The organism is Kitasatospora sp. NPDC004669 (assembly GCF_040609455.1).
Classification (GTDB): Bacteria; Actinomycetota; Actinomycetes; order Streptomycetales; family Streptomycetaceae; genus Kitasatospora.
The window spans coordinates 1-55588 of the sequence record NZ_JBEXKB010000018.1; the positions used below are offsets into that span (position 1 = coordinate 1).

General features: G+C 72.3%; 51 protein-coding genes and 1 pseudogene (1 of these 52 cut by a window edge). 31 read left to right on the top strand and 21 right to left on the bottom strand.

What is annotated here, in order from left to right; genetic code table 11:
* Positions 1 to 365 precede the first annotated feature (365 nt).
* Together ABZW30_RS17375 and ABZW30_RS17380 are read left to right on the top strand one after the other, a co-directional pair.
* Positions 366 to 1304 (top strand): helix-turn-helix transcriptional regulator, encoded by a 939-nt coding sequence (locus tag ABZW30_RS17375; RefSeq protein ID WP_355671953.1) that lies wholly within the window; start codon positions 366 to 368, stop codon positions 1302 to 1304.
* Positions 1267 to 1398, top strand: coding sequence for a DUF397 domain-containing protein (locus ABZW30_RS17380; protein WP_355671954.1), 132 nt, complete (start codon positions 1267 to 1269; stop codon positions 1396 to 1398). Before ABZW30_RS17375 ends, ABZW30_RS17380 begins: the two co-directional genes overlap by 38 nt.
* Before the next feature lie 25 nt (positions 1399 to 1423).
* Here ABZW30_RS17380 and hrpB read toward each other — a convergent pair whose 3' ends face one another.
* Positions 1424 to 3931: an ATP-dependent helicase HrpB gene (hrpB, locus tag ABZW30_RS17385; protein WP_355671955.1), complete on the bottom strand. Its 2508-nt coding sequence runs from the start codon at positions 3929 to 3931 to the stop codon at positions 1424 to 1426.
* Positions 3932 to 3939: 8 nt separating this feature from the next.
* On the bottom strand, positions 3940 to 4812 hold the full coding sequence (locus tag ABZW30_RS17390) for a class I SAM-dependent methyltransferase (protein WP_355671956.1): 873 nt from the start codon (positions 4810 to 4812) through the stop codon (positions 3940 to 3942).
* Positions 4813 to 5227: 415 nt separating this feature from the next.
* Between ABZW30_RS17390 and rpsA the strand changes: the two genes are divergently transcribed.
* Positions 5228 to 6718, top strand: a complete 1491-nt coding sequence (rpsA, locus tag ABZW30_RS17395) for a 30S ribosomal protein S1 (RefSeq protein ID WP_355671957.1) — start codon at positions 5228 to 5230, stop codon at positions 6716 to 6718.
* A gap of 265 nt (positions 6719 to 6983) precedes the next feature.
* Entirely contained in the window at positions 6984 to 9224 is a 2241-nt protein-coding gene (locus tag ABZW30_RS17400) for an MMPL family transporter (RefSeq protein ID WP_355671958.1), read from the top strand.
* A gap of 24 nt (positions 9225 to 9248) precedes the next feature.
* Here ABZW30_RS17400 and ABZW30_RS17405 read toward each other — a convergent pair whose 3' ends face one another.
* Entirely contained in the window at positions 9249 to 9680 is a 432-nt protein-coding gene (locus ABZW30_RS17405) for a MarR family transcriptional regulator (RefSeq protein WP_355671959.1), read from the bottom strand.
* Between the two features lie 62 nt (positions 9681 to 9742).
* Between ABZW30_RS17405 and ABZW30_RS17410 the strand changes: the two genes are divergently transcribed.
* Positions 9743 to 10384: an MBL fold metallo-hydrolase gene (locus tag ABZW30_RS17410; protein WP_355671960.1), complete on the top strand. Its 642-nt coding sequence runs from the start codon at positions 9743 to 9745 to the stop codon at positions 10382 to 10384.
* A 32-nt stretch (positions 10385 to 10416) separates the two neighbouring features.
* Entirely contained in the window at positions 10417 to 11016 is a 600-nt protein-coding gene (gene coaE, locus ABZW30_RS17415) for a dephospho-CoA kinase (protein ID WP_355671961.1), read from the top strand.
* Positions 11017 to 11080: 64 nt separating this feature from the next.
* Here coaE and ABZW30_RS17420 read toward each other — a convergent pair whose 3' ends face one another.
* The gene (locus ABZW30_RS17420) at positions 11081 to 12253 is read right to left on the bottom strand and encodes a histidine kinase (RefSeq protein WP_355671962.1); all 1173 of its coding nucleotides are present in this window, start codon (positions 12251 to 12253) and stop codon (positions 11081 to 11083) included.
* A gap of 159 nt (positions 12254 to 12412) precedes the next feature.
* Between ABZW30_RS17420 and ABZW30_RS17425 the strand changes: the two genes are divergently transcribed.
* On the top strand, positions 12413 to 12952 hold the full coding sequence (locus ABZW30_RS17425) for a GNAT family N-acetyltransferase (RefSeq protein WP_355671963.1): 540 nt from the start codon (positions 12413 to 12415) through the stop codon (positions 12950 to 12952).
* Positions 12953 to 12959: 7 nt separating this feature from the next.
* Here ABZW30_RS17425 and ABZW30_RS17430 read toward each other — a convergent pair whose 3' ends face one another.
* Positions 12960 to 13709 (bottom strand): hypothetical protein, encoded by a 750-nt coding sequence (locus ABZW30_RS17430; RefSeq protein WP_355671964.1) that lies wholly within the window; start codon positions 13707 to 13709, stop codon positions 12960 to 12962.
* Positions 13710 to 13779: 70 nt separating this feature from the next.
* Between ABZW30_RS17430 and ABZW30_RS17435 the strand changes: the two genes are divergently transcribed.
* Together ABZW30_RS17435 and ABZW30_RS17440 are read left to right on the top strand one after the other, a co-directional pair.
* Entirely contained in the window at positions 13780 to 14670 is an 891-nt protein-coding gene (locus ABZW30_RS17435) for a LysR family transcriptional regulator (RefSeq protein WP_355671965.1), read from the top strand.
* Between the two features lie 136 nt (positions 14671 to 14806).
* Positions 14807 to 15364 (top strand): hypothetical protein, encoded by a 558-nt coding sequence (locus ABZW30_RS17440; RefSeq protein WP_355671966.1) that lies wholly within the window; start codon positions 14807 to 14809, stop codon positions 15362 to 15364.
* A gap of 95 nt (positions 15365 to 15459) precedes the next feature.
* Here the strand turns inward: ABZW30_RS17440 and ABZW30_RS17445 are convergent, their stop codons facing one another.
* The 3 genes from ABZW30_RS17445 to ABZW30_RS17455 form a co-directional block, all read right to left on the bottom strand.
* Positions 15460 to 16269, bottom strand: a complete 810-nt coding sequence (locus ABZW30_RS17445) for a hypothetical protein (RefSeq protein WP_355671967.1) — start codon at positions 16267 to 16269, stop codon at positions 15460 to 15462.
* A 630-nt stretch (positions 16270 to 16899) separates the two neighbouring features.
* Complete coding sequence (locus ABZW30_RS17450) at positions 16900 to 18162, bottom strand: alpha/beta hydrolase-fold protein (protein ID WP_355671968.1); 1263 nt, start codon at positions 18160 to 18162, stop codon at positions 16900 to 16902.
* Between the two features lie 267 nt (positions 18163 to 18429).
* Entirely contained in the window at positions 18430 to 19419 is a 990-nt protein-coding gene (locus ABZW30_RS17455; RefSeq protein ID WP_355671969.1) for a DUF5937 family protein, read from the bottom strand.
* A 61-nt stretch (positions 19420 to 19480) separates the two neighbouring features.
* Between ABZW30_RS17455 and ABZW30_RS17460 the strand changes: the two genes are divergently transcribed.
* The gene (locus ABZW30_RS17460; RefSeq protein WP_355671970.1) at positions 19481 to 20728 is read left to right on the top strand and encodes an MFS transporter; all 1248 of its coding nucleotides are present in this window, start codon (positions 19481 to 19483) and stop codon (positions 20726 to 20728) included.
* A gap of 395 nt (positions 20729 to 21123) precedes the next feature.
* Here ABZW30_RS17460 and ABZW30_RS17465 read toward each other — a convergent pair whose 3' ends face one another.
* Complete coding sequence (locus ABZW30_RS17465; RefSeq protein WP_355671971.1) at positions 21124 to 21369, bottom strand: hypothetical protein; 246 nt, start codon at positions 21367 to 21369, stop codon at positions 21124 to 21126.
* Between the two features lie 294 nt (positions 21370 to 21663).
* Between ABZW30_RS17465 and ABZW30_RS17470 the strand changes: the two genes are divergently transcribed.
* The gene (locus tag ABZW30_RS17470; protein ID WP_355671972.1) at positions 21664 to 22098 is read left to right on the top strand and encodes a VOC family protein; all 435 of its coding nucleotides are present in this window, start codon (positions 21664 to 21666) and stop codon (positions 22096 to 22098) included.
* Between the two features lie 82 nt (positions 22099 to 22180).
* On the opposite strand, the gene ABZW30_RS17475 is transcribed toward ABZW30_RS17470, so the two are convergent.
* Positions 22181 to 22402, bottom strand: a complete 222-nt coding sequence (locus ABZW30_RS17475; protein WP_355671973.1) for a DUF397 domain-containing protein — start codon at positions 22400 to 22402, stop codon at positions 22181 to 22183.
* Positions 22399 to 23244, bottom strand: a complete 846-nt coding sequence (locus tag ABZW30_RS17480) for a helix-turn-helix transcriptional regulator (protein ID WP_355671974.1) — start codon at positions 23242 to 23244, stop codon at positions 22399 to 22401. Before ABZW30_RS17480 ends, ABZW30_RS17475 begins: the two co-directional genes overlap by 4 nt.
* 310 nt (positions 23245 to 23554) lie before the next feature.
* On the opposite strand from ABZW30_RS17480, the gene ABZW30_RS17485 reads away from it, so the two are divergent.
* The 9 genes from ABZW30_RS17485 (at position 23555) to ABZW30_RS17525 (ending at position 28690) form a co-directional block, all read left to right on the top strand.
* Positions 23555 to 23947 carry an ATP-binding protein gene (locus ABZW30_RS17485; RefSeq protein ID WP_355671975.1) on the top strand — a complete coding sequence of 131 codons (393 nt, stop codon included), beginning with the start codon at positions 23555 to 23557 and terminating at the stop codon, positions 23945 to 23947.
* A complete protein-coding gene (locus ABZW30_RS17490; RefSeq protein ID WP_355671976.1) occupies positions 23944 to 24219 on the top strand; it encodes a hypothetical protein in 276 nt (91 codons plus the stop codon). Before ABZW30_RS17485 ends, ABZW30_RS17490 begins: the two co-directional genes overlap by 4 nt.
* Entirely contained in the window at positions 24216 to 24392 is a 177-nt protein-coding gene (locus tag ABZW30_RS17495; RefSeq protein WP_355671977.1) for a hypothetical protein, read from the top strand. Before ABZW30_RS17490 ends, ABZW30_RS17495 begins: the two co-directional genes overlap by 4 nt.
* 113 nt (positions 24393 to 24505) lie before the next feature.
* The gene (locus tag ABZW30_RS17500) at positions 24506 to 24904 is read left to right on the top strand and encodes a hypothetical protein (RefSeq protein WP_355671978.1); all 399 of its coding nucleotides are present in this window, start codon (positions 24506 to 24508) and stop codon (positions 24902 to 24904) included.
* Positions 24905 to 25057: 153 nt separating this feature from the next.
* The gene (locus ABZW30_RS17505; RefSeq protein ID WP_355671979.1) at positions 25058 to 25366 is read left to right on the top strand and encodes a hypothetical protein; all 309 of its coding nucleotides are present in this window, start codon (positions 25058 to 25060) and stop codon (positions 25364 to 25366) included.
* 351 nt (positions 25367 to 25717) lie between these two features.
* Positions 25718 to 26356: an SUMF1/EgtB/PvdO family nonheme iron enzyme gene (locus ABZW30_RS17510; protein ID WP_355671980.1), complete on the top strand. Its 639-nt coding sequence runs from the start codon at positions 25718 to 25720 to the stop codon at positions 26354 to 26356.
* 140 nt (positions 26357 to 26496) lie between these two features.
* The gene (locus ABZW30_RS17515) at positions 26497 to 27027 is read left to right on the top strand and encodes a GNAT family protein (RefSeq protein ID WP_355671981.1); all 531 of its coding nucleotides are present in this window, start codon (positions 26497 to 26499) and stop codon (positions 27025 to 27027) included.
* Positions 27028 to 27062: 35 nt separating this feature from the next.
* A complete protein-coding gene (locus tag ABZW30_RS17520) occupies positions 27063 to 27587 on the top strand; it encodes a GNAT family protein (RefSeq protein ID WP_355671982.1) in 525 nt (174 codons plus the stop codon).
* Positions 27588 to 27709: 122 nt separating this feature from the next.
* Entirely contained in the window at positions 27710 to 28690 is a 981-nt protein-coding gene (locus ABZW30_RS17525) for a CehA/McbA family metallohydrolase (RefSeq protein WP_355672083.1), read from the top strand.
* Between the two features lie 57 nt (positions 28691 to 28747).
* Here ABZW30_RS17525 and ABZW30_RS17530 read toward each other — a convergent pair.
* From ABZW30_RS17530 to soxR, 3 genes and pseudogenes are all read right to left on the bottom strand, one after another.
* Positions 28748 to 28976, bottom strand: a pseudogene (locus ABZW30_RS17530) (transposase); the annotation flags it as partial.
* Positions 28977 to 29213: 237 nt separating this feature from the next.
* Positions 29214 to 30137, bottom strand: a complete 924-nt coding sequence (locus ABZW30_RS17535) for an aminoglycoside phosphotransferase family protein (protein WP_355671983.1) — start codon at positions 30135 to 30137, stop codon at positions 29214 to 29216.
* A 56-nt stretch (positions 30138 to 30193) separates the two neighbouring features.
* The gene (soxR, locus tag ABZW30_RS17540) at positions 30194 to 30703 is read right to left on the bottom strand and encodes a redox-sensitive transcriptional activator SoxR (protein WP_355671984.1); all 510 of its coding nucleotides are present in this window, start codon (positions 30701 to 30703) and stop codon (positions 30194 to 30196) included.
* 56 nt (positions 30704 to 30759) lie between these two features.
* Here soxR and ABZW30_RS17545 point away from each other — a divergent pair, with 56 nt between their 5' ends.
* Complete coding sequence (locus ABZW30_RS17545; protein ID WP_355671985.1) at positions 30760 to 31473, top strand: thiamine pyrophosphate-dependent enzyme; 714 nt, start codon at positions 30760 to 30762, stop codon at positions 31471 to 31473.
* 117 nt (positions 31474 to 31590) lie between these two features.
* Positions 31591 to 32484: a transketolase C-terminal domain-containing protein gene (locus tag ABZW30_RS17550; RefSeq protein ID WP_355671986.1), complete on the top strand. Its 894-nt coding sequence runs from the start codon at positions 31591 to 31593 to the stop codon at positions 32482 to 32484.
* Position 32485: 1 nt separating this feature from the next.
* Here ABZW30_RS17550 and treZ read toward each other — a convergent pair whose 3' ends face one another.
* The 3 genes from treZ to glgX form a co-directional block, all read right to left on the bottom strand.
* On the bottom strand, positions 32486 to 34234 hold the full coding sequence (treZ, locus tag ABZW30_RS17555; RefSeq protein ID WP_355671987.1) for a malto-oligosyltrehalose trehalohydrolase: 1749 nt from the start codon (positions 34232 to 34234) through the stop codon (positions 32486 to 32488).
* A gap of 2 nt (positions 34235 to 34236) precedes the next feature.
* Positions 34237 to 36678, bottom strand: coding sequence for a malto-oligosyltrehalose synthase (gene treY, locus ABZW30_RS17560; protein WP_355671988.1), 2442 nt, complete (start codon positions 36676 to 36678; stop codon positions 34237 to 34239).
* A 175-nt stretch (positions 36679 to 36853) separates the two neighbouring features.
* Entirely contained in the window at positions 36854 to 38977 is a 2124-nt protein-coding gene (gene glgX, locus ABZW30_RS17565; RefSeq protein WP_355671989.1) for a glycogen debranching protein GlgX, read from the bottom strand.
* A gap of 465 nt (positions 38978 to 39442) precedes the next feature.
* Between glgX and ABZW30_RS17570 the strand changes: the two genes are divergently transcribed.
* The 6 genes from ABZW30_RS17570 to ABZW30_RS17595 all read left to right on the top strand — a co-directional run bounded on the left by ABZW30_RS17570 (position 39443) and on the right by ABZW30_RS17595 (position 45434).
* Entirely contained in the window at positions 39443 to 40633 is a 1191-nt protein-coding gene (locus tag ABZW30_RS17570) for an SAV2148 family HEPN domain-containing protein (protein ID WP_355672084.1), read from the top strand.
* Between the two features lie 46 nt (positions 40634 to 40679).
* Complete coding sequence (locus tag ABZW30_RS17575; protein WP_355671990.1) at positions 40680 to 41180, top strand: GNAT family N-acetyltransferase; 501 nt, start codon at positions 40680 to 40682, stop codon at positions 41178 to 41180.
* A 79-nt stretch (positions 41181 to 41259) separates the two neighbouring features.
* Positions 41260 to 42009, top strand: coding sequence for an ABC transporter ATP-binding protein (locus ABZW30_RS17580; protein ID WP_355671991.1), 750 nt, complete (start codon positions 41260 to 41262; stop codon positions 42007 to 42009).
* Positions 42006 to 43952, top strand: a complete 1947-nt coding sequence (locus ABZW30_RS17585) for an ABC transporter permease (protein ID WP_355671992.1) — start codon at positions 42006 to 42008, stop codon at positions 43950 to 43952. Before ABZW30_RS17580 ends, ABZW30_RS17585 begins: the two co-directional genes overlap by 4 nt.
* Before the next feature lie 295 nt (positions 43953 to 44247).
* On the top strand, positions 44248 to 44976 hold the full coding sequence (locus ABZW30_RS17590) for an exonuclease domain-containing protein (protein ID WP_355671993.1): 729 nt from the start codon (positions 44248 to 44250) through the stop codon (positions 44974 to 44976).
* The gene (locus tag ABZW30_RS17595; protein WP_355671994.1) at positions 44973 to 45434 is read left to right on the top strand and encodes a GNAT family N-acetyltransferase; all 462 of its coding nucleotides are present in this window, start codon (positions 44973 to 44975) and stop codon (positions 45432 to 45434) included. The genes ABZW30_RS17590 and ABZW30_RS17595 overlap by 4 nt, the downstream gene beginning before the upstream one ends.
* A 126-nt stretch (positions 45435 to 45560) precedes the next feature.
* Here ABZW30_RS17595 and ABZW30_RS17600 read toward each other — a convergent pair whose 3' ends face one another.
* From ABZW30_RS17600 to ABZW30_RS17610, 3 genes are all read right to left on the bottom strand, one after another.
* A complete protein-coding gene (locus tag ABZW30_RS17600; RefSeq protein WP_355671995.1) occupies positions 45561 to 46571 on the bottom strand; it encodes a polysaccharide deacetylase family protein in 1011 nt (336 codons plus the stop codon).
* Positions 46572 to 46742: 171 nt separating this feature from the next.
* Positions 46743 to 47636, bottom strand: coding sequence for an aminoglycoside phosphotransferase family protein (locus tag ABZW30_RS17605; protein WP_355671996.1), 894 nt, complete (start codon positions 47634 to 47636; stop codon positions 46743 to 46745).
* Positions 47637 to 47753: 117 nt separating this feature from the next.
* Positions 47754 to 49988: an MMPL family transporter gene (locus tag ABZW30_RS17610; protein ID WP_355672085.1), complete on the bottom strand. Its 2235-nt coding sequence runs from the start codon at positions 49986 to 49988 to the stop codon at positions 47754 to 47756.
* Positions 49989 to 50544: 556 nt separating this feature from the next.
* On the opposite strand from ABZW30_RS17610, the gene ABZW30_RS17615 reads away from it, so the two are divergent.
* The 3 genes from ABZW30_RS17615 to ABZW30_RS17625 all read left to right on the top strand — a co-directional run bounded on the left by ABZW30_RS17615 (position 50545) and on the right by ABZW30_RS17625 (position 55157).
* Positions 50545 to 52737 (top strand): MMPL family transporter, encoded by a 2193-nt coding sequence (locus tag ABZW30_RS17615; protein ID WP_355671997.1) that lies wholly within the window; start codon positions 50545 to 50547, stop codon positions 52735 to 52737.
* A gap of 316 nt (positions 52738 to 53053) precedes the next feature.
* A complete protein-coding gene (locus ABZW30_RS17620) occupies positions 53054 to 53260 on the top strand; it encodes a cold-shock protein (protein WP_355671998.1) in 207 nt (68 codons plus the stop codon).
* A gap of 169 nt (positions 53261 to 53429) precedes the next feature.
* Positions 53430 to 55157: a DEAD/DEAH box helicase gene (locus tag ABZW30_RS17625; RefSeq protein ID WP_355671999.1), complete on the top strand. Its 1728-nt coding sequence runs from the start codon at positions 53430 to 53432 to the stop codon at positions 55155 to 55157.
* 51 nt (positions 55158 to 55208) lie between these two features.
* On the opposite strand, the gene ABZW30_RS17630 is transcribed toward ABZW30_RS17625, so the two are convergent.
* On the bottom strand, positions 55209 to 55588 hold the 3' end of the coding sequence (locus ABZW30_RS17630; protein WP_355672000.1) for a helix-turn-helix transcriptional regulator. The gene runs 475 nt beyond the window's last position; only the last 380 of its 855 coding nucleotides appear in the window; the start codon falls outside the window, past its right edge; it ends in the stop codon at positions 55209 to 55211.

A 55588-nucleotide genomic window follows, 5' to 3' on the forward strand; every position in this document is an offset into this window, starting at 1 on the left:
AGATCCTGAGTCTCGACACCTCAAGATCTGCACAGGGGACGGCGTGTACTGCGTCAGGCGCTCCTCAGCGACCCACAGATGGAGCAGAAGAGCCCCTTTTCGCGGGACCCGCACGACATCACGCCGTGCGCTGGTGTCGGCCTCGGAATCCGGGCGCGGGTTGGAGGGCAGGGTGGCGAACGTGCGGGGGTGGTGGGTTTTGAGCAGGGCTGAGTTCCTCGGGGGCGGATGGGGGCGCGAGGGTAGCGCGCAATCACGCTATGCATGCACATGATTGCGTTTCGGTGTCAACGGTCCGGGTTGCGGAGGTACGGTGATGGCCGAAATCAGGTGCCAGGGGCACGTGGTGTGTGAGGGGGCCGACTGTGGGACATCGGCGGTTCAAGCGTGAGTTGACGGTCAGTTCAGCGGAGCTGTTCGGCGAGGAGCTGCGGTTCTACCGTGAGCTGGCCGACTATACCCAGGAGGAGCTGGGCAAAGTTCTGCACTGCAGTCGGACGAACATCACTCGGTACGAGACTGGTGAGCGCCGCATGCCGCCGGACCTGGTGGAAAGAGCCGATGAACTGCTCAACACGGGCGGTGCGCTGAAGCGGCTCTGGGGGAGGGTGGACTGGAAGGCGCAGGTCGAGCACCCGGATTGGTTTCAGACCCATGCCGACATGGAGTCCGAGGCGCTTGGTGCCCGCGTCTACCAGTGCGGATATATGCACGGCTTGCTGCAGTGTCGGGAGTATGCGCGGGCACTGTTTGCCGCTGGCAGTTCGACGGCGCTTGTTGAGGAGCGAACGGCTGCGCGATTGGCTCGACAGCAGCGGTTCCTCGTGCAGGATGGCCCGTTGCTCCTGGCCGTTCTCGACGAAAGTACGATCCGGACGGTCATCGGCGGGCCTGAGGTGATGCGTCGACAGATGGATCACCTGCTGGCCATCTCGGAACTGTCGAACGTGATCATTGAGATCGCGCCCTTTGCGGATCGTAGGACCGTCATTCCTACGCCGATGGTCCTACTGGAGATGCCAGATGGGCAGAACTACGTCTACTCGGAGAGCTTGGATCGAGGGCATCCGAGCAATGATCCGGAAGTCGTTGCTGCGCACCGGCGCGCCTGTGATCGGCTTCGCAGCGAGATACTCCCAGCGAGTAACTCGCTTGCGCTGATCCGTGATGTGCTGGAAGGGTACAAAGATGACGCGGAACGAGCTCGCCAGAGCCGCCTGGCGGAAGAGCAGCTACAGCGCTCCCAACGGCGGAGACTGCATCGAGGTGGCCCCCGGATTCCCCGGCCTCGTCCCCGTGCGTGACTCCAAGGACCCGCACGGCCCGGTCCTCGTCTTCCCGGCCTCGGCCTGGGAATCCTTCCTTTCCGGCGTCCAGGCCGGTGACTTCCCGGCGTAGTGATCCGCCGGACGGAAGGTGTCCGCTACTTCCGGGTGTTGGTGCGGCGGGTGGGTTCCGCCGTGGTCGGGTCTTCGGGCCAGGGGTGGCGGGGGTAGCGGCCCCTGAGATCGGCGCGGACGGCGCGGTAGCCGGTGCGCCAGAAGCTCTCCAGGTCGCCGGTGACGGCGGCGGGGCGGCCGGCGGGGGAGAGTAGGTGGATGGTGAGGGGTATGCGGCCGCCGGCCAGGGCGGGGGCCGCCGTCCAGCCGAAGAGTTCTTGCAACTTGACTGCCAGCACTGGGCGTTCGGTGGTGTAGTCGACTCGGATCTTCGAGCCGGACGGGACGGTGATGCGCTCGGGGGCGAGTTCGTCCAGTCGCCCGGCCTCGCCGGTGGCCCAGGGGAGCAGGCGTTGGAGGGCCGCCGTGGTGTCGATCCTCGCAAGGTCGGCGCGGCGGCGGGCGCGGGAAAGCTCGGGCTCCAGCCACTCCTCGGCGTGGGCGAGCAGCGCGGCGTCGGAGACGTCGGGCCAGGGGGCGCCGAGGGCGGTGTGGAGGAAGGCGAGGCGTTCGCGTAGGCCGGACGGGAATGTCAGCACCTCGCTCACGCCTTCGCGGGCGAGGCCTTCCAGCAGGGCTGCGCGGACCAGCGCGGGGTCAGTGCGGTTGAGCGGCTTCTCGGCGAGTTCGATCGCGCCGAGGGATTCCACCTGGCGGGAGACGACTTCACCTCGCCGGGTGTCCCAGTGGACCTCCTCGCGGGCGGCGAGCATTGCCGCACCGGCGAGCCGGGCGGTGTCCTCGTCCAGCGCCGCAGCGTGGAGGATGCGGGCGGAGTGCGAGCCGGCTGGGCGGTCGGCGACTGCGACGGCGAGCCAGGGGAGGGCACCCAGAGCAGTCCCGGGGGCGAGTTCGGCGGCCGTGCCGGAGGCCATCAGGTACGGGCTGCGCTCACCAGGGGCGGGCCGCTCCACGCGGGCGCGGGCGATGCGTTCGGGGAAGGCGAGGGCAACGACCAGCCCGGCGGCAGTCGTGTCGGGCAAGGCGGTGGCGGGTTCGTCGGAGGCGGCGCGCAGGAGGCGGCGGACCTCGTCGCGCCAGCGGCCGGCGTAGGGGTCCTTGGAGGAACGGACCGCCCGCCACACCGCGCCGAGGTCGTCTCCGAGGGCGCGGGGCGGTTCTTCGGAGAGCAGGGCGACGACTTCGGCGGCCCGCCGGGCACCGACCGCAGGGGCCCCGTCGACCAGGGCGCGACCCAGCCGGGGGTGCAGCCCCGTGCGGGCGAGGCGCACGCCGCGCGGAGTCGCCCGGCCGTCGGCATCCACCGCGCCGAGGGCGTGCAGGGTCTGCCGGGCGGCCGCCATCGCCCCGGCGGGCGGGGCGTCGGGCAGGGCGAGGCCGGTGGCGTCCGGGTCGCCCCAGCAGGCGGCCTGGAGAGCGAACGAGGTGAGGTCGGCGAGGGCGATCTCGGGGGTGGGGAAGCGGGCGGCGCGGGCGTCCTCGGCCTCGTGCCAGCAGCGGTAGACGGTGCCGGGGGCCTCCCGCCCGGCGCGGCCGGCGCGCTGGCGGGCGGCGGCGAGCGAGGCGCGGACGGTGACGAGGGCGGCCAGGCCGCGGGCGTGGTCGGTGCGGGGTTCGCGGGCAAGCCCGGCGTCGACCACGACGCGGACGCCGGGGACGGTGAGTGAGGATTCGGCGACGGCGGTGGCGAGGACGACCCGCCGTGAAGTGGACGGGGCGAGGGCGGCGTCCTGCACGGCTTGCGGGGCGCGGCCGTGCAGTTGCAGGACCTCGGCGGTCAGGCCGCCCAACTGTCCTGCCACCCGGGCGATCTCGCCGACGCCGGGCAGGAAGCAGAGCACGTCGCCGGACTGCTCGGCGAGCGCCCGCCGTACGACGGCGGCGACGTGGTCGAGCAGCGCCGGGTCGACCCGGGTGCCGTGGGCGGGCCGGACGGCGCGCGGCGGCGGCGCCCAGACCACGTCCACCGGATGGGAGACCCCGTGCGCCTCCACCACCGGGGCGCCGCCGAGGAGTTCGGCCCAGGCCGCGGTGTCGGAGGTGGCCGAGGCGCAGACCAGCCGCAGTTCGGGCCGCAGCGCGGCCCGGACGTCCAGCAGGAAGGCGAGCGCGGTGTCGGCGTCCAGATGCCGTTCGTGGCATTCGTCCAGGACGACCACGTCCACCCCGGGCAACTCCTGGTCGCGCTGGAGCCGTTGCAGCAGCACGCCGGTGGTGACCACCTCGACCACCGTCCCCGGCCCGACGCGACGCTCGCCGCGCACGGTGTAGCCGACCCGGTCGCCGACGGCCTCGCCGAGCAGCCAGGCCATCCGCCGGGCGGCCGCCCGGACCGCGAGCCGGCGCGGTTCGGCGACCAGCACCCGGCGCACCGGGCCGTCGGACAGCAGCCCGGCCAGGGCGAGCGGCACCAGCGTGGTTTTGCCGGTGCCGGGCGGGGCGGCGAGGACGGCGGTGCCGTGCTCCTCCAGCGCGTCGTGCAGGGCGGGCAGGGCGGTGCGGACGGGCAGGTCGCGCCAGGCGGGACGCATCGAGGAGATCAGCCCCGCTCGGAGACGAAGATCGCGGTGCCCGGGATCAGCCGCCCGCGCAGCGGGGACCAGCCGCCCCACTCCTGCTCCAGCCCGGCCGGCCACTCCGGCTCGACCAGGTCGATCAACCGGAAGCCGGCGCCGACGAGTTCGCGCACCCGGTCGCCCAGGGTGCGGTGGTGCTCGACGTAGGTGGCGCGGCCCTGCTCGTCCTGCTCGACGTACGGGGTGCGGTCGAAGTAGGAGGACATCGCGGTGAGGCCCTCGACGCCGGGTTCGTCGGGGAAGGCCCAGCGGATCGGGTGGGTCACCGAGAACACCCAGCGCCCGCCGGGCCGCAGCACCCGGTGCACCTCGCGCATCAGCTCGGCGGTGTCGGCGCTGAACGGGACGGCGCCGTAGGCGGAGCAGACGAGGTCGAAGGAGGCGTCGGCGAAGGGCAGCACGGCGGCGTCGGCCTGGACCACCGCGACGGGCTCGACGCCCCGGCCGAGGTCGATCCGGCGGGAGTGCTGGAGCTGGCGGTAGGAGATGTCCAGCGCGACCGGGCGGGCGCCCTGGGCGGCCAGCCAGCGGGAGCACTGGGCGGCGCCGGCGCCGATCTCCAGCACGTCCCGGCCGGCGACCTCGCCGAGCAGCCGGGCGTCGGCCTCGTCCAGGCCCTCGGGGCACCAGGTGAAGCGGTCGTCGCCGAGGAACTCGCCGTGCTCGTCCTGGTACTCGTCGGCGTTGCGGTCCCACCAGTGCCGGCTGGCCCGGCTGCTCTCCCCGACGCCGGCCGCGCGCCGGACCGCGTCGTCGCCCTCGTCGACCTCCTCCACGGACGTGTCAAGATCGTGCAGGTCTGACTGGGGGGTGGTGGCCACGGTGACAATGCCCATCGCGTAGGGTATGGAATGCGGAAGCGCCGCTGCCGCGAACCGGCCCGATTTCTTGGACCGGATCCTGGCGGTGGCATCCGGGGAAGGGCCCCTTCGGGCGCCACCGCGAGGTGCGCAATCGGAGGATATGGCCTGATCCGTACCGGGCTCCACCGTCTTGCCTCTTCTGGCGTTGACCGTGCCTGGCCGTCCCCGTATGCTACAAGTTGCGCTGCGGGCCTGCGCGCCTCGGACGGAGCAGGTCGCGCTCGCATCTGTCGAAGACCCCACGGTCGCAAGACGGACGCCGATTTCTCGCTGTGCGGGAAACCCGGTGCGCCGTGTTCTTGGCTGTCCGGCTTTCGGTGGGAGCGATACGGGCCCTCCGCGTGGCATTACCTACGACTTTCATGTCCGTACCGGAGCCCTTTTCCTAATGACGAGCCCCACCGACTCCTCCCTCAGCACCACCCCGCAGGTCGCGGTCAACGACATCGGCGACGCGGAGGCCTTCCTCGCCGCCATCGACGAGACCATCAAGTACTTCAACGATGGCGACATCGTCGAGGGCGTCATCGTGAAGGTCGACCGTGACGAGGTCCTCCTCGACATCGGTTACAAGACCGAGGGCGTCATCCCGTCCCGCGAACTCTCGATCAAGCACGACGTCGACCCGCACGAGGTCGTCGCCGTCGGTGACAACATCGAGGCCCTGGTTCTCCAGAAGGAGGACAAGGAGGGTCGTCTCATCCTGTCCAAGAAGCGCGCTCAGTACGAGCGTGCCTGGGGCACGATCGAGAAGATCAAGGAAGAGGACGGCATCGTCACCGGTACCGTCATCGAGGTCGTCAAGGGTGGTCTCATCCTCGACATCGGCCTCCGCGGCTTCCTCCCCGCCTCGCTGGTCGAGATGCGTCGCGTCCGCGACCTCCAGCCCTACGTGGGCAAGGAGCTCGAGGCCAAGATCATCGAGCTGGACAAGAACCGCAACAACGTGGTCCTGTCCCGCCGTGCCTGGCTGGAGCAGACCCAGAGCGAGGTCCGCCAGACCTTCCTCACCACCCTGCAGAAGGGCCAGGTGCGCTCCGGCGTCGTCTCCTCGATCGTCAACTTCGGTGCCTTCGTGGACCTGGGTGGCGTCGACGGCCTGGTGCACGTCTCCGAGCTGTCCTGGAAGCACATCGACCACCCGTCCGAGGTCGTCGAGGTCGGCCAGGAGGTCACCGTCGAGGTTCTCGACGTTGACATGGACCGCGAGCGCGTCTCCCTGTCGCTGAAGGCGACCCAGGAGGACCCGTGGCAGCAGTTCGCCCGTACCCACCAGATCGGCCAGGTCGTTCCGGGTAAGGTCACCAAGCTGGTTCCGTTCGGTGCGTTCGTCCGCGTGGACGAGGGCATCGAGGGTCTGGTCCACATCTCCGAGCTGGCCGAGCGCCACGTCGAGATCCCGGAGCAGGTCGTCCAGGTCGGCGACGAGATCTTCGTCAAGGTCATCGACATCGACCTCGAGCGTCGTCGCATCAGCCTGTCGCTGAAGCAGGCCAACGAGGCCCTGGGTGCCAGCCCGGCCGAGGCCGAGTTCGACCCGACCCTGTACGGCATGGCCGCCTCGTACGACGACCAGGGCAACTACATCTACCCGGAGGGCTTCGACCCCGAGGCGAACGACTGGCTGCCCGGCTTCGAGAAGCAGCGTGAGGAGTGGGAGCGCCAGTACGCCGAGGCGCAGGCCCGCTTCGAGCAGCACCAGGCCCAGGTCATCAAGAGCCGCGAGGCCGACGCCGAGGCCGCTGCCGAGGGTGGCGACGCCGTCGCCGCTGCCGCCGGTGGCTCCTACTCGTCCAGCAGCGACGAGGGCTCGGGCGCCCTGGCCTCCGACGAGGCCCTGGCCGCCCTGCGCGAGAAGCTGGCCGGTGGCCAGAGCTGAGGCTCTCGCCCCCCGCTAGCTGACAGCTAGGCAACGGGCCCCACCCGGATCGTTCCGGGTGGGGCCCGTTCCTTTTCCACCTCGCCCGCCGTTCTTCCGCCTCGCCCCGCCCCCTCGGCGTCCACTGTTCTCCTCCTCTTCGTTTTCCGCTTTGACTTATGTGTGTTTTATGTGAAGGAAAATGTGAGATGAGGCTCATTACCCTGCTATAGGTCGGAGTTCGGGATGCACCTACATTGAGTGGAGCTGCCCGAAAGGCTCCTTTATGCGCAACCCCTCCTCCGTCGCCCCCACCGCAGTGGTCGGCGGCCGGCTCGCCGCGATCGGCCGGTTCTGTTTCCGCCACCGCCGCTGGGTCCTCGGCTTCTGGGCCGTCGTCCTGGTCGTCGGGGTCCTGATCGGGGGTCGGGTCTTCGAGGGATCGGTGGCCGGCGCCTCCTCCGCCACCGCCGAGGCCGACCGGGGCGGCGCCGTGGTCGCCGCGGCCGATCCGGCCAAGGGGGCCGTGACCGCGGTGGTGGACGGCAGGCCGGTCGACGACCCGGCCGTGCGCGCCGCCGTCGAGAAGGCCACCGCCGAGATCGCCGCCCTGCCAGGGGTCTCCTCCGCCCAGGACGCCTACGGCTCCGGCCCGGCCCCGGCCCCGGCCGCGCTGCGCGCCGCCGACGGGACGGCGAGCCTGGTCACCGTACGGATGGCCGACACCTCGACCTCCGCGCAGACCGATGCCGTCACCCACCGGCTGGCCGCGCTGAACGGCGCGGGCGGGGCGCATGTGACCGTCGGCGGGGACCTGGTGCTCCAGCAGGAGGTCAAGAAGCAGACGGAGAAGGACACCCGCTTCGGCGAGATGGTGACCCTGCCGCTCACCCTGATCGTCATGGTGCTGGTCTTCGGCGGCCTGGCCGCCGCCTCGCTGCCGGTGATCGGCGCCATCGCCTCGATCGGCGGGGCGCTGCTGGCCATGTTCGGGTTCAGCCAGATCATGGACATCGACACCAGCGTGCTGCCGATCGCCACCGTGCTGGGGCTCGGGCTCTCGATCGACTACGCACTGCTGATGGTGAACCGTTTCCGCGAGGAGCGCGGCCACGGCGCGGGCATCGCCGCCGCTGTCGAGCGCACCGCCGCGACCGCCGGACGCACCGTCGCCTTCTCCGGACTGACTGTCGCCGTCGCGCTGTCCGGCCTGTTCGTCTTCACCAGCCCGGTGCTGGGCGCGGTCGCCGCAGCCGGGGTGAGCGTGGTCGTGATCGCGGTCGCCGCCGCGTTGACCCTGGTCCCCGCGCTGCTCGGCTTCGCCGGCTCCCGGGTCAAGGCGCCCACCGCGCCCGTGTCGGACGAGGGCTTCTTCAGCCGGACCGTCCGCCGGGTCCGCAAGCGGGCCGTGCTGGTCGCCCTCGCCTGCGTGGCGCTGCTGATGGCGGCCGGGGCCCCGTTCCTCCACGCCGAGATGCGCAGCTCCGGCGCCGCCGTGCTGCCCGGCTCCTCGGCCGGGCGGCAGGTCGCCGAGACCATCGACCACCGCTTCCCGCAGGTCGCGGCCGCGCCGATCACCGTGGTGGTCGAGGGCGGCGCGCCGGTGGCCCAGGCGTACGCGGACGAGGTGGTCGCCAAGCTCCCCGGGGTGAGCGGTGTCCGGGCGGTGACCCCGGTCAGCGACAAGGTGTCCACGGTGGACGTGCTGGTGCACGGGGACCCGCAGGGCGACGCCGCCCAGCAGGTGGTGGACGAGCTCCGGGCCGACCGGGGCGGGCTGAAGACCTATGTGACCGGTGGCGCGGCCACGGTGGTGGACTTCAAGGACGAGCTGATGTCGCGCGGGCCGTGGGCACTCGGCCTGGTCGCGGTCGGGACGCTGGTGCTGCTGTTCCTGATGACCGGCTCGGTGGTGATGCCGGTCAAGGCGCTGCTGATGAACCTGCTGTCGCTGGGCGCCTCGCTCGGCGCGCTGACCCTGGTGTTCCAGGACGGGTGGTTCAGCGGGCTGCTCGGTTTCAGTCCGACCGGCGGGTTGGAGACCTTCCTGCCGGTGCTGGTCTTCGCCTTCGCCTTCGGGCTGTCGATGGACTACGAGGTGTTCCTGCTCGCCCGGATCAAGGAGCTGCACCAGCGCGGGCACAGCTGTACGCGCGCGGTGGAGCTGGGTGTCCAGCGCAGCGGTCGGATCATCACCTCGGCGGCGCTGCTGATGGTGATCGTCTTCGCGGGCTTCGCGGCCGGGGACATGCTCATGGTCAAGCAGATGGGCATCGCGCTGGCGGTCGCCGTCGCGGTCGACGCCACCTTGGTGCGCTGCCTGCTGGTGCCCGCCGCGATGACCCTGTTCGGTGAGTTCAACTGGTGGGCGCCCGCCCCGCTGAAGCGGCTGCACAGGCGCTTCGGGCTGAGCGAGCACGTCGAGCTGCCCTCGCTGGAGCAGTCGGCGATCCCGGCGCCGCGGGTGGTGACGGACACCGAGGAGCCGGCCGGGGAGCCGGCGGCCAAGGGCCTGGTCAAGGCCTAGCTGTACTGGCCGCCGGGCCCGGGTTCAGGACAGGCGGCTCAGCAGGCCGACGGCGGCGCGCAGCTGGTCCCGCTCCCCGGCGCTGAGGCGGGACTCGATGGCGGTCGCGATGTGGTGCTCGCGGCGGGCCCGCTGGTCGAGCAGTGCGGTGTGGCCGGCCTCGGTGGCGGTGATCAGCTGCTTGCGGCCGTCGGTGGGGTGGGGCTGCTGGGCGACCAGTCCGGCCTCGGCCATCAGGGCGACGGTGCGGGCCATCGACTGGTGGCGGACGCGTCGGAGGTCGGCGAGTTCGGCGACGGTGTAGGAGCGTTCGTCGCGGACCAGCAGGCCGAGGACGGCGGCCTGGTTCGGCGGCAGTTCGTCGCTGTCCCGCAGGGAGCGGACCAGGCTGCCGAGGGCGGCGCGCAGGTCGGCGGCGAGTTCCAGGGTGTCCGGGTGCGGTGCTTCGCGAGGCATGGGAGCAGTCTATCCGGAATCTCTACAGCAAAACTGTACAGTCATGCTGTATGGTTTTGGCTATGCGAATCACGAAGTTCGGACACGCCTGCGTACGCATCGAGCACGACAACACCACCGTCGTCATCGACCCCGGGGCGTTCACCGACCCCGCCGCACTGGCCGGGGTGGACGCCGTCCTGATCACCCACGAGCACATGGACCACTTCGAGGAGTCCCGGCTGCGCGCCGCGCTGGAGGCCGACCCGGCGCTGCGGGTGTGGACCAACAGCGTCGTCGCCGCCCAGCTGGAGGGCGTCGGGCAGCGGGTCACCGCGGTCGGGGAGGGCGATGCCTTCGAGATCGCCGGGCTCGGCGTCTCGGTGCACGGCGAGTGGCACGCGGAGATCCACCCGGACATCCCGCTGGTGAAGAACATCGGCTTCCTCCTCGACGGCCGGCTCTTCCACCCCGGCGACGCCTTCACCGTGCCGCCGCACGCCGTGGACACCCTGCTGCTGCCGCTCGCGGCGCCGTGGAGCAAGGCCGGCGAGGTGGTCGACTACGTCCGGGAGGCGGGCCCGCGGGTGGCGGTTCCGGTCCACGAGGCGACGCTCAGCCCGATCGGGCACATGGTGGCCACCCGGCTGCTCGGGCCGGACGGGCCGGGCACCGGCGCGGGGCTGACCGTACTCGGCGAGGGCGAGAGCCTGGAGCTGGGCTGACGGGCGCGGTGGTGCGCCGGTAGCCTGACGCCATGCTGAAGATCGGACTGACGGGTGGCATCGGCGCGGGCAAGAGCGAGGTGTCCCGGCTGTTCGCCGCGCGCGGCGCGGTGATCGTGGACTCCGACCTGATCGCCCGCGAGGTGGTCGCCCCCGGGACGGACGGTCTGGCGGCCGTGGTCGCCGAGTTCGGCCCGCAGGTACTGCGGGAGGACGGCACCCTGGACCGCCCGGCCCTCGGGGCGATCGTGTTCGCCGACCCGGACCGGCTCCAGGCGCTGAACGCGATCGTCCACCCGCTGGTGCGGGCCCGCTCCGCCGAGCTGGAGGCGGCGGCCGCGCCGGACGCGGTGGTGGTGCACGACGTGCCGCTGCTGACCGAGAACGGGCTGGCGCCGCTGTTCGACCTGGTCGTGGTGGTGGACGCCGCCGACCAGGTGCGGCTGGACCGGCTGGTGCGCCTGCGCGGGATGGCCGAGGAGGAGGCCCGGGCCCGGATGGCCGCGCAGGCCGCTCGGGAGGACCGGCTGGCGATCGCGGACCTGGTGATCGACAACGGCGGGCCGCTGGAGGCGCTGTCGGCGCGGGTCGACGGGGTGTGGGCGGAGTTGGTGAAGCGCGCCGCCGCGTAGTCTCGGGCGGTGCCGGGGCTCGGACGGTGAGGTTCAGGCCGTGCCGGGGCTCGGACGTTGAGGCTCAGGCCGTGCTGAACGGCAATCGGGCCCGGACGGCGAAGCCGCCCTCGGGCGTCGGCCCGGCGTGCAGGGTGCCGCCGAGGTCGTCGGCGCGGGTGCGCATCCCGTCCAGGCCGTGCCCGCCGGAGGGCAGGCAGGGCAGCGTACCGGCCGTCCCGACGGGGGAGTTGACCACCGCGAGGCGCAGCCCGTCCGGGGCGACCTCGACCGTGACGGCCACCTCGGTGGCCGGGGCGTGCTTGTGGGCGTTGGTCAGCGCCTCCTGGACGATCCGGTAGGCCGCGTACTCCACCGCCGGCCCGGGCGGGGGCACCCCCTCGTCCGGGCCGGTGAGCGTCAGGCCCACCGCCAGCCCGGCCTGCCGGGACTCCTCGACCAGGGTGGGCAGGCCGCGCAGCGAGGGCACCTGCTCGGAGGCCGGGGTCAGCACCCCGAGCAGGCCGCGCAGTTCGGTGAGCGCCTGCAGCCCGAGGGCGCGGATCAGGCCGAGGGTCTCCCGGACGGCGGCCGGGTCGTCGGCCTGCGCGATCTGCCCGGCGCCGGCGTGCAGGGTGATCAGCGATACCCGGTTGGACACCACGTCGTGCATCTCCCGGGCCAGCCGGGCGCGTTCGGCGGCCGCGGCGCGCTCCTCGGCGTGCTCGCGGGCCTCCATCAGCAGCCGGTTCCGCTCGGCGAGGATGCTCACCGTACGGGCGCGCTGGTGGGTGGTGAGCCCGAGGGCGAGCGGGACGGCGCCGAAGACCAGCGGGTCCTCGACCAGATTGGCCAGGGCGTCGGGGGTGGTGACGTCTCCGAGGTCGAAGGGGATCAGCAGGCGCAGCTCGGCGAGCGCGGCCAGGACGTACAGCAGCGGGTTGGCGCCGCGCCGCGCGGTCAGCCCGTACAGGGCGACGGCGAGCGGGAGTTGGCCGCTCAGCAGGGTGGCCGTGGTGGTGGCCGCCGGGTAGTGGCGGCGGAAGGCGAGGGCGAGGGCGCCGAAGGCCATCAGGCCCGCGTTGACGTGCCGCGAGGTGGTCGGGCCGAAGTCCGGGTCGTGGGCGGCGAGCGGGACGAGGACCAGCAGCACCACGGCGGTCGGTGCGAAGGTCCGGACCGGGCGGGGCAGGCGCAGCGGCGGACCGGGCAGCGGTGCGGTGAGGTCGACGGCCGGCTGTTCGGTGGGCTGGCGCATGAGGGGAATGCTTCCACACCCGGGGCGGTGCGGGATGATCCTCGGATCGTACGGTCGGCTGGTGACGGATTCCGGAACGGAGGTAGGGCCGATCATGTGACCGAACGGGCGGCCGGGAGGGGACTGGAACAGGGTCTGCGGGGAAGGGAGCATGGAGTGATGGATGATCGTTTTTCTTCCGAACCGCCGACCGTGGTCCGGCTGGAGCAGTACTCCCGCGCCGAGCAGGAGGAGATCCTCGGCCCCGGCGAGGACCCGTACGGAGTCGCCTACACCGGGCTGACCTACCTGCCGAAGGAGATCCACTTCGGCATCCGGGCCGCCGACGGCCGGCTCGTCGCCCACACCGGGCTGCTGCCGGTCCCGCTGACCGTCGGCGGCGTCGACCTGGAGGCGATCGGCGTCGGCGGCGTCTGCGTCGCCCCCGACCGGCGCGGCGGCGGCCTCGCGCAGGCCGTGGTCGGGGCCGCCCTCGACCACGGGCGCACGCTCGGCTTCCGGTACGCGCTGCTGTTCTGCCGCCCTCCGCTGGCCGCGTTCTACCGGGGGCTCGGCTTCCGGGAGGTGGCCGAGGAGGTGACCGTCGAACAGCCGGAGGGGCGGCTCGCGGTGATGCCGCTGCGCACCATGTGGCGCCCGCTGGCCGAGGGCGCCGGCTGGCCGGAGGGGCCGGTGCGGCTGCGCTCGATGCCGATGTGACCGTCGCTCAGCCGAGCGCCTGCCCGGCGCTCGCGGACGCCTCCTCGCCGAGCGCCGCGTGGGCGACGGCGGCCGCAGCCAGGGCGCGGATCACCGGGTGGGCCCGGGTGCCGTCGCCGGACAGCTCGGGCTGGAACAGCGAGGCCAGGAAGAACGGGTGCTCCGGCAGCTCCAGCACCCGGACCTGGCCGGACTCGTCCGCGCCGCTGAAGCGCAGCCCGTGGGTGCGCAGCCGGTCCAGGTAGTCGGCGTTGAGACCGTAGGCGCAGTGATAGCGCTCCTGGGTGCGGGTGACGCCCAGGGCGCGCTCGGCCAGGGTGCCGGGGGTGATGTCGACGGCGCCCTCGTGGCCGACCAGGGAGCAGCTGAGCGGGACGATCACCTGCTGGTCGAGGTCGGGGTCCTGCTCGCCGTGGACGGCGTCGGTGATGCCGCAGACGTCGCGGGCGAACTCCAGCACCGCGTGCTGGAACCCGCCGCAGGTGCCGAGGAAGGGGATGCCGCGCTCGCGGGCGGTGCGGACCGCGGCCAGGGCGCCGGCCTCGCTGCGGTACGGGCTGCCGGGCAGCAGCCAGACGGCGTCGAAGCCGTCGAGCGCGCCGGGCGCTTCGGCGTCCTCGGTGGGGATCCAGTAGGCGTCCAGGACGAGCTGGTCGTGGTCGGCGAGGGAGTCGAGCAGGCCGGGGATGCGGGTGTGCGAGCGGACGGCGGGGGAGCGGTCGCCGACCAGGGCGACCCGCGGGGTCAGGTAGGTCATGCGGTTATCCTGACCCCGCACCCGAGATCAGCGCCAACGATGATTTCTTACGTCCCGATCAGATCGGTTGATGACCGCCGTGGATCCCCAGCAGTTGCGCACCTTCGTGACCGTCGCCCGCCTCGCCTCCTTCTCCGACGCGGCCCGGGAGCTCGGCTACACCCAGTCCGCGGTCTCCCAGCAGATCGCCGCGTTGGAGGCCGACCTCGGCACCGCGCTGCTGGTCCGCCGCCCGGTCGGCCCGACCGAGGCCGGGCGGCGGCTGCTGGAGCACGCGGCCCCGCTGCTGGTCCGCCTGGAGGCGGCGCGTGCCGATGTCGCACGCCTGGCCGGCGCCCCCAGCGCCCGACTGGTGCTCGGCGCCACCCCGCTGACGGTCGGGGCGGAACTGGGGCGCGCGCTCGGCGAGGTGCGCCGGGCGTACCCGAGGGTCTTGCTGGTCGTCCGGGTGCTCGCCCAGGACGTGTTGCCGGCCCAGGTCGCCACCGGCGAGGTCGACCTCGCGCTGATCGACGGCCTGGCCGCGCCCAGCGACCCGCTGCCGCTGCCCGAGGTCGGCCCGCTGACCACCGTCGCGGTGGACGAGCAGCCGGTCGCGGTCGCCCTGCCCGTCGGTCACCCGCTGGCCGGCCGGACCGGCGTCGCCCTCGCCGACCTGTCCGCCGCGCGCTGGGTGGACGCCCCCGACCTCACCCCGACCGCGGCCCGGCTTCGCGCGGCCACCGGGAGCGACGGCTTCCGGCCCGCCACCCACTACCGGGGCACCGACCTGCGCGGACTGCTGGCCCTGGTCGCCACCGGCCACGGGCTCACCCTGTTGCCCGAGTCGACGGTGGCGCAGGCGCCCGGCATCGCCTTCGCGCGGATCGCCGCGCCCCGGCTGGTGCACCGCACCGAGCTGGTGCACGGCAGCCTGCCGGAGGGGCCGGCGGCGCTGCTGGCGCGGCTGCTGGTGGGGTGACACCTCCGGCCCGGGCGGATGTGGAGGGGCGGTAACCACTCGTTCACATCCCGGACCTGACGCCCGTCGCGCGGGCGGTGCTGTCATGGGCACAGTCGCCCGGCGATCGGCCGGGCCGGCCCAGGAGAACGCCACCATGATGCTTCGTCAGCGTCTCACCGTCGTCGCCGCGGCGGCCACCCTCGCCGCCGCCGGGCTCGCCACCGGCACCGCGCAGGCCGCCGCTACGGCGACCCACAAGCCGGTCAAGCCCGGTACTCTCGCGACGAGTTGTTCGCGGGCGCACCTTCCGCTGCCCGACCCGTCCTGCACGCCGGGTGCGTACAACCCGGCGGTCACCCAGGCCACCATCGGCTCGACCATCTGCGTCTCCGGCTGGACCGCCACCGTGCGCCCGCCGGCCAGCTACACCAACGCGCTGAAGACCCAGCAGATCGCGCAGTACGGCTACGCGGACACCAACCCGGCGGACTACGAGGAGGACCACTTCGTCCCGCTGGAGCTCGGCGGCGCGCCGCGCGACCCGCACAACCTGTGGCCCGAGCCGCGCTACGGCAGCCAGCCGGCGCAGAGCAAGGACTCGGTCGAGAACAAACTCAAGACCGCGGTGTGCGGCCACAGAGTGACCCTCGCGGCCGCCCGCAGCGCGATCGCGAGCGACTGGACCACGGCGCTCAGCCGCCTGGGGCTCTGACCCCGGCGGGCAGAAGAAACGCCGCCAGGTCCGTCCGGTCCCCTGTGCCGGACGGGCCTGGCGGCCGTCTGTGTGCTGCCGCGGTGCGGCAGGTGTTACTGGTGGCCGTCGCAGCCCGGGAAGGCCTCGCACATCGGCGCCGACATGCCGGTGAGGACGTACTTGTCCTCCGGGCCCTTCCAGGCGTCCTTGGGCTGGGCGCCGGCCTTCGTGGTCGCCCAGACCGACAGCTCGCTGACCCACCCGCCGTCGGTGGTGACGTACTCGTGCAGGGTGGCGGTGGAGCCGTCCTGCTGCGGGATGGTGAGCACCGCGGAGAAGGCGAAGGTCGAGTCCGGGGCGCTGTTGACCTTGACCGTCGCGCCGGGCGCGGTCTTGGCGCAGGCCTTGAGCGCGTCCGTCAGACGCCCCTCGGCCAGGTTGGTCAGCTGCTTGGTGCCGCTGCTGTGGGTCGGGTCGCCGTGCACCAGCAGGGTCTGCTGGGCGGTCCAGCGGTCCCCGCCGAAGCCGACCGAGGCCTTGGCGGCGACGCCGGTGAGCGGCCCCTCGTCGTCCTTGGTGGGGGCGGCGCGGCACAGCTCCATGCCCTTGAACGTGACCACGCCGCTGACCGGCTTGGCGTTGGCCGACAGCGGGGCGTAGTGGTAGGCCTCGTCCATCGGGATGCTCTTGGTGTCCATCCAGGCCTTGGCCGGGATGCCCTTGTCGGCGCCGTCGGCGGCGGGCTTGCCGGTGCCGCCGGTGGGCTTGGCGGTGCCGTCCCCGGTGGGCGCCGCGGTGGCGCCGGTCGGCGCGGGGGCGGCGGTCTTGCCGCCGTCCTGGCCGCTGTTGTCCGGGCCGCAGGCGCTCAGGGCGCCCACGCAGAGCAGGGCGGCGGCGGTGGTGGCCAGTCGGGTGCTGCGCAACTGACGATTCCCCAGGTGTCCGGTGTCGTTGGTCGGGGATTGGGGCGCAGGTGCGTCGCCCGTCCGTCCTCGCCGACCGGCGGACCCGTGACTGCGGGCACTCGGCATGGCTGTTCCTCCCCCGTTTCGTGCTGCCGTCCGGCCCCCTGGCTCCGCAGCTCACCGCAGGTCTGAGGCATGGTCAGAGCGGGTGCTGCGTCGACGGCGGACGAAACTTATGCCACGGGGGCGCCGTGAGCAAAGCGGGATTTCCCCGGGGGATCGGGGGAGTGCGGCAGTTGCAGCGGGCTGGTGGTGAACATGTGTGCGGGTGCGGCGGAAGCGATGGGCGGTGGGAGAGGGCTGTGAGGTTCCCCCGCCCGCGGACGGGCACCGCCCGGCACGGTGGATCTCCGTGCCGGGCGCGCGGTTTGGCGGTGGATCGTGCCCGTCCGGCGGGTCGCCCGACAGGCCCGCGAGGCCGGCCGACACCAAGGCTTTCCCCTGGCGGCGGGCGGGTGTGATCCCACCCACGATTCGTGCCCGGCCCGGACGGAATCCGGACGGAATCCGGACCGCGCTGTTACGGACAGGGGCCCCTGTCGCGGGCGTCGGGCCGGTTCGGGCGGGGCCGTCGCCGGCGGGGCGCCGTTACGGGTGGGTGCCCGGGACGCCGAGTTGCTGGGCGAGCCAGGGGAGGGCCTGGGTGAAGGTCGCGGCGCCGGTCTGCCAGGTGTGCTTGCCGGAGCCGACGGTGCTGGTGGTGCGGATGCCGTCCTTCTTGGCGGCCGCGTCCAGGGCCTTGGCGGACTCGATCTGGCCGTGCTCCTCGTCGCCCTGGCCGAAGAAGCCGGAGACGCCCTGGTACTTGGGGTGGTGGCCGGCGAGCACGGTCAGCGGGTCGTGGGCCGCCCAGGCCGCCGCGTCGCCGCCGTACAGCTCCTGGATGGTGTGGTCCTTGTCACCGATGTACGGGCCCTTGTCGCCGGAGAAGTCGCCGAAGTGGGTGAAGACGTTGGGGTGTTCGACGACCAGGTCGACGGCGCAGGTGCCGCCCATGGACCAGCCGGCCACGCCCCACTTGTGCGGGTCGGTGGCGGCGTTGAAGGTCTTCTGCACGAACGGCGGGACGTCCTTGAGCAGGTGGCTCTCGGAATTGCCGTGCGGGCCGTCCACGCACTCGGTGTCCACCCGGAAGCCGCCGGTGGCGTCCACGAAGACCAGGATCGGCGAGAAGCCGTTGTGCTTGGCGGCGAACTCGTCGGCGGTCTTCACCGCGTTGCCGGAGCGGATCCAGTTGTCGGGCGCCGCGAACTCGCCGCCGATCATCTCCAGCACCGGGAGCTTGGGCCGGTTCTGGCTGCGGAACCAGGCCGGCGGCAGGTAGAGCAGCTCCTGGCGGTGGGCGAAGCCGCTCGCGGTGTCCGGTATGTCGACCTGGACGATGCGGCCGGTCTTGGTCTTGCCGTGGATCTTGGCGAGCTCGGCCAGGGTGATCTGGTCCGGCAGCGGATCGCCGCTGAGCTCGCCGACCGCGTCGTCGATCGTCGGGTAGTAGCCGGTGGCGATGTTCACGCTGTTCGCGGCGCAGAACAGCGCGAGGAGGACGGTCGGCGCCACCAGCACCCGCCGCCACCACTTCGCGCCGCGCCAGCCGAAGCCCAGCACCGAGAACGCCGCGATCGCCACCCCGCTCCACAGCCACACCCCGAACGGGATCGGATCGGTGATCCCGGCCAGGGTGAGCACGCCGACGGCGACGACCGCGGTGATCGCCAGCGCCGTGCCGAGCGCGATCGGACCCCACTTGCGCTGCCAGGTCCGGTCCCGCCAGCCCGCCGCGGTCAGGAACAGGGCGAGGGCCGCGGCCTGGACCGTCCAGGGGAACCAGCCGTCGAGCAGGGAGACGTTCATGCGCGGAGGCTAGGGGCGGGAGATGAGAGGGGGGTGAGAGGCTGGGAGGCCGCTGGGCATCGACTGGGCGTCGGCTGGGAAGCCGCTGGAGGCGCCCGGCGTAAAGACGGAGCCAAAGGGTCCGGGCTCTTCCATTCAGTGGATCGGCGACTTCGCGCGGGTGGAAATTGTGGTCAAAACCGTTGGGCTCCAAGGCTGTTGACGGAGAGTGCCCCGGCGAGTCGTGACGTGTTCGAGTCGGGGGCGGTCCGCTGACCGCCCCCCGGCTCAGTCGTACAGGGCTTGGCCCCTGGCCGTTCTGGCGTAGAGCACCACCCGGCCGGTCCGGTGAGGTGCGACCAGACCGGCCTTGGCGAGCTTGTGCAGCTGGGTGGACACCCCGCCGGGGGCCAGCCCGGTCCGGTTGGCGAGCTCCACGGTGCCGGCCGGGGTCTCCAGGAGGCCCAGCAGCAGAGCCCGGGTGGCGCCGAGCGCCGCGGCCAAGTCGGCGGCGTCGGTGCGGGACTCCCACAGCGTCCCGATGCCGCGGACGGGGTAGCGGATCACGGGCACCCAGGGCGCCGCGGTCTTGACGTAGAGCTTCGGCCACGCGAACGCCGACGGCACCAGGACGAGGCCCCGACCGTCCAGTGAGCGGTGCGGATCGGCCGGGTTCGATTGCCGCTGGGCGATCCGCAGCGTGCCGGTGGCCTGGTCGAAGGCCAGGTCGGGGTGGATGTCGGCGAACATCGCCGCCGGTCCGCGCTCGGTGAGGGAACGGGCGCGGTAGTGGATGTCGGATTCGAGCAGGGCCCGGATCCTCGGCCAGGCCGGCGCCAGGGCGCGCTGCCAGTACGCGTGCAGGTCGGTGACGATCCGGTCCAACTCGCGCCGGGGTGCGCGCGCCATGGGTGTCAGGCCGCTCGGTCGGTTCGTGCCGAACACCTCGGCCAGGTCGCGGCGGATGACCTCGGCGGGGGTGCGGCGCACCTCGTCGAGCTCGTCGTCGATGGTGGTCAGGGGCGAGAGCGGGGTCGGCGCGAGGAACCCGGGGAGGTGGCCCTGCGGGCCGGCGGTGAGGGCGCGTGCCGCCGCCGCTCGGGGCGTGGTGAGCAGCGGGTCGTGGCGGTGCTCGGACAGCCACGGCATGTGGATCGCGTGGCTCGCCGGCCGGGCCAGCGTCCTGATGGAGGCCAGCAGCTCCCAGGCCGGGGAGACGGCCCAGCGCAACTGGCTCAGATCGGCTGTGCCCAGGGAGAGGGTGAGCGTGAACGGCACGAGGATTCACCCTAGCGTGAATCCATTGAGGCGACTTTCGAACTCCCCGACGCTTCCCGCCATGACGCAGACGATCACGGCGGCACCGCCCGTCGTCACTCCACAGGACCGCAGCCGCTACCTCACGGCGTCCGGAGTCGCGCTGTGGGGCGCCCAGATCGGCCAGGTGGCCGTTCCGCTGACGGCGGTCACCGTGCTGCACACGGGGGCCTCGGGGACGTCCCTGCTGAGGACCGCGCTGACCCTGCCCTTCGTACTCCTCGGACTGCCGGTCGGCGCCTGGCTGGACCGGGTGCGGCGCCGTCCGGTCATGATCGGCGCGGACCTGGTGCGGGCGGGCGCGTTGATCACCGTGCCGGTCGCGGCCTGGTCGGGGTGCTTGAGCACGGTCCACCTGCTGGCTGTCGTGGTGGTGCAGGGCGTGGCGACGGTGTTCTTCGACCTGGCCACCCAGAGCCTCGTCAAGGACCTGGCCCCGGGCGCCCTGCTCGCCCGCACCAACGCCCGGCTGGCCACCGTCACCCAGACCGCGCTCATCGGAGGGCCGGCGCTGGCCGGGTGGGCGGCCGGGATGCTCAGCGCGCCCACGGTGCTGCTGGTGATGGCTGCGGGATACCTGTGGTCCGCAGCCTGGTTGTCCACGCTCGGGATGCGCGAGCACCCGGCCGGTGGGGTCGTGCGGCGCCACCTCCTGCACGAGATCGCCGAGGGCATCGCCTTCGTCGCCCGCCAGCCCGTGCTGCGCACCGTGACCGTCGCCGGCTCCATGGTCAACATCGGCACCGCCGGGGTGATGACGCTGCTCCCCGTGCTCGCGCTCACCGAACTCGGCTGGAGCGAAGGGGAACTGGGCTTGTTCCTCGGTGCCGGAGGCGTCGGCGGTCTGCTCGGCGCGCTGTCCGCCGTCAGGCTCGCCGACCGGCTCGGCGCGGGCCGCGCTGCCCTGCTCGTCGGGGTTCTGGTCGCGCCCCCGGCCGTCGCCGTCCCCCTGCTCGGCCGGCCCGTCCCCGGCCCGGTTGCGGCCGTCGGCTGGGCCCTGGTCCTGCTCAAGGTCGGCTTCGACTCGGTCTTGATGATGACCTTCCGCCAGCAGGTCACCCCCGCCGGGCTGCTCGCCCGCGTCAACGGCACCATGCGCGTCCTCTTCACCGGCGCCACGGCCCTCGGCGCGGCAACGGCCGGGGTCCTGGCCGCGGCCGTCGGCACCCGGTGGGCCCTGGCAGCGTCGGCCGCCTGCCTGGCCTGCGTGTGGATTCCGATCGCCCTCTCGCCCGTCCGGCGGATGAGGGTGCTCGGGACCCACACCTGAGGGGCGAGAGATGTCGGCCAGGTGAGTCGTCTCCTTGCGGGCGCGGTGGTGTCAGGTGAGGCGCCCGTTGGAGATGGTTCAGCCGCAGTGGCGGGAAGGGCCCGCCCCGGCGGTGCGAGCGGTTTGAGCTGCTGCGCCGGCACCAGGATCACGTGGAGGCGCGGATCCGGGAGTTGCAGGGGACCCTGGACGTGATGCGGGAGAAGGTGCGGATCTACGAGGACCATCTCGCCCGCGGCGAAGCCGACCGGCTCTGGAACCCGTCCCACCCGGATACCGGGCAAGGCTCAGGAGATGGGGATCGGCTCTGTGAGGTCACACCCTCCCCGGCGATCTCCCACGTGTCGCAGAACGGTTTCTGGCGGATGGACGTGGTGAACAGGAGGCCGGGGCGATCACCTCAACTGCTGCCGGGCGGCCTTCTTGGCCTCCACGTTCGCCCGCATAGCCACCGCCTTGGGGGAGTCGCCGTACCACCACCACGTGTACCCGGCGCTCGCCAAGAACAAGGCCACGAAGGCGAAGAAGACCGGATCGACCACGAGTTGCCAGCCTCTGGCCAGGCGGTAGAGGGTTGAGCAGGTGAGGACGATCGCGCCTTTGAGCAGGGCAGACAGCGTCTTCTTGGTGCGGAGATTCATGCGCGCACTGTAGGGCCCTGCGGCGGTGTTGACCAAGCATCACGACAGAAGTGGAAATACCAGGGCTGACCTGCCAAAACGCCGCTATTCGATCACCAACGCAAACCCCTCCCCTTGGTCGGCTGCATCGCCATGCGGCATGCGCAGGGCAATCACACTGCTGTGCATCCGAGTCGGGTGCGGTCCGGTGTCGTACGGGCCGACAGGACAGCGGTTCGCAAGAGCCATCATCCCGTCAACATGTGGAGCCGCAGCGGGAGATGAGCAGCAGAGCGCCGCTGCTAGGGTGGCCGGATGGCATCGATCAAGCAGTTCCAGGTCACCTTCGACTGCGCGGAACCTGAGCGCGTCGCCCGCTTTTGGTGCGAGGTGTTGGGGTACGTCGTACCGCCGCCACCGCAGGGGTTTGACACCTGGGACGATTTCAATCGCTCGCTGCCGCCCGAGCGTCAGGGTGCGGCGTTCGTCTGCATGGATCCCTCGGGTGTGGGCCCACGGATGTACTTCCAGCGCGTTCCCGAGGGCAAGGTCGTCAAGAATCGGGTGCATCTCGACGTGCGGGTCGGCACCGGCCTCGTGGGTGAAGAGCGCCTGGCCACGCTTCAGGCCGAATGCGAACGACTGATCGCGCTCGGCGCGGTATGCGTGCAGGTGCTGCGTGCCGATGGCGTCAATGAGTCGTGCATCGCGATGCAGGACATCGAGGGCAACGAGTTCTGCCTCGACTGAGCATCTTCCGAGATCGCGAGGTGGGGAGCCGTCAGGTCGGGCGGCCCCGCGTGGCATGCGGGGCCGCCCGGTGGGGAGTGCGTCAGCGGTTGGTCGGGAAGTCGTCGGAGCGGATGCCGGCGATGAAGGAATGCCAGGCCTCGGGGGTGAAGCCGAGCGCCGGGCCGTGGGAGTCCTTGCTGTCGCGGACCGGGATGATGCCGGTGATGCCGTCGGCTACTTCGATGCAGTTGTCGTTCGGGTTGCTGGCAGTTGCCTTCTTCCACTGCACGGGAAGTGCGGAGGCGACAGGGAAGTGGGTCACTTGAGCGTGTCTCTCTTCTGTGTGATGAGGTTGCGCGACTCGTCGAGGGACAAGGCGGTTGCCATGATTTCGTCGAACGCCGCCCGATAGATGTCGACTTGGTCCGGATCCTCCACCCAGTTGCTGCTGAGCATTCCGCTGAGCAGAACCAGGTCGAGGTCGCGCTGTCGAAACTCCAGGAGTGCGAATGGCCCTGTCATTCCGGGATGCGGAGGAGCCGTGGCCGGCATGACCTGAATCCTGATGTTGGGGAGCTGGCTGAACTGCAGCAGCTTGTCCAGCTGATCAGCCATCACGCCCGGGGTGGCGTTCATCGTCAGGGCGGCCTCGTGAATCACGGCCCACAGCTTCAGCGGGTTCTCGGATCGAGTGAGGACGGATTGCCTGTTGATCCGGACTTCTACACGCTCTTCGACGCTGGGCCTGTTTATCACGCCACTGGAGATGATGGCGTGCGCGTACTGGCGTGTCTGAAGTAGACCGGGGATGTAGGCGGACTCGTACGACTTGTTGCCAACCGCCGTCTCTTCCAAGCGGATCAGATCTGTGTAGAGCGGGTTCAGTTGCTCGTAGCCCGCCATCCAGCCCGGACGGCGTTTGTCTCGGAGGATCTCGACGAGGACCTCCTTGAGCTCCTCGTCGCACTCGTAGAAGTCGAGTAGGGCACGGACGACATCAGGCTTCAGCTGGACGCGAGCGTTCTCGTACCTGCTGAGCTTCACCAGGTTGATGCCGTCGACCTGGGCGGCGACCTCTTCGGCTGAGAGGTTCTTCAGCTCGCGAAGCCTCCTCAGCTCAGCGGCGATGCGTCGGTATCGCACGGCTGGCACTGCGACTGCCATCTACGTAACCCCTCCAGAGCGTTCAGGAACCAGTGTGCATGCGAGTGGTGACGGTTCGCCACCACCGGCGAGAGCCTAGAGGGCGCACCTTGCCCTCGTAACTGAAAGTTTTCATATTTCGCAGACTTGCCTTGCGATCTCTCGCGGCAATGCTTCATGCTGTGAGTGACGGAGCGCTGGCTGTGTGTGATGCGCATGGCATGTGGCTGTGGTGCACTCTCATGGGCGCTTCGTGTTTGACGTGTGCGGGCCGCCGCGACGGCCGCCCGCCCGGCCTTCTCCACTCATGTGCTTGGAAGGTGACTTCGCCATGTCTCGAAACTCCTCCACCGTCTGGCTCCCGCGCAGCCGCCGTTCCCCCGCCGTCGCCCGTCAACGGGTCGCCGTCCTCCTCTCCTCCGTCCCGGACGGGGAGCGCTTCCTCGACTCCGGCCTCGTGGTCGCCACCGAACTCGTCACCAACGCCGTCCTGCACGGCACGCCGGTCGGCCGTCTCATCTACTTCGCGCTCGACGTCGACCTCTCCCGTCTCCGTATCGAGGTCCACGACTCCCTGGGTGACCACAGGCCCGTCCTCGCCGCGCCCGGTCTCGACGGCGAGACCGGACGCGGCCTCCGGCTCGTCGACTCGCTCACCAAGCGTTGGGGCTGCTGCCCGCGCCGGCCCGTGGGCAAGATCGTCTGGGGCGAGGTGGCCGCGTGAGGGCCGATCACGACATCCTCGTGGAGATCCCCGGCGTCAAGCCGCCGACTATCCGCGTCCTCGATGCCTCGACGCTCGAAGCGATCTGGGACTCGGTCCGCTTCCTCCCGATGTCCCGCTCCCAGCTCCAGATCCTGGAGCGCCGCTTCACCGGCCCCTGCGCCGAGCGTGATGTCATCCGCCACCTCGCCGGGAACCCCGCCCTCGTCTTTCCTGTCGGCGAGTACGAGGTGCGCATCAGCTGGGCGAACCCGACCGAGGAGCCCGCGTGATCGACCGCATCCGGGACTGGTGGTTCCTGCGCTGCTCTCCCAGTCGCATCGCGCGGCTCCTTCGCGCCGAACGGCGGCGCCTCGAAGCGGAGTTGGCCCCCTGGCTGCCCGAAGCCTCCGCCGCTGTGCGCCGGCGCGTGCTCGCGGCGATCGCACACGACACGTCCAGCTGATGGCGCCTCCCCCTGCGCGCTAGGTTTGAACGTGTTCAAATATATGAACGCAGGGGGGAATCATGACTGTTGTGCCTGCGAGTGCCCGGTGGCTGGCCGGGGCGGCGGTCGCTGTGTTCGTGCCGCCGCTGGTGCTCATCGGGTCGGTGTTCGGTATCGGTTGGCCGTATGTTCATTATTTGGTCGGGCTGGTCTCCGCCGTCGCATGCGCCGTGCCGGTCTGTTTCCGTCGGCGGGATCGATTTCGGGTCGGCTGCGCTGCGGCCGGGTTCACGGTTGCGGCGGTGTGGGTGCCGTTGACGATCCTGGCCTTCTTCCCGGTGTTGGTGTTCGGCGGCTGGGCCTGGTTCCTGGCCTGCCTGTCCGTGCCGGTCGCGGCGATCACCGCGCTGATCGCCGCGTTTCAGCGAGCTCGTGGGCCCGAGTGCGGCCGTACCGCTGCCGCGCTCGGATGGTCGGCTGCGGCCGTCTCGGTGGCCGGCTGGTTCCTGCTGGCCGTTCAGAGGGGCTAGCGCCGGGCCGGAAGCAGGACGGGGTTCGCTCGTTCTCGGTCGACACGCCCGACCGGCAGACCCTTCCTGAAGGGGCCGAGCTGCAACCCCTGCGCACCGGAACGACAATGGAAGACGGAAACGGGCGGCGGCAAGGCGAGCATGGAGGCAGCCGTGGTCAGCTACCGCATGTGGGTACCGCAACGGCAGGGCCGCTCGGTACTGCATTTCAACGACTCCGAGATCACTCCCCAGTCGGTGGTGCAGGTGGCCGCCACCGAGGCGACCGACCTGGGGCCACCGGTGTTCGTGGGGCAGAACTGGGGAGTTCTCATCGGCGCTGCGAGCATCACGGTCGAGAACGTGTGCGTGCGTGACGGCGGCGTCGACTTCGTGGTCAACGTGGACTGGAGTTCCCCGCTCAACGTCTCCACGGACATCACCATCCTGGATCCCCCCGCACAGTACATCGTTGGAAGCTGACCGGGCGGCTCCTGGCGGTTCGCCGCCGGGAGCAGGCGCTGGACCTGCGCGGTGGGCTCCCGGGGGTGTCGTGACTCCCCCGGGAGCCAAGCTGACGTCCAGCTCGGTGACCGGGCCGACCCGGAGGGTGGCCCGGTAGTCGCCGAAGCGGAAGGTGCCGTCGGGGAAGCTGTAGGTGTAGCTGCGGGCCTCCTCGTCGTAGGCGAGCAGCGTCTCGTTCAGCACCACGCCGTCGAACTCGAAGACCCGGATCGAACCGATCGCATTGCACGGTGCCCCCGCGCGCCGAGGAGCTCGCCGAACGCGGCGCGGTCGACCTGCTGCGCGGGGGCAGGCCGTAGGATCGCGATCATGGATGCCCGCACCGGACTGATCACCGTTCCGCCCGGCCGAGTCACGCTCTCCGACCGCCGCACCCAGCGGAGTTGGGACGTCGACCTCGCTCCGTACCAGCTGGCATCCTGTCCGGTCACCCGCGAGCAGTACGAGGGCGTCGCGGGTGATTGCCGCCCCGCGCACAACGTCTCCTGGCTCGACGCCCTCCGTTACTGCAACGACCTCTCGAAGCGCGAAGGCCTGAACCCCGCCTACGAGTTGGATGGTGAGGCGGCCACCTGGGACCGCACCGCCGACGGCTACCGGCTGCCCACCGAGGCCGAATGGGAACACGCCTGCCGCGCCGGCACCGACGGGCCGCGCTACGGCCCGCTGGACGAGATCGCCTGGTACCGCGGCAACTCCGACGAACGCCCGCACCGGGTGGGCGAGCTGCGGCCGAACGCCTTCGGGCTGTACGACCTGCTCGGCAACGTGTGGGAGTGGTGCTGGGACGTCTACGACGCCGAGGTGTACGGCAGTTACCGCGTCCTGCGCGGGGGCGGGTGGTTCGACGAGCACTGGAGCTGCCGGGCCTCCGTCCGCCGCCGCAGCCACCCCACGCTGCGGATCGACGACGTGGGGTTCCGGCTCGCGCGGTCGATTTCCCGCTGAGGAGCCGGGGGATTCGATCGGCGCAGTAAACGGTTCCGTATGTGGCGCAGTAAACGGCGATCCGGTGCGGGCATCGCGAATTCCTGATTCATTTCAATGACATGAGGAACCGTCATGCCACTGAGGGCGTTTGCGGAGGCATGAGTGAACAGAAGATCTCCCTGCGTCCGATCTCCGAAGCCGACCTCCCGCACTTCCTCAAGCTCCTCAATGATCCCGAAGCCATGGGCGAGCAGCTGTGGTTCGGTTGGCGGCAGCCGGACCGGATCCGTCGCGTCTGGGCCGAGAACGGGCTGCTCACGGACGAGCAGTGGACCCTCGCGATCACCGCCGACGGCGCGTTCTGCGGCTATGCCGCTGCCATGCGGGAAGCGGCGACCCCCACCGCCTGGCACTGGAGCATGGGCGCCCAGCTGCTGCCGGAGGCCAGGGGGCGCGGCATCGGCACTCGGGCCCACCGGCTTTTCGTCGACTACCTGTTCGCGCATTCGCCGGTGATGCGGCTGGAGGCGGAGACCGAGTCGACCAATGACGCGGAACAGCGCGTCCTGGAGAAGGTCGGATTCACGCGCGAGGGCGTGAAGCGGGCGCAGACCTTCCGGGCCGGTGAATGGCGGGACGTGGTGCTCTACAGCCTGCTGCGCACCGACCCGCGTCCCGCAGCGATCTGAGGAACCGTCGTACCGGCCCGGGCGTTGGCGCCTGCATGAACGGTGAAGTGGTCTCCCTGCGTCCGATAGCCGAGGCCGACCTCCCGGAGTTCGGCCGCCTGATCAACGATCCGGACGCGGTGGGCGAGTTCCAGTGGTACGGCTGGCGGGACCCCGAGCGGTTCCGACGCCGGTGGGCCGAGCACGGGCTGCTCGGGGACGACCAGTGGATCTTCGCGGTCGTCGTCCGCGACGAGTTCTGCGGCTTCGTCGCGGCCAGACAGAAGGGCGTGCGGCCGACCGCGCCGTACTGGAACATCGGCATTCAGCTGGTGCCGCAGGCGCGCGGGCGGGGCATCGGGACGCAGGCCCAGCGCCTGCTGGTGGATTATCTGTTCACCCATACGCCGGTGATGCGGGTGGAGGCGGACACCGAGGTCGACAACCTCCCCGAGCAGCGCGCCCTGGAGAAGGTCGGCTTCACCCGGGAAGGCGTCCACCGCGCGGTGACATTCCGGGCCGGGGAGTGGCGCGACGGGGTGGTGTACGGCCTGCTGCGCACCGATCCCAGGCCTTACTGATCGTTTCAGAATGAGATCTTGATCTGACCTCTCGGCTGAGACCGGCGCTGAGAGCCGTGACGGAACTGGGTGACCTGCTTGCGCGTTGGCTCGACAGGACTTTGGGGGGAACCTTGTCGAGTTTGCGCTTCCCGCCGACGCGGGCGGTCGGACGCGGGGCGGCTTGGTACCGCGGGGACTGCCATGTGCACTCTGTCCACTCGGACGGGGAGCTCACCCCTGAAGAGTTGGCCGTTCGGGCGCGCGCTGCCGGGCTCGACTTCATCGCCACGACGGAGCACAACGCAGCTGCGGCTCCCGGTGCTTGGGGGCATCTGGCCGCCGATGACTTCTTGATCCTTCTCGGTGAGGAAGTGACCACGAAGACCGGACACTGGCTTGCGCTTGGCATAGACCCCGGCCAGGTCGTCGACTGGAACCACCAGGTCAGGGACGGACTGATCGGCCAGTGCCTGGACCAGGTCCATCGAGCAGGGGGCCTGTGCGTGGCCGCGCACCCGCATGCGCCCTATCCGTCGGGCGACTTCATGTTCCCCTTCCTGGGCTTCGACGTGGTGGAGGTGTGGAACGGGCTGTGGACTTCGGACCGGCCCTGGAACGCAGACAACAAAGCCGCCCTGGCGGAGTGGGGACGGAGCCTCGCAGCCGACATCCGAGTGGGCCCGTGGCGGCCGGCGATGGGCAACAGCGACACCCATGTGGAGGGACAGATCGGCATCCCCCACACCGCGGTCTTCGCCGAGGAACTGAGCACCGAGGCGGTTCTGGCCGGAATCCGCGCCGGCCGCAGTTGGATCGCGGAGTCGGCGGACGTGAACGTCTCGTTCACCGCCAATGTCGATCGTCGCGTTGCCGGGGTGGGAGAACGGCTCGCGACTCACGGCGGGCAGGTGGAAGTGCGGGCAGCAGTACAAGGCGTGCCGTTGGGGACCGTCAGCTTCCACACCGATCGAGGGAAGGTTCACCGGGCGTCTCTCCCCGGAGACGGGGTGGGTGCAGTGCAGTGGGATACGACGGCGGAGGAGTCGGCGTTCGTCCGCATCGAGGTCCGCCGTCCCAACGGGCACGTCGCCGCACTTACCAATCCGATCATCCTGACCTGACCGCTCGCTTCACCGTGAGGTCTGCAGGCGGCGGAGGCAGATGAGGCCGCAGGCCAGTTCCCGAAGGCGGCGCCAGGCCGTTACCCCGGAGCAGCCCGACCGTTTCGGCCGGGACGTCGCGCCAGGCGACGCCGGTCCGCAGTACGTACATGATCCCGGCGAGTGCCGCCCGGTCGGGAACTCGCAGTCGCCCGGGGTGGCGACGGCGCCGCTCAGGAGCGGGCGGCAGGAGCGGAGCCACGCGCTCCCACAGGTCATCCGGAACAAGATCAGCATGTGCCCGCACATCCTGCCGACCGAGATCGCCGAGCGCACGGCTTGCGGCTCAACTCATTCTGAAGCGATCAGTTACTCGATCTTGATCCACTCGATCTTGTGCGCAACGAAGGGTTCCCGGTCCGCGGTGCTCACCAGGGAGTAGGTGCTCCACTTACCGATTCCCACCTCGACCGGCCGAGGAGAGTCGATTCCGGGCCAGTATCGAATCCTCACGACGTTGTTGCCGGTGGAGGGCGCCCAGGCCTCAAGCGACGCCGAACCACTCCTCGGCGAGGTCGTCCAGTGTCCGCGCGGTCGGCTTCAACTCCCGCAGGTACCACGGCAGATCGCTGTACACATGCAGCAGCGTGTACGCCATCAGCAGCCGGGGCTCGAACGAGCGGCCGTACGCACCCAGCAGCTGTCCGAGCAGGTGCGGGTCGGCGCGGGTGGTGAACAGGCCGACGGCGACCAGGTCGTAGGCCGGGTCGCCGATCATGGCGGGCTCGAAGTCGATCAGGCCGGTGAGGCGCCACCCGGTGGCCGGGTCGGTGATCAGGTGTTCGCGCATGAACTCGGTGTGCAGCAGGGCGCGGTGCCGCGTGCGGGGGAGCGGGGCGGCGGCGAGGAAGTCGGGGATCTGCTCCAACCAGGGCTCGCGTAGGCCGTGTTCGCGTTGGCGGGCGACGGCGTCGGCCCGCTGCTCGTCCTGGAAGGCGATCCAGTTGCCGGGGGCGAGTACGTCGGCGAGAGGTTCGGCGTCGAGGGCGTGCAGGGCGGCGAGCGCCTCGCCGCAGTCGCGGGCGATCCGTTGGCGGTCGGGCCGGGGGATGCGCGGCCAGGCGGGGGCGAGACCCTCGCCGTGCAGCCGGGACATCAGGACGTAGCGCCAGCCGTTGACGTACTCACCGGCCGCCCGGACCTCGGGGGTGGGGATCGGCAGCGCGTCCTGCAGATGGGTGAGGACGCGGGCCTCGGCGAGGCCGTCGTGGGCGCTGGCCGCCGGGAACAGCTTGAGCACATGCGCTCCGCCCACCGCGTACACCGGGACGGATCCCTCCGCGAAGCGTTCCAACGGCATTCCGCAGACGCCGAGTTGCGCGCAGAGCGCCTCGACGCCGGGGCGCATCACCGATTCCTCGGGGACGACCGCGTCCCACTGCTCGTCCGTCTCCACCACAGGCAGCATGGCCGTACGGTAGGCAGGCCGACGGCCGGCGGCAAAGGGTTTCAGCGCCCGCCCTTTCAGCGGCCGCCTTCGAGCTCGGTGGCCGGGTCGTGGGTGCGCAGGTAGTGGGCGCCGGGGCCGGCCTGGCCGAGCCGGTCGTCGGCGTTGTGCAGGGCGCAGCGGGTCAGCGAGAGGCAGCCGCAGCCGATGCAGCCGGTGAGTCTGGCCTTGAGCCATTCGAGTTCGGCGATCTGCTCGTCGATCCGGTCCTGCCAGGTGGTGGCGATCCGGTCCCACTCGGAGCCGCTGGGGGCGGGGCGCTCGGGCAGGCGGTCGAGGGCGTCGCGGGCCTCGTCCAGGGAGAGGCCGACCCGCTGGGCGGCGCGCACGAAGGCGATCCGGCGAAGCATGCCGCGGGAGTAGCGGCGCTGGCCGCCGCTGGTGCGGGTGGCCTGGATCAGGCCGAGGCTCTCGTAGTAGCGCAGTGCGGAGTGGGCGATGCCGCTGCGGGCGGAGAGTTGGCCGATGGTGAGCAGGTCGCCCGAGCGCGGGCCGGCGGCGCGGGTGTCGTCGGAGTTCGCCGTCATGGGTGCTCAGTGTAGCCGCTTGACTTAAAGTTCGCTTGAAGTTGCACGATCGGGGCATGACGACGAAGACACGCACGGAAGCCGTCGGCCGGGCCGGTTTCGAGGACCTCCAGGCCCTGATGGCGCTGATGACCGGTGACGAGAAGCACGACGTCGCCGCCACCTCCACGCTGGACGCGCTCTGGGTGCTGTACGACCGGGTGCTGCGGGTCTCCCCGGACACCGCCGAGGCGCAGGACCGCGACCGCTTCCTGCTCTCCAAGGGTCACGGCCCGATGGCCTACTACGCGGTGCTGGCCGCCAAGGGCTTCATCGACCCGGCCGTGCTGCCCGGCTTCGGGGGCTACGACTCGCCGCTGGGTTACCACCCGGACCGCACGCTGCTGCCCGGGGTGGAGATCTCCTCCGGCTCGCTCGGCCACGGCTTGCCGCTGGCCGTCGGCACCGCGCTCGGCCTGCGGGCGCAGGGCCTGACCGGCCCGGCGGTGTGGGCGCTGATCGGTGACGCCGAGTTCGACGAGGGCTCCAACCACGAGGCGGTGGCCTTCGCCGGTGCGTACGGGCTCGACCGGCTGAACGTGGTGGTGATCGACAACTCCTCGGCCACCCACGGCTGGCAGGGCGGGATCGCCCAGCGGTTCGCGGCCGAGGGCTGGTCCACCGCGACGGTGGACGGCCGCGACCACGAGGCGCTGTTCCGCGCCTACACCGCCGAGCACCCGGGCCGCCCGCACGTGGTGGTCGCCCGGGTGGAGCCGAAGTACTCCTGAGCGCCCCCCGAGAGAGCGCCACCCCGAGAGCGCCGCTGCGAGAGCACCACCCCGGAAGAGCACCACCCCGAACGCCCCCGACACGCCGACACGCCGACACCGAAAGGCAGTTCCCCGATGGACACCATGCGCGAGCGCTTCGTCGCCGTCACCTCCCGTCTGCTGGACGAGGACCCCCGACTGGCCGTCGTGCTGGCCGACATCACCGCCGCCGCCTTCGAGCCGGCCCACCGGCGCCACCCCGACCGGGTGGTCAACGTCGGCATCCGCGAGCAGCTGCTGATCGGCGCGGCCGGCGGCCTGGCGCTCAGCGGGATGCGCCCGATCGCCCACACCTTCGCCAGCTTCCTGGTCGAACGGCCCTTCGAACAGGTCAAGTTGAGCCTGGTCCACCAGGGCGTCGGCGCCGTGCTGGTCAGCGCGGGCGGCTCCTACGACAACCCGGCGGCCGGCCGCACCCACATGTCCCCGGGCGACGTCGCCCTGCTGGACACCCTGCCGGACTGGACGGTGCACGTCCCCGGCCACCCGGACGAGGCCGAGCGACTGCTGGCGCACGCCGTCGCGGACGGCGACCGCAATGTGTACGTCCGGCTCTCCAACCACCAGAACGCCGCCCCCGTCGCGGTCGAGCCGGGCCGCTTCACCACGGTGCGCACCGGATCGCGCGGTGCGGTGCTCGCCGTCGGCCCGATGCTGGACGCGGTGCTGGCCGCCACCGAGGGCCTGGACGTCACCGTGCTGTACGCGGCCACGGTGCGCCCCTTCGACGCCGAGACCCTGCGCGCCGCGGTCGGCGAGCGGGCGGACGTGGTGCTGGTGGAGCCGTACCTGGCGGGCACCTCGGCGAACGAGGCGCACGCGGCGCTGGCCGACCGCCCGCACCGGGTGCTGGCCCTGGGCGTGCCGCGCGAGGAGCACCGGCACTACGGCTCGATGGCGGAGCACCTGACCGCCTACGGTCTGGACGCGCCCGTGCTGCGCGAGCGGATCGGCACCTTCCTCTGGTGACCTACACCCCCCTGGTGGCCTGCACGGCGACGACCGCCACCGAGTCCGCCGCCAGCCGCACCGCCGTCCCCTCCAGCGCGGCCACCCCGAAGGCCGCCGTCACCTCCCGCCCGACGGCGCCCAGCGGCAGCGCGGCCTCGACCGTGCCGAGGTTGACCGCCACCCGGTACGGCCCCCGGTGCACCACCAGCCAGCCGGCCGCTTCGTCGAAGTCGACCCGCACTGCGCCGAGGTCCGGGTCGGACAGCTCCGGCCGCTCGTGCCGCAGCCTCAGCAACCGCCGGTACCAGTCCAGGAGTTCGGCGTGCGGGGTGCGCCGGGTCTCGGTCCAGTCGAGTACGGAGCGCAGCACGGTCGCCGGCTCCTGCGGGTCCGGGACGGCCTCGGCGGCCCAGCCGTGCTCGGCGAACTCCCGGCGCCGGCCCTGCCGGACGGCCTCCGCCAGGCCGGGGTCGGTGTGGTCGGTGAAGTACTGCCAGGGGGTCGCGGCGGCCCACTCCTCGCCCATGAACAGCATCGGGGTGAACGGCGAGGTGAGCACGAGTGCGGCGCCGCAGGCGAGTCGGCCGGCGGGCAGGGTGGTGGAGATGCGGTCGCCGAGCGCCCGGTTGCCGACCTGGTCGTGGGTCTGCAGGTAGCCCAGCAGCCGGTGGCCCTCGCCCGGCGGGAACGGCCGCCCGTGGCGGCGCCCCCGGAAGGAGGACCAGGTGCCGTCGTGGAAGTACCCGCGCTGCAGCGTCTTGGCGATGGCGGCGAGCGGCGCGCGCGCGAAGTCCCCGTAGTAGCCCTGTGATTCGCCGGTGAGCGCGCAGTGCAGCGCGTGGTGGAAGTCGTCGCTCCACTGCGCGGTGAGGCCCTGGCCGCCGGCCTCGCGGGCGGCGGTGGTGCGCGGGGTGTTGAGGTCGGACTCGCCGACCAGGAACAGCGGCCGGTTCACGGCCACCGCCAACTTGTCGACCTCGTAGGAGAGTTCCTCCAGGAAGTGGACGGCCCGGTCGTCCGCGAGGGCGTGCACCGCGTCCAGCCGCAGCCCGTCGATCCGGTAGTCGCGCAGCCAGGCCAGCGCGCTGTCGATCAGGTAGCGGCGCACCTCGTCCGAGCCGGGGGCGTCCAGGTTGACGGCCGAGCCCCACGGGGTGTGGTGCCGATCGGTGAAGTACGGCCCGAAGGAGGGCAGGTGGTTACCGGACGGGCCGAGGTGGTTGTGCACCACGTCCAGCACCACCCCGAGGCCCTTGCGGTGCGCGGCGTCCACGAAGCGCTTGAGCCCCTCGGGCCCGCCGTAGGGCTCGTGGACGGCCCACGGCGAGACCCCGTCGTAGCCCCAGCCGTGCTTGCCGGGGAACGGGCAGACCGGCATCAGCTCGACGAAGTCCACGCCCAACTCGACCAGGTGGTCAAGGCGTTCGGCGGCGGCTTCGAAGGTGCCGCGGGCCGTGAAGGTGCCGATGTGCAGCTCGTACAGCACCGCGCCGGGCAGCGGGCGGCCGCGCCAGCCGGTCTGCGACCAGCGGAAGGCCGCGTGGTCCACCGCGCGGCTGGGGCCGTCGGGGCCGTGTGGCTGCCGGGGGGAGCGCGGGTCGGGCAGCGGCGGGCCGTCGTCCAGCCGGAAGGCGTAGTCGCCCTCGGGGGCCTCGCCGGACCACCAGCCGTCCCGGTCCGGGCAGCGGGCCAACTCGTGGTCGGCCCCGTCGACCCGGACGGTGACGCGGGAGGCCGCGTACGGCGCCCACACCTCGTAGCGCGGCATGCTCAGCCCCTCCTCGTCAGCAGTGCCACCGGGTAGGTCGCCAGCAGCTCCGCCACCGGCACCGCCCCGGCGGGGAAGCCGCGCAGCGTCAGCTCGTCCGTCCAGTCCCCGCCCGCGGGCAGTTCCAGGACGGTGTCCCGCCAGCCGCCCGCCCGCTCCAGCCCGTACGGCAGCCGGGTGACGGCGGTGACCACGTCCTCGCCGCGGGCGAAGGCCAGCAGGTGGTCGCTGGAGAGGTCGACGGCGGTCAGCGGGCGGTAGGCGCCGAGCGGGCGGGAGCGGCGCAGGTGCAGGGCGGTGGTGGTCAGGTGCAGCTTCTCCCGGGCGAGGTCGCCGGGGCGCGCGGTGGCCGAGTCGGTGAGCCGCACGGCGAGCGCGCCGAGGTCGACCACGCCCCGGTTGTCCGGGTCCACCAGGGTGTAGAGCGGCTCCTCGCTGCCCTGGTAGAGGTCGGGAACGCCCGGGACGGTCAGGTGCAGCAGTGCGGCGGCCAGGGTGTTGGCGCGGGCGTACGGGGCGAGCGCGTGCACCCGGCCCTCGATCCGGGGGAGCAGCCCGGGGTTGCGGTAGACGGCGCGGGCCCGCTCCTCCAGCGCCTGTTCGTAGTGCGGGTCGGGGGCGGTCCAGGAGGTGTGCAGCTTGGCCTCGCGGGCGGCCTTGAGCAGGGCGGCGACCAGCCGGTCCGGGTCGATCGGCCAGGCGGCGACCAGGGTGTGCCAGAGCAGCCAGTCGGCGTCGCGGTCGAAGCCGGGCCCGGCGGCGGTGGACCAGGCGGCGGCCTCGGCGGCCCAGGCCGCGGGCTGCTCGGCGAGTACGGCGAGCCGGGCCCGGGCGTCGGCGCTGCGCTTGGTGTCGTGGGTGGAGAGCGCGGTCATGCTGTGCGGCCAGGTGCGCTCCAGGTACCGGCACCAGTCGTGGAATTCGGCCGGATGCAGCCCGGGCCGGGCGGGCTCGCCGCCGACCTCGTTGAGGCCGGGCAGTGCGTTCCAGCGGTAGAAGGCGGTGTCCTCGACGCCCTTGGCGGCCACCGCGGCGGCGGTCTGCGCGAAGCGTGCGCAGAACTCGTCCTTGTCCGGGCCGCGTCCCAGCTCGCCGAGGGCCAGCGCGGCCACCAGGCGCTCGGTCGGGTCATCGGCGCCGGCCGTCCGCAGCGGGTCGTCGGAGGCGGGCTCGCCGGGCCGCGCGTACGGCCGGTACACCGGGTAGTCGGTGAGCAGCCGCCGCAGTGCCGCGCGCAGCTGCCAGGGCGCGTGGTCGGTGTGCGCGGGTTCGGCGGCGCCGACCCGCAGCGCGATCCGCACCAGCCGCTCGATCTCGGCGACCAGCTCGCCGCCCGGCCCGGTCATGTCGGCCCGTCCGCGCCGGGCGGCGGCGATCGCCGGGTGGGGGTCCTGGCACAGGTCGCGGATCGGACCGCCGTGCAGGAAGGACTCGTACGCCCCGGCCAGCAGGCAGGCGCCCGCGTGGTCGGTGAGCACGCCGTCGATCCGGCGCAGCGCGTCGTAGCCGGTGGTGCCGGCCACCGGCCAGTCCTCGGGCAGCCGCTCCTCGCCGGTGAGGATCTTCTCGACCACTACGTACGCCCCGCCGGTGGTCCCCGACGCCCCGCCGGTGGCCGCTGCCAGGCGGCGCAGGTAGCCGCGTGGATCGGCGAGCCCGTCCGGGTGGTCGATCCGGAAGCCGTCCAGGATCCCGTCGGCGTGCAGCCGCAGCAGCACCGCGTGGGTGGCGGCGAACACCTCGGGCTCCTCGACCCGGACGGCGATCAGCTCGTTGACGGTGAAGAAGCGCCGGTAGTTGAGCTCGGTGCGGGCCAGTCGCCACCAGGCGAGCCGGTACCACTGCCGGGCCAGCAGTTCGGGCAGCGGCAGCCCCGAGGTGCCCGGCCGCAGCGGCAGCTCGTGTTCGTGGTAGCGCAGCACCTCGCCGTCCACCGTCAGCCGGTCCAGCACGGCGCCGAGCCGGTCGCCCAGCAGCGGCAGCAGCACCCGCCCGCGCCCGGGGGCGTCGGCGGGGCCGGGCAGGGCCGTCCAGTCGATGTCGAACCAGCGGGCGTACGGCGAGTCGGGCCCGTCCCGCAGCACCTGCCAGAGCGGCCCGTTGAGCCGCTCGGGGACGGGCACGGCCATGTGGTTGGGCACCACGTCGGCGATCAGCCGCAGCCCGTGCCGGTGCGCCTCGGCGGCCAGGGCGCGCAGCGCCGGCTCGCCGCCGAGCTGCTCGCTGATCCGGGTGTGGTCGACGGTGTCGTAGCCGTGGGCGGAGCCGGGGGCGGCCTGCAACAGCGGGGACAGGTGCAGGTGGGAGACGCCGAGGGCGGCCAGGTAGGGCACGGCGGCGGTGGCGTCACGCAGGGTGAAGCCGGGCTGGAGCTGGAGGCGGTACGAGGACGTGGGGACGGTGGCGGCCGGGCGGGGCTGCGCGGGCTCGGCGGCGGAGGTCATGTGTCCATAGGTACCCGGCCCGGCCCGCCGCCAAGACCCGCTGCTGGCCCGAACAGGTGAGCGCGAGCCCCCGAGGGCCCGTCTTCGAAACTTCGCCTGCGCGGCGACGGCGGGGCAGGCCCCGGGGCAGTCCCCGGCGGATCCTGCCGGGCTCGCGAGTCCGCCGGGGCAGGCCCTAGGCCGGCCGCTGCAGCACCATCAGCGAGCGGTCGGTGAGCCAGAGGGCGTCCCCGGCCTTGACTCTCGCCCCCGTGCCCGGGGCGGGCAGCCGGGGCTGCGCGGTGTCGACCACGACCTGCCACTCCTGCCCGTGGTCGGCGGGCACGGTGAACTCCAGCGGTTCGAAGTGGGCGTTGAACATCAGCAGGAAGGAGTCGTCGACGATCCGCCCGCCGCGCCGGTCCGGTTCGGAGATGGCGTAGCCGTTCAGGAACACGGTCAGGGACTTGGCGTAGCTGGCGCCCCAGTTGCGCTTGGTCATCTCCTCCCCGCCCGGAGTGAACCAGGCGATGTCGGTGAGGTCGTCGTACCCGCCGGAGGCGGACACCGGCCGCCCGTGGAAGAACCGCCGCCGCCGGAACACCGGGTGGTCGCGCCGCAGCCAGATCATCCCCTGGGTGAACTCCAGCAGTCGCGACTGCGGCCCGTCGTCCTCGGGCCAGTGCACCCAGGCGAGCTCGTTGTCCTGGCAGTAGGTGTTGTTGTTGCCCAGCTGGGTGCGGCCGAGTTCGTCGCCGTGGGAGAGCATCGGCACGCCCTGGGAGAGCATCAGGGTGGCGATGAGGTTGCGCTGCTGGCGGGCGCGCAGGTCCTCGACGGCCGGGTCGGTGCTGGGGCCCTCGACGCCGCAGTTCCAGGAGCGGTTGAAGGATTCGCCGTCCCGGTTGTCCTCGCCGTTGGCCTGGTTGTGCTTCTCGTTGTACGAGACCAGGTCGCGCAGGGTGAAACCGTCGTGGCAGGTCACGAAGTTGATGGAGGCGATCGGGCGGCGCCCGTCGTCCTGGTAGAGGTCGGAGGAACCGGTGAGCCGGGAGCCGAACTCGGCGAGGGCCGCGTTCTCGCCGCGCCACAGGTCGCGCACGGTGTCCCGGTACATGCCGTTCCACTCCGTCCACAGCGGCGGGAAGTTGCCGACCTGGTACCCGCCCTCGCCGAGGTCCCAGGGCTCGGCGATCAGCTTGGCCTGGGAGACCACCGGGTCCTGCTGGACCAGGTCGAAGAAGGAGGAGAGCCGGTCGACCTCGTGGAACTGCCGGGCCAGGGTGGCGGCGAGGTCGAAGCGGAAGCCGTCCACGTGCATCTCGGTGACCCAGTAGCGCAGTGAGTCCATGATCAGCTGGAGCACGTGCGGGCTGCGCATCAGCAGGCTGTTGCCGGTGCCGGTGGTGTCCTCGTAGAAGCGCTGGTCCCGGGCGAGGCGGTAGTAGGAGACGTTGTCCAGGCCGCGCAGCGACAGCGTCGGCCCGAGGTGGTTGCCCTCGGCGGTGTGGTTGTAGACGACGTCCAGGATGACCTCGATCCCGGCCGCGTGCAGCGCCTTGACCATGGACTTGAACTCCTGCACCTGGTGGCCGCGGTCGCCGGTGGAGGAGTAGGAGGAGTGCGGGGCGAAGAAGCCGATCGTGTTGTAGCCCCAGTAGTTCGACAGGCCGAGGTCGCGCAGCCGGTGGTCGCGGACGAACTGGTGCACCGGCATCAGCTCGATCGCGGTGACGCCGAGCTTGGCCAGGTGCTCGATCACCGCCGGGTGGGCCAGCCCCGCGTAGGTGCCGCGGATCTCCTCGGGGATGCCCGGGTGCAGTCGGGTGAGGCCCTTGACGTGGGCCTCGTAGATGACGGTGCGGTGGTAGTCGGTGCGCGGCGGGTGGTCGGTGCCCCAGTCGAAGTACGGGTTGATCACCACCGAGTGCATGGTGTGCGGGGCGGAGTCGAGGTCGTTGCGGCGCTCGGGGGCGCCGAAGTGGTAGCCGTAGACCGACTCGTCCCAGTCGATGTGCCCGCTCATCGCTTTGGCGTACGGGTCCAGCAGGAGTTTGGCGCTGTTGTGCCGCTGGCCGAGGCCCGGGTTGTAGGGGCCGTGCACGCGGAAGCCGTAGCGCTGGCCGGGCTGGACGCCCGGGAGGTAGGCGTGGCGGACGAAGGCGTCCGTCTCACGCAGTTCGACGGCGGTCTCCGAGCCGTCCTCGTCGATCAGGCACAGCTCGATCCGGTCGGCGCTCTCCGAGAACACCGCGAAGTTGGTGCCGGCCCCGTCGTAGGTGGCGCCGAGGGGGTAGGGCGTACCGGGCCAGACCTGCATGAGTCATCAACTTCCTTGCTGCCGACCAAAACTGACATGTAATCCGAAGACCTGCCCGGACCCGGACGCTCTCTTCCCGGCCGGACGGCCGGGCATGTGCGACGCTCGCGCGCCGTGACGCAACGCACAGCCCGCATACTCCCCGAGCCCTCCCCCGGCGGCCGGGAGATAGCGCCGGGGTTCGCCCGAACGGGTGTCCGGCGGCCGATCTTGTGAAGAAAAGGGGCCGGCGGTACGGGAGGGGCCCTCGGGCAACCGGCTGCGGGCGGCTCGCGGCGGGCAGTACCCTTGATCGTCCGGCCGCCCCGGCGGACTATCGACAGTCCGTCAACGGTCCCCGCGCCCGCGGGGGTCAGCCGCAGCAACCAGATGAGGTGGCGCATGGTGTTCCCCGCCGGCGGCCGTGGCCCCGGGCCCGACGGCCCCGACCGGGGCGGTGCCCGCAGCGAGGCGCCCACGATGGTCATGCGCCCCACCCTGACCGGCCGCGCCCTGGTGCCCGCGCAGAGCGGCCCGGTCGAGGTTCCCGCGCTCGCCTGGTCGGCCGGCGAGTGGGAGGACGCCTACCAGCGGGTGCGGCTGTCCGGCCGCGCCTACGTCTGGCTCAACCTGGTCGAACAGCGGCTGCGCTCCCTGGTCGACGAGGTGCTGCACCCCATCTACGCCCCCGCCCACGGCGAGGACTGGGTCACCGCCGCCGCCGGACCGGCCGGCGAGGAGTGGGCCCACCGGGCCGACGCCGTACGCGAGGTCAGCCGCCGCAAGGGCTACCTGCTCGACCCGGCCGACGACGACCCGCTGGTCTTCCTCACCCTGCCCCAGCTGCGCGAGCTGATGGTCCAGCACTGGCCCTGCTTCGAGCCGTACCTCGCCGACCGGCGCGAGATCGAACTCGCCCTGGACGAGCTGGAGGTGGCCCGGCACGTGGTCTCCCGCAACCGGGTGCTCACCCAGACCGTGCTGGCCCAGACCGAGCGCGCCGCCGCCCGGCTGCTCGCCGTCCTGGACGGCGGCGCGGGCGGGGTGCCCGCCGACGTGGTGGAATCGCTGGTCGCCGGGCGGTACGCGGACGTGGTCGCGGTGCACGCCGACCGGGTCCGGCTGCAGCGCGACCTGCCGGTGGAGGACCTGCTCGACGGCGCCCGGCGGCTCGACGCGCTCGGCATCGGCCTCGGCATGCTCTGCCAGAACTACACCGGCAAGCGCCTGGTGCGCCTCGCCGGCGAGGGCTGCCGGGTCCGGCTGCTCTTCCTCAACCCGGCGAGCAGCGCGGTGCGCCGCCGCGAACGCGAACTCGGGCTCTCGCGCAGCGAGTTGTCCCGCTCGATCGAGATGAACATCATGCACGTGCGCCGGGTCCGGGCCCGGCTGCGCGACCAGGGCGGCTTCGAGATCCGGGTCTTCGACGAGACCCCGCGCTTCACCGCCTACCTGGTCGAGGGCCCCCGCCCGACCGGCCAGGTCGGCGGCCGCCGGCAGAGCCGGGACCTCGGTGTCATCCAGCCCTACCTGCGCCGCTCCCGGGGCATGGAGTCCCCAGCACTGATCCTGCGCGGCGGCGCCGGCCAGCAGCCGGGCGGCACCGAGCCGGGGCTGCTGGAGGTCTACCGCGAGGAGTTCGAGGGGGTCTGGGCGGACTCCCGGTCCGTATCCTGAGAAAACTGCTGGTCGGAGCCTCGCCGCCGGTGGAACACTGCGCGGCGTGAACAGCCTCCCCACCTGGACCCTGGAACCCGCCGCCCTCAAGGACCTCGAACCCATCAGCGCCCTCAAGGACCAGGTCATGCGCGCCGACCTGGAACGCCTCGGCCGCTGGGACCCGGACCGCTCCCGCCAGCGGGTGCGGGACGCCTTCTCCACCCGGTACACCTCCGTGCTGCTGGTCGAGGGGGCGTTCGCGGGCTCCGTCACGGTCCGCCCCGACGAGCGGGGCGGGCGCCACCTGGAGCTGTTCTACCTGGCCCCACACCTCCAGGGCCGGGGCCTCGGCACCGCCGTGCTGCGCCACCTCCTCGCCGAGGCCGACGCCGCCGGGGAGCCGGTGCGTCTCGTCGTCCTCCAAGGCAGCGCCGCCCAGCGGCTGTACGAGCGGCACAGCTTCACCGTCGTCCACGAGGACCCGATCGACGTCTTCATGCTCCGGGAGCCGGCACCGAAGGCACCGACCGGGACGCCGACGTCCTCGCCGGGGTCCGCCGCCTGACGGAGGCTCATCTGATGCCGTAACGATTCGCCCAAGTCAGCTGGTCCGCGCGACTTCGATCGTGGTAGGTGTAGCCCCCGTGAAGATCACGGGGGATGACGGGGCCGTACTGCGCCTCGAAGACGTACACCGCACCTACGGAGCCGGGCCGGAGGCCGTACGGGCGCTCAGGGGGGTGGACGTCGCCTTCGACCGCGGCACCTTCACCGCCGTCATGGGGCCCTCCGGATCCGGCAAGAGCACGTTGCTGCAGTGCGGCGCCGGCCTCGACCGGCCCGACAGCGGCCGGGTCACCCTGGACGGGACCGACCTCGCCGGGCTGAACGAGACCCAGCTGACGGTCCTGCGCCGGCAGCAACTCGGCTTCGTCTTCCAGGCGTTCAACCTGGTCGGCTCGCTCACCGCGGAACAGAACGTCGGCCTGCCGCTGCGCCTGGCCGGGCGCCGCCCCGACCGCGCCGAGGTGCACCGCGCGCTCGCCCAGGTCGGCCTCGGCGAGCGCGCCGGCCACCTGCCCTCCCAGCTCTCCGGCGGCCAGCAGCAGCGCGTCGCCATCGCCCGCGCCCTGATCACCCGGCCCCGGATGCTGTTCGCCGACGAGCCGACCGGCGCCCTGGACAGCTCCAGCAGTCGCGACGTGCTCGCCCTGCTGCGCGACCTGGTGGACCGTGAGGGCCAGAGCACCGTCATGGTCACCCACGACCCGGTCGCCGCCTCCTACGCCGACCGCGTGCTCTTCCTCGCCGACGGCCGGATCGTCGACGACATCCCCCACCCCACCGCCCAGCAGGTCGCCGAGCGGATGACCGCCCTGGAGACGGTCGCATGACCTCGCTCGGCACCCTCCTGCCCGTCGCCGCCGCCAGCCTGCGCCGCCGCAAAGCCGCCTTCGCCGGCTCGTACGTCGCCCTCACCCTCGGCGTCACCCTGGTCGCCACCACCGGCAGCCTGCTGGGCGAGACCGCCGGGGACGACTCCCCGCTCGGCGCGCCCTCGCTGCACAAGGTGCTCCAGTTCACCTCCGCGATGGCAGCCTTCGTCGCGGTCTTCGTCGTCGCCGGCACCTTCGCCTTCGCCGTCGCCCAGCGCCGCCAGGAGATCGCGATGCTGCGCGCCGTCGGCGCCACGCCCCGGCAGATCGTCTGGCTGATCACCGGCGAGGCCGCCGTCGTCGCCCTCGTCTCGGCCGTCACCGGCTGCCTGCTGTCGCTGCCCGGCGCACCCGCGCTGGCCGCCTGGCTGGTGGACCGCGGCGCCGCCCCCGAAGGGTTCACCGCGCGGCCCGCCGTCGGCCCGATGCTGCTGGCCGCCGCCGTCGGCCTGCTGGTCGCCCTGCTCGGCGCCGTCACGGCCGCGCTGCGGGCCGGACGGGTGCGCGCCGTGGAAGCGCTCGGCGACGCAGCCGTCGACCGCAAGGTCATGACCAAGCCGCGCTGGACCTTCGCACTGCTCGGGCTGCTCGCCCTCGCCGGCAACGTCGGCTACTACCTGTCGGCGTCCACCATGCCGCCCGCCCCCGGCGACCAGCCGGACGACCCGCAGCTCGCCTCCCAGTGGGTGCTCGGCGCCGACCTGGCCACCATCACCACCCTCGCCCTGTTCGCGCCGGTCGTCGTCCCGCCGCTGGTCCGGCTGCTCAGCGCGCCGCTCGCCCGCGCCACCGCCGCCGCCCCACTGCTGGCCCGGCAGAACGCGCTCACCGCCGTGCGCCGCACCGTCTCCACCGCGACCCCGGCCTTCCTCGCCATGGCACTCACCGGCACCGCGGTCGGCTCCGCCGCCGCCTTCGCCGACGCCATGACCGCCCAGGGCAAGGCCACCGCGGCCGCCCGGTACGTGCTGCGCCCCGGTGCCGCGCCGCTGCCCGCCGACGCCGTCCACCGGCTCACCGCCGGCACGCCCGGACTGCACGCCACCGCCACCACCTCCACCGTCGTCACGGGCCTGGGCGCCGACCGGCCCGCCTTCGACGACCACGGTGAGGACTCGGCCGCCAGCGTGCCGTCCGCCGCCACCGTCGTCGACGGCGACCTCGCCGCCGCCTGGACCCTGCCCGCCGTCGAGGGCAGCGCCGCCGAGCTGCGCGGCGCCACCCTCGCCGCCTCCACCGACCAGGTCCGCGGCCACGGCTGGAAGTTCGGCGACCAGGTCAACCTGCGGCTGGCCGACGGCACCGTCACCAGCCTGCGGCTCGCCCTGGTCTACCGCACCCAGCTCGGCCTGGACGAGGTCCTGCTCAGCGGCGAGGCCGTCTCCGCCCACCTGCCCGGCGCCCGCCCCGGGGCCGTCCACCTGAGCGCCGAACCCGCCGACCGGCTCGGAGGCGTGCTCACCGACGCCCACGCCCCCGGGCCCGACCCGAACGCCCACTACGCCTGGATCGCGACCACCACCATCCTCGGCCCGGCCCTGCTCTACGCGCTGATCGCCATCGTCAACACCATGGTGATGAGCGCCGCCGACCGCCGGCGCGACTTCACGGTGCTGCGGCTGGCCGGGACGGTGCGCCGTCAGGTGCTGCAGATGGTCGCGCTGGAGGCCGTCCTGGTCGTCGCCACGGCCGCCGCGCTCGCCCTCGCCGTCACCGCGCTCACCCAGTACGGCACCACGGCGCTGCTCAACCACCGCATCCTGGCCGGGCAGACGAGCGTCGGGCTCAACCTGCCCTGGCTGCCGCTCGGCGCGGGCGCGGCCGTCTGCCTGGTGCTCGCCGTCACGGCCAGCCTGCTGCCCAGCCGGCTCGCCCTGGCCGGGCCGGCGGCGGCGCGCTAGGGCCGGTCATCGCCCGGGAGGACCGTTCGGCCCCGGCGTGCTCCCGAGCGCGCCGGGGCCGCCCCCGTCCGGGCGGGCCCGGCTGCCACGGGTGGTTCGAAACCGTCGACGGACACTCCCGACCTGCCCTCGGAAGAGGGGAGTCGTACCGGCCCGGGCGGCGTCGGCCACCGGCCTCCGTCCCCCCTCCCGGCCGCGGCTGAGCAGCCGGGCCGGCTCCCCGGTGGGCCGGGTTGTCGGTGGGGCGGGTGATGATAGGGGCTGTTTCGAGCGGTTGGACGAAAGGACACACCTGATGAGCTGGTGGCAGCAGCCACTGGTCGGCTTCGACCTGGAGACCACGGGCACCGACCCGGCCGTGGACCGCATCGTCACGGCCGCGCTCGTGGACACGGTCGGCGCCGTGCGAGTGGAGGCCGTCAACTGGCTGCTCGATCCCGGGATGCCGATTCCCGCCGAGGCGGAGGCGATCCACGGGATCGGGGACGAGCTGGCCCGCGGCAAGGGGCGGCCGGCCAAGGAGGCGGTGGAGGAGATAGCCGCGGCGCTCTGCGAGCGGATCGCGGCCGGGCGGCCGGTGGTGGCGTTCAACGCGCCGTTCGACCTGTCGCTGCTGGACGCGGAACTGCGCCGGTACGGGCTGGCGACGCTGGCGGAGCGCCTGGGTGGGCCGGTCGGGCCGGTGCTGGACGCGCTGGTGATCGACCGGGCCGTGGACAAGTACCGCAAGGGCTCGCGCACCCTGCAACGGGTGTGCGAGGTGTACGGGGTGGAGCTGACGGACGCTCACGAGGCGGGCAGCGACGCGCTGGCCGCCGTACGGGTGGCCGTCGCGCTGGCCGGGCGCTACCCGGCCGAGGTGGGGGAGGTCGCGCCGGCCGAGCTGCACCGGCGGCAGATCGGCTGGTACCGCGAGTGGGCCGAGGGCCTGCAGACCTGGCTGCGCCGCGGCAAGGACCCGCTGGCCGTGGTCGACTCGCGCTGGCCGTCCAGATCGACGGATCTGCCGGACGCGGCCGGGTGACCGTACGCCTCGCCCGCCCCGACGACCTGCGGGGCTTCCTCGCCCTGGCCGCCGAGGTCGAGCACTGGTTCGGCCCGATGGTGGCCGAGCCCGGCTTCCACCGGGCGGTGGGCAGGAGCCTCGACCGGGGCCTGGCCACGGTCGTCGAGGACGGCCGAGGCGTGCTCGGCGGCCTGCTGTTCGGCAACCGGCCCCCGCTGCACCATCTGCACTGGCTGGTGGTCGCCGAGCACGCCCGGGGCACCGGCGTCGGCCGCGCCCTCGTCGAGGACGCGCTACGCCGGCACGTCCGCGCCCCGGCCACCGTCGAGGTGGTGACCTTCGGGGCGGACCACCCCGGCGCGGTGACCAGCGGCGCCCGGGTGTTCTACGAGCGGCTGGGCTTCACCCCGGCCGAACCTGCCGCCCCCGGGCCCGAGGGCGGCTCCCGTCAGGTCTACCGGCTGCACGTAGCCTGACCGCTACTGCGGATCCAGCCCCGCCGGATGCGTCGTGTCCGCCGGGCGGACGAACACGTGCGGCTCCCCGTGCGGCCCGACGGACGGGTCCGTCCACCTGACGCGGGCGGGGTGATCCCAACTGCCCTACGCGGCGGGGAAGTCGAAGGTGTACCCCTGCGCGACCAGCCACGGCAGCAGCTGCTTGAGCGCGGCCACGGTCTGGCTGCGGTCGCCGCCGCCGTCGTGCATCAGGATCACGCCGCCGGGCTTGAGCTGGCTCTGCACGGTGGAGACGATCGCGGGCACGCCCGGGCGGGACCAGTCGCGCGGGTCGACTGACCAGGCGAGCGAGGACATCCCCAGGCCCGCGGTGATGTGCTCGTTGTCCGCGTTGAAGCCGCCGCCGGGGGCGCGGAACCAGGTGACCTGGGTGCCCGGCCCGCCGGCCTGGACGATCATGTCCCGGGCGGCGGTGATCTCGTACACCGCCTTGTCGTGCGGGAGCTTCGCGAACGGCTGCGGGTGGTGGACGCTGTGGTCGCAGAGCCGGTGCCCCTCGGCGAGCACCCGCTTGACCATGGCCGGGTTGGCGGCGGCGTTCTGGCCGACCTCGCAGAAGGTGGCCTTGGCGTGGTACTGGGCGAGCAGGTCGAGGATCTGGGGGGTGGCCGGGCCGGGGCCGTCGTCGAAGGTGAGCGCGACGGTACGGCCGCCGGAGGCGGTGGAGCCGATCACCGTGCCGGCCCCGGCGTGCGCGAGCGGCGCGGCGGGGGCGGCCGTGGCCGTGGCAGGGGCGGCCGGGGCAGGGGTGGTCGCGTCGGGCGTGGGGCTCCCGGTGGGCGACTTCGGGGTCTTCGGCTTCGCGGTGACCGGCGGGACCGCCGAGCCGGTGTCGCCGGCGGCGTCCGAGTCCGAGGTGGGCGCGATGGTGGTCGCCGCCGTGCCGGTCGGCTGCTGCGGCGAGGCGACGCCCGCGGACTGGCCGCCGGCCGGCGACGGCGCGTTGGCGCTCGGCGACTGCAGGGCCCCGCTGGCGGTGCCGCACGCGGACAGGCCAAGGAGGGCGGCTACTGCGACGCAGCCCGCGATCAGCTGGCGGCGGCCACGGGTCGGGCGGGTCGGGCGGGAGGGGCGACGGGTGGCGGTCGCGGGCACGCGGCGGCTCCTGAGGTACGAGATGGGGGGCCGATCCCTCGGTCAGAATGACTGTCCGATAGGACGCCGATCGTACGTGCCCAGGTTGCGCGCCGGACCGATCCGGCTTAAGAGCCTTCTCACACTCGCCCGGCTTGGCGCCCGCCCCTCAGTCGAGGTATCGCCGCACCGTCAGAACGGGTACCACCGCACCTCGGCGGCCCCCTCGCGCAGCGAGTCCACCCGGCGCCGGAACTCCGCCAGCGCGGCCGGGTTACTGGCCGCCTGCTGCGCCACCCAGGAGGCGCTGGCGGTCTCCCGGGCCCCGCGCAGCACCGCGAATCCGGGCCAGTCGCGCACGTCCCAGCCGTACGCCTCGGTGAACGCCCGGTACTCCTCGCCCGGCACGCCGTACCGGTCGTGGCTGAGCGCGAGGACCACCAGATCGTGCTCGCGCAGGTCGTGCGAGACGTTCTCCAGGTCGAGCAGCACCGGCCCGTCCGGGCCGACGTGGACGTTGCGCGGCAGCGCGTCGCCGTGGATCATCCCGGGGTGCAGCCGCGGGGCGAGGTCGGGCAGGGCGGCCTCGAAGGCGTCCCGGCGGTGCCGCAGGAAGGCGACGTCCTCGGGGTCGACGTGGCCCTCGGCGGAGGCCAGCCAGCGCTCGACCGGCTCCAGCAGGTCGCGCCGCCCGAGCGGGAAGGGCGGCAGCGGCAGCCGGTGCAGGGCGCGCAGCAGCGGGGCGAGGTCCGCCGGGCGGGCCGGGCGGACGGCGGGGGCGAGCCGGTGCCAGAAGGTGACCGGGTGCCCGTGGGCGAGCTGCGGCTCGGGTGCCACCTCCCGGTACGGGCGGACCACCGGGACACCCCGGCCGGCCAGCCAGTGCGCGACGGTCAGCTCGCGGTGCGCCCGGTCGTACAGCTCGGGGCCGCGGCCGACCTTGGCGACCACGGCCGGGTCGCCGAGGTCGAAGACGGCGTTCTCGCCGAGCGCGAGCAGCCGGGCACCGCCGGGGCCGGGCAGTCCGGCGGACTCGCAGGCGTGGGCGAGCAACAGCCGGGCACGGCCCTCGTCGAAGGGGATCATGGCTGGGCTCCGTTCCGCCGGCGTTCATCCGGAGGGCCCCGGACGGTGATCATCATGACGCACGGAGGCCGGGCCCCGCGCGCTGCGGGACCCGGCGTCGGTGGATGCGCCGAGGCGTCAGACCTCGACCCGGCGGTGCCTGGGGCCGTCGGCCGGCGCGGCCGGCCGCTCCTGCGGGGCGTGCCCGGCGCCGACCGGCGGGAAGGACTCGCCGTGCGAGAGGTCCGGCAGCCAGTCCAGCCAGCGCGGCAGGTACCAGTTGTGCTCGCCGAGCAGACTCATCACCGAGGGCAGCAGCACCGCGCGGATCACCGTGGCGTCGATCAGCACCGCGACCGCCAGGCCCACGCCCATCTGCTTCATCGCCTGCATGGACAGGGTGCCGAAGACCGCGAACACCGCGACCATGATCACCGCGGCGCTGGTGACCACCCCGGCCGTGGAGCGGATGCCGTGGGCGATCGCGGCCCGGGTCGGCAGGCCGCGGTCCCGACCCTCCTTGATCCGGGAGACCACGAAGACGTGGTAGTCCATCGAGAGCCCGAAGAGGATCACGAAGAGGAACAGCGGCACCCAGGACTCCACCGCGCCGACCCCGGCGGTGCCCAGCAGCGAGGCGCCCACGCCGTGCTGGAAGACCAGGGTCAGCACCCCGTACGCGGCGCCCACCGAGAGCAGGTTGAGCACGACGGCGGTGACGGCGATCGCGAGTGAGCGGAAGGAGGTGAGCATCAGCAGGAAGGCGAAGGCGACGACGAAGCCGAAGACCAGCGGCATCGAGCCGGTCATCTTGGCGTTGAAGTCGTACGACCCGGCGGTGCGGCCGGTGACCGGGGCCTCGGTGCCGGGCACCTTGAGGACGGTCGCGGGCACCAGGTCCTCGCGCAGGGTCTTCAGCGCGTCGTCGCTGGTGGCGTCGTTGCCGGTGCCGTTGAGCGGGATGTCGACGGTGGCGACGTTCCTGTCGGCGTGCACCGTGACCTCGATCGGCCCGTGCATCCGCCCGCTGGCCAGGGCCCTGGCCTTGAGGTCGGCGATCGCGGCGGTCATCGCGGGGGAGGAGATGTCGGCGGCCTTGACCACCACGGTGGCGGGGGCGGGGCTGCCGGGGAAGGCGGCCTCGATCTTCTGCGAGGCGGCGACCAACTCGTTGCCCTCGGGCAGCTGCTGCTGGAAGGTCAGGTTGGCGGTGTGCATGGTGAGCAGCGGTGCGGCCAGGCCCAGCAGCACGGCCCCGGCGAGCACGGTGGAGGCCAGCGGGCGGCCCAGCACCGGGGTGAGCACGGCGTTCCAGAACCGCCCGCCGGTGCGGGCGGCGTCGGGGCGGCGCAGCTTGGCGAGGAAGGGCAGCCGGCCCTTCTCGACCCGGTCGCCGAGCATGGAGAGCAGTGCGGGCAGCACGGTGAGTGAGCCCAGCACGGCGGTGATCACGACCACGATGGTGGCGTAGGCCATCGCCCGGAAGTCGGCGATCCCGGTGAGGAACATGCCGGCCATGGCGACCACCACGGTGACGCCGGAGACCAGCACGGCCCGGCCGCTGGTGGCGGCGGCCACCGTCAGCGCGGTGGCCGCGTCGCGTCCGGCGGCCCGCTCCTCGCGCTCGCGGCGCAGGTAGAAGAGGCAGTAGTCGACGCCGACGGCGAGGCCGACCAGCAGCATCACCGAGCTGGCGTCGTCGCTGGTGTGCAGCAGGCCGCTGCTGAGCGCGACCAGCCCGCCGGCCGCGACGAAGGCGGTCAGCGCGAGCACCACCGGCAGTACGGCGGCGACCAGCGCGCCGAAGGCGATCAGCAGGATGCCGAGTGCCAGCGGCACGGCCGTCCACTCGGCGCGGGCGAAGTCGTTCTTGAACTGGTCCTGGATCCACTTGCCGGAGCTGGCGTCGCCCAGCTCGACCACGGTGAGGTCCGGGTGCCGCCGCTGCACCCCGGCGACCGCGTCCATGACGGACCGGACGCTGTCGACGGCCTCCGCCCGGTCGCCCTTGAGGGTGAGCAGGACCAGTACGGAGTGGCCGTCCTGGGAGACCGCCTTGGTGTCGTACGGGGAGCGGACCTCGGCGGCCTTGCCGGTGCCGTCGACGGCGGCGACCACCTGGGAGACGACGGCCTTGAAGGCCGGGTCGTCGGCGCTGCGGGTGGCGCTCTGGACCAGGACGGTCTCGCTCGCGGGGCTCTTCAGCCCGGCCTCGTCGAGGATCCTCGCGGCGCGGGAGACCTGGCCGGGCATCGACTCGGACTCGGTCACCTCGGTGCTGCCGTGCATGCCGCCGAGCACGGCGGCCAGGACGACGAACAACAGCCAGCCGAAGACGGCGGTCTTTCTGTGCCGGGCGCTCCAGGCGCCCATCGCGGCAGCCGTGCCGAGTCTGGTCTTCACGAGAGGTCCCCCTGGGAGAATGGCGGTGGGTCGCCGAGGTGAGCGGCGGTGGCCCGATCGCCTCGACCGCCGGAAAGTGCCCGCCGGGTACCGCTCCGGCGTCACAACCGACAGTAGGGAAGCGGGGGTTGAGCGGTAATCCGGCTGGCGGGTGGGCGCGCCCTGGTGCTTGCCTCGGGGGCGGGGTGGGGTTTTCCCTACCCCGCGACCCTGACGCCTCCTCCTCGGAGGTAGGGGGCGGACTCCACCCTGAGGGGGAGGTGTCTCCACCCGGAGCACGAGGTCAACCGGGGTTCGCCCGGGAGAAACTGGGTCGGGGCCGGTTCGGGGCGGCCCCGAACGGGGGTTGGACTACGGGGGCTCCTTGCCGCGCGGCAAGCATCTGCTCGTAGGATGACGCCCAGTCCTACTTACCTGCCGACCGGCAAGGGAGCTGCCTCGCGCGCTTCCCGTGCCGGTCCTTACCGTTGCCCAGCATCCCGTCCCCCAGGGCTGCGGTGAACCATGCCCAGGAGGCATCACGAGCATGTTCCACCGACTAGGACACATAGTCGTCCGCCGCGCCTGGTGGGTGATCGGTGCGTGGCTGATCGCGGCGATCGCGATCATCGCGGCCGCTCCGGCACTGAAGGCCAGCACCGACGAGTCGGACTTCCTGCCCAAGCACTACGAGTCCATCCAGGCGATGGAGCTCCAGCAGAAGGCCTTCCCGTCCGACAAGGCGCCGTCCGCGCTGCTGCTCTTCGAGCGCACCGACGGCGGTCAGCTGGACGGGAACGACCAGGCGGCCATGGACAAGATCACCCAGGGCCTGGCCGACAAGAAGATCCCGCTGGTCGAGCAGGTCCTCCCGGTCTCGGAGAAGACGGGCTCGTACTCCAAGGACCACAAGTACGCGATGGCGCTCGTCGCCATCGACAAGACCAAGATGCAGTCGGACGAGTTCACCGACGCCGCCAAGAAGCTGCGTGACGACGGCAAGGAACTCGCCGCCGGCACCAGCCTGAAGTACCAGGTCGGCGGCCCGGCCGCGACCTCGCTGGACCAGAAGGACTCCAGCAAGACGGCGGGCGTGCTGATCGGCCTCGGCACCGTCGTGATCATCCTGCTCACGCTCGGGATCATCTTCCGCAGCCCGCTCGTCGCGCTGCTGCCGGTGCTCTCGGTGGTCGTCTACTCGATGGTCGCCACCGGCCTGATCGGCTTCGCGAGCGACTGGTTCGGCCTCAAGGCCGACAGCTCGATGTCGCAGATCCTCACCGTCGTGCTCTACGGCGTCGGCACCGACTACTTCCTGTTCCTGATGTTCCGCTACCGCGAGCGGCTGCGGGCCGGGGACAACCGCAAGGAGGCCGTGGCCAACGCGGTCGGCCGGGTCGGCGAGGCCATCACCTCCGCCGCCGGTGCCGTCGTGGTCGCCTTCGCGGTGCTCGTCCTGTCCAGCCTCGGCATGTTCAAGGCACTCGGTCCGGCACTGGCCATCGCCGTCGCCGTCACCGCGATCGCCTCGGTCACCCTGGTGCCCGCGATCATCTGCCTGATCCCCGAGAAGGTCCTGTTCTGGCCCTCCAAGGCCTGGCAGCGCGAGCCCTCGAACGCCCGCTTCGCCGCCATCGGCCGCGGCGTGGGCCGCCGCCCGGCCGTCGCCGCCCTGGTCTCCGGCCTGGTGATGGTCGGCCTCGCGCTCGCCGCCCTCGGCTACAAGGGCACCTTCGACATGGCCGGCAGCTCCATGCCGAAGGACAAGGAGTCGATGGTCGTCCAGGACGCCATGGTCAAGGCGTACTCGGCCGGCGCCGCCGATCCCGCACACGTCCTGGTGACCAGCGAGAGCGGCAACAAGATCGACGTCGCCGCCCTCCAGAACTACGTGAACGACCTCGGCAAGGTCGACGGCGTGGCCGCCGCCGCGATGCCGAACCCGGAGCGCGGCATCAGCAAGGACGGGCTCACCGTCGACGTGACCGTCGTGCTGAAGGACGAGGCCAACACCAACCGGGCCATCGACGCCATCGCGAAGGTCCGCGAGGTCGCCCACAACGAGGCACCCGCCGGCACCAAGGCCTACGTCTCCGGTACCACCTCCGTGCTGAAGGACATCAACACGGCGATGGCCCACGACTACAGCCTGGTCTTCCCGATCGCCGCGGTGCTGATCATGATCATCCTCGGCCTGCTGCTGCGCAGCGTGGTCGCCCCGTGGTACCTGATGGCCTCGGTCGGCCTCGGCTTCGGCGCCACCCTTGGTGCCACCACCCTGGTGTTCCAGAACATCAAGGGCGAGGCCGGTCTGATGTTCATGCTGCCGATCCTGATCTACCTGTTCGTGGTCGCGCTCGGCACCGACTACAACATCCTGATGATCGCCCGACTGCGGGAGGAGGCCCGCGAGGGCCGCGACCCGCGCGAGGCGGCCAGCCAGGCCATCCGCCACAGCGGCCCGACGGTGGCCGCGGCCGGCTTCATCCTGGCCGCGACCTTCGGCACCATGCTGCTGGCCGGCAACACGATGATGAGCGAGATGGGCTTCTCGATCGCCATCGGCATCATCATCGCGGCCTTCGTGATGGCGATGTTCTTCACCCCGGCGCTCACCGCCCTGCTCGGCCACCGCGCCTGGTGGCCCGGCCACGGCGACAGCAAGGGCCACGGCCACGGCGAGGGCCCGGCCCCGCTGGCCGACGCCCACGGTGTGCCGGAGCCGGCCGGCCGGCGCTGAACCCGGCGCCCGGCCACGGCCCGGACACGGGCTGAACGACAGGCGGCGCCCCGCTCCGGCGGGGCGCCGCTCCCCGCTTTCCGGGGGCGGCAAACGTGATCTGTCGGGCAGAAAAGCCCCCGGTCAATCGGGGTGTCGCCGTGCTACAGTCGAAGCAGTTGCAGTTTTGGTTCCCATGAACGCTTGTGTGCGCCTGCTGGTCCCAACCAACAGGCGCATTTGTTTTGTCCGGTGTTTCAGTCTCCGGATGGGGATCGCGGCTACTCCGGGATTCACGAGGTGTGAATCCCTGATGCCCCAATAGGAGGAGACGGTTATGGCTACCGGCACCGTGAAGTGGTTCAACAGCGAAAAGGGCTTCGGCTTCATCGAGCAGGACGGCGGCGGCCCGGACGTGTTCGCCCACTACTCGAACATCCAGGCCCAGGGCTTCCGTGAGCTCGTCGAGGGTCAGCGCGTCGAGTTCGACGTGACCCAGGGCCAGAAGGGCCCGCAGGGCGAGAACATCCAGATCATCGCCTGACGTCAGTCACCACGCTGACGCGCGATCCTGTGATCTCGTGAAGCGGGGGCCCGCACCGCTGGACGGTGCGGGCCCTCGTTCATGCCGCCGAACGGCCGGGGCGGCGCACTCCAATCCGACGGCCGACCAGCCCGCACCCCGGGCTGCCGACCGATGGACGGAGACCCCCGTGACCACCCCTGCCCGCCCGCCGCGCGACCGCGGCTCCCGCACCGGCGACCAGCACCGCCCGGCCGACCAGGGCCGCCGCACCGACCGTCCGCGCCGCAGCGGGGAGAGCGCAGAGCGCCCCCGCAAGCCGCGCAGCCGCGCCGGCGCCCCCAAGACCGGCACCCTCAAGGCCGGCGACCCCAAAACCGGCCGCACCACCGTCGCCGAGCCCGTCGACTTCACCGTCGTCGAGGGCACCCCGGCCCGGCCCCCGGCGGCCACCTTCGCCGAGCTCGACCTGCCCAAGGCGATCCTCAGCGCGCTCACCCGCGAGGGCGTCACCGAGCCGTTCCCGATCCAGGCCGCCACCCTGCCCGACTCGATCGCCGGCCGCGACGTGCTCGGCCGCGGCCGCACCGGCTCCGGCAAGACCCTGGCCTTCGGCCTGCCGCTGCTCGCCCGCACCGCCGGCCGCCGCGCCGACGCCCGGCACCCGCTGGCGCTCGTCCTGGTGCCCACCCGTGAGCTCGCCCAGCAGGTCACCGAGGCGCTCACCCCCTACGCCAACGCCGTCAACCTGCGGATCACCACCGTCGTCGGCGGCATGGGGATCGGACGGCAGGCCAACGCGGTGCGCCGCGGCACCGAGGTCCTGGTCGCCACCCCCGGCCGACTGGACGACCTGATCGGGCGCGGCGACGTCAACCTCTCCGACGTCGCGATCACCGTCCTCGACGAGGCCGACCAGATGGCCGACATGGGCTTCCTGCCGCAGGTCAGCAAGCTGCTGGAGCAGGTCGCCGAGAACGGACAGCGGATGCTCTTCTCCGCCACCCTGGACCGCAACGTCGACCGGCTGGTCAAGCGCTTCCTGAACGACCCGGTCACCCACTCGGTCGACCCCTCGGCCGGCGCGGTCACCACCATGGACCACCACGTCCTGCAGCTCGACCCGGCCGACAAGGCCTCCACCACCGCCCACATCGCCTCCCGCGACGGGCGCGTGATCATGTTCGTGCACACCAAGCACGGCGCCGACCGGCTCGCCAAGCAGCTGCGCGCCAGCGGCGTCCAGGCCGCCGCCCTGCACGGCGGCAAGTCCCAGCCGCAGCGCAACCGGGTCCTCGACCAGTTCCGCGAAGGCGAGGTCAGCGCGCTGATCGCCACCAATGTGGCCGCCCGCGGCATCCACATCGACGGCCTCGACCTGGTCGTCAACGTCGACCCGCCGATCGACCACAAGGACTACCTGCACCGCGGCGGCCGCACCGCCCGGGCCGGCGAGTCCGGCACGGTCGTCACCCTCGTGCTGCCCGAGCAGCGCCGCGAGGTCAACCGGCTGATGACGGTCGCCGGGATCCGCCCCACCGTCACCAAGGTCCGCCCCGGCGACGCCGACCTGTCCCGGATCACCGGCGCCCGCACGCCCAGCGGCGTCCCGGTCCCCCTGGTCGTCCCGGCCGCCGCGGCCGCCGCGGACAAGTCGGCGGCGGAGAAGCCGGCCGACGGCAAGGCCGCGACCCCGCGCCGCCGCCCCGCCAAGCGCTCCGGGCTGCCCACCGACGTCGACATGAACGGCAACCCGCGCCGCCCGCGCCCCAAGCAGCGGCTCGGCGCGGCCGGCCAGGGCGAGCGGCCCCAGGCCGCCGGCTTCATCGGACGCTCCTCGGGTCGGGCCAAGCCCGGCAGCGGCTCCAAGTCCGGCTCCAACTACGGGACCGGGCGCCAGCGGCGCAAGGCCGACTGACGGTTGTCGCCGGGGCCCCTCGCGGTGAGGGGCCCCGGGCTCTTCGCGGCGTCAGGCGGTCACGGCCGCAGCGGCGGGCGCCAGCCTTCGCAGCCGCTCCGAAGTCTCCGGATCGCGCGGCGCCATCACGATCAACTGCAGCCCCTCGGCGGCCAGCAGCACGTGCTGGTCGATCCGCAGCTCGCCCAACTCCTCGTGGCGCACCACCTTCTCGGCACCCGTACGCTCCGCGACCTGGTGCTCGTCCAGCCAGCGCTCCGCCTCCGGGTGCTCGCTGCGCACCTGCTGGATCATCCGGCCCAGCCGGCGGCCCACCGCCGTCGCCTCCCCACCGCGCTCGGCGTAGGCGGAGCGCAGCTGGGCCAGGAAACGGCGGGCGTGCTCCTCCCAGTGCTCCACCCGCTGCCGGTGCAGCGCGTTGCCGAACACCA

Coding starts and splice junctions, on each gene's coding strand:
- hrpB (WP_355671955.1), bottom strand. CDS start 3,931: ATGCGTCCCGCCTGGCGCGACCTGCCCGTCCGCACCGCCCTGCCCGCC.
- ABZW30_RS17390 (WP_355671956.1), bottom strand. CDS start 4,812: ATGGGCATTGTCACCGTGGCCACCACCCCCCAGTCAGACCTGCACGAT.
- rpsA (WP_355671957.1), top strand. CDS start 5,228: ATGACGAGCCCCACCGACTCCTCCCTCAGCACCACCCCGCAGGTCGCG.
- ABZW30_RS17400 (WP_355671958.1), top strand. CDS start 6,984: ATGCGCAACCCCTCCTCCGTCGCCCCCACCGCAGTGGTCGGCGGCCGG.
- ABZW30_RS17405 (WP_355671959.1), bottom strand. CDS start 9,680: ATGCCTCGCGAAGCACCGCACCCGGACACCCTGGAACTCGCCGCCGAC.
- ABZW30_RS17410 (WP_355671960.1), top strand. CDS start 9,743: ATGCGAATCACGAAGTTCGGACACGCCTGCGTACGCATCGAGCACGAC.
- coaE (WP_355671961.1), top strand. CDS start 10,417: ATGCTGAAGATCGGACTGACGGGTGGCATCGGCGCGGGCAAGAGCGAG.
- ABZW30_RS17420 (WP_355671962.1), bottom strand. CDS start 12,253: ATGCGCCAGCCCACCGAACAGCCGGCCGTCGACCTCACCGCACCGCTG.
- ABZW30_RS17425 (WP_355671963.1), top strand. CDS start 12,413: ATGGATGATCGTTTTTCTTCCGAACCGCCGACCGTGGTCCGGCTGGAG.
- ABZW30_RS17430 (WP_355671964.1), bottom strand. CDS start 13,709: ATGACCTACCTGACCCCGCGGGTCGCCCTGGTCGGCGACCGCTCCCCC.
- ABZW30_RS17435 (WP_355671965.1), top strand. CDS start 13,780: ATGACCGCCGTGGATCCCCAGCAGTTGCGCACCTTCGTGACCGTCGCC.
- ABZW30_RS17440 (WP_355671966.1), top strand. CDS start 14,807: ATGATGCTTCGTCAGCGTCTCACCGTCGTCGCCGCGGCGGCCACCCTC.
- ABZW30_RS17450 (WP_355671968.1), bottom strand. CDS start 18,162: ATGAACGTCTCCCTGCTCGACGGCTGGTTCCCCTGGACGGTCCAGGCC.
- ABZW30_RS17460 (WP_355671970.1), top strand. CDS start 19,481: ATGACGCAGACGATCACGGCGGCACCGCCCGTCGTCACTCCACAGGAC.
- ABZW30_RS17465 (WP_355671971.1), bottom strand. CDS start 21,369: ATGAATCTCCGCACCAAGAAGACGCTGTCTGCCCTGCTCAAAGGCGCG.
- ABZW30_RS17470 (WP_355671972.1), top strand. CDS start 21,664: ATGGCATCGATCAAGCAGTTCCAGGTCACCTTCGACTGCGCGGAACCT.
- ABZW30_RS17480 (WP_355671974.1), bottom strand. CDS start 23,244: ATGGCAGTCGCAGTGCCAGCCGTGCGATACCGACGCATCGCCGCTGAG.
- ABZW30_RS17485 (WP_355671975.1), top strand. CDS start 23,555: ATGTCTCGAAACTCCTCCACCGTCTGGCTCCCGCGCAGCCGCCGTTCC.
- ABZW30_RS17510 (WP_355671980.1), top strand. CDS start 25,718: ATGGATGCCCGCACCGGACTGATCACCGTTCCGCCCGGCCGAGTCACG.
- ABZW30_RS17515 (WP_355671981.1), top strand. CDS start 26,497: ATGAGTGAACAGAAGATCTCCCTGCGTCCGATCTCCGAAGCCGACCTC.
- ABZW30_RS17520 (WP_355671982.1), top strand. CDS start 27,063: ATGAACGGTGAAGTGGTCTCCCTGCGTCCGATAGCCGAGGCCGACCTC.
- ABZW30_RS17535 (WP_355671983.1), bottom strand. CDS start 30,137: ATGCTGCCTGTGGTGGAGACGGACGAGCAGTGGGACGCGGTCGTCCCC.
- soxR (WP_355671984.1), bottom strand. CDS start 30,703: ATGACGGCGAACTCCGACGACACCCGCGCCGCCGGCCCGCGCTCGGGC.
- ABZW30_RS17545 (WP_355671985.1), top strand. CDS start 30,760: ATGACGACGAAGACACGCACGGAAGCCGTCGGCCGGGCCGGTTTCGAG.
- ABZW30_RS17550 (WP_355671986.1), top strand. CDS start 31,591: ATGGACACCATGCGCGAGCGCTTCGTCGCCGTCACCTCCCGTCTGCTG.
- treZ (WP_355671987.1), bottom strand. CDS start 34,234: ATGCCGCGCTACGAGGTGTGGGCGCCGTACGCGGCCTCCCGCGTCACC.
- treY (WP_355671988.1), bottom strand. CDS start 36,678: ATGACCTCCGCCGCCGAGCCCGCGCAGCCCCGCCCGGCCGCCACCGTC.
- glgX (WP_355671989.1), bottom strand. CDS start 38,977: ATGCAGGTCTGGCCCGGTACGCCCTACCCCCTCGGCGCCACCTACGAC.
- ABZW30_RS17570 (WP_355672084.1), top strand. CDS start 39,443: ATGCGCCCCACCCTGACCGGCCGCGCCCTGGTGCCCGCGCAGAGCGGC.
- ABZW30_RS17585 (WP_355671992.1), top strand. CDS start 42,006: ATGACCTCGCTCGGCACCCTCCTGCCCGTCGCCGCCGCCAGCCTGCGC.
- ABZW30_RS17590 (WP_355671993.1), top strand. CDS start 44,248: ATGAGCTGGTGGCAGCAGCCACTGGTCGGCTTCGACCTGGAGACCACG.
- ABZW30_RS17605 (WP_355671996.1), bottom strand. CDS start 47,636: ATGATCCCCTTCGACGAGGGCCGTGCCCGGCTGTTGCTCGCCCACGCC.
- ABZW30_RS17610 (WP_355672085.1), bottom strand. CDS start 49,988: ATGGGCGCCTGGAGCGCCCGGCACAGAAAGACCGCCGTCTTCGGCTGG.
- ABZW30_RS17615 (WP_355671997.1), top strand. CDS start 50,545: ATGTTCCACCGACTAGGACACATAGTCGTCCGCCGCGCCTGGTGGGTG.
- ABZW30_RS17620 (WP_355671998.1), top strand. CDS start 53,054: ATGGCTACCGGCACCGTGAAGTGGTTCAACAGCGAAAAGGGCTTCGGC.